The organism is Bartonella tribocorum, assembly GCF_002777915.1.
GTDB classification, from domain to species: domain Bacteria; phylum Pseudomonadota; class Alphaproteobacteria; order Rhizobiales; family Rhizobiaceae; genus Bartonella; species Bartonella tribocorum_A.
Genome location: NZ_NJGE01000016.1, coordinates 1 through 45,387 on the forward strand (window position 1 = coordinate 1; position 45,387 = coordinate 45,387).

Below are 45,387 nucleotides of genomic sequence, written 5' to 3' on the forward strand. Positions count from 1 at the left end.
CCCTCAAACACCGCACCCCTGTCCCCCACAAAAGTACGGTATTCACCCCCATTTTACCGATACCCCACAAAAGCTCTTACAAGCACATCATCTTCCAATCTCATGCCCCGCCCCGCATCATCCTCAAGCCTTACACGAGCCTATCCCCCCAAAACATCTCTGCGCCCCTAACATAAGATCTCAAATTTCACGCCCCTCATCCATCAAAACACTCTCACGTACCCTCCAAGATCCACTGCACCAAAGCCCCTCTTCCTCAAAGCCCCTCTGGCACACGTCCAATATCATCCACCAAAGCCCCACACCTTCCAGTGTCACAAGCCTCTACAAGTATGATAACCTATGCTTTAAGCGCGCTCAGACAGACAATCACCAAAGGCAGCACCCTTCCAAGAGAACATCCCCCATCATCCACTTCCACGCAACATTTTCCACTATCCCAAGCCTCAGTTTTCCGCAAGCTCACGCTTCAAAATCCTGTTTCTCCGGTTCGGTATTTTTAGGCTTCACGGGTACGATCTCGATCCGCGAAACTGTTTTGACATCTCCCCCCTTCAATAACGAGAAAAGACAAACCTTCACAAGAAATCCAAAACGGCAGAGTGCATCAAGCGCTCTTCCGCGCGCCTTTCAAGCATCACAGCCATGTCCCCTTACGTACCACGCCCAGATCTCTTGCCAAAATATCTTAAAAGCTTCATCCCCTTCGACACACGCGCTTCAGCATCATCCCCCAAAACAGTGCTCTTTCAAGAGAACATCCCCCATCATCCACTTCCACGCAACATTTTCCACTATCCCAAGCCTCAGTTTTCCGCAAGCTCACGTTTCAAAATCCCGCTTCTCTGGTTCGGTATTTTTAGGCTTCACGGGTACGATCTCGATCCGCGAAACTGTTTTGACATCTCCCCCCGCTTCTCCCGTCACCTGAAGAGGCAAAACTTTTGCCAACAGCGAGAAAAAAGGTACGGGATTATTCAGCGCATGATATTGAAGATAAGACACAAGCCCATCCTCCCCATATTGAGATCCAGCCTGCTCAGCGGCTGTAAGTAAAGCTTCATTAAATCGCTTTGTTGTTTTATTCAAAGACCCTTTTTTCCGCCCTTTTCGACGTAAAGGAAGACAATTTTTCTCAGCCATCATCATGTTCCTTCCAATAAAGAAAAACCCATCCCATGCCATAAAAAAATGCCCTGAAAATCAGCAACGAACCTTCAAAAGCAACCAACACTTAAAAAAATGAGCCCCCTACAAGACATAAGCGCACATAAAGCTGAAATCCTCCACCTCATTTTACGGATTCACATTTTTACACTTTTACGTCTTTACAGAAGGCATCCTAACGAAATTTCTAAACCTTTCATTCCATTCCATGCCCTCACAAAAGAGCAACACACCCCCGAGCTCACACAACGTGTAAATTCTCTACGTCCTTGAATTTCTCTTTACTTTTTACAGATCCACGTTTTTACGCTTTTGCGTCTTTACGAAAAATCAACCCAACAAAACGTTTCAAATCATCTCACGCCGCCCTGTAAACAACAGCCTATCAACACTCCAAGCTTCTTGCCTAGCGGATTTCCCTCTGAACTTCAGATCTTCACGCTTCAAACGGATAGTCGTTTATAAAACACACCTTAGCTTACCCTGAATATTCCTGCTCTCTTCACTCTCCTCAAAAGGCATTCTTTTACAGTAGAACCGTACAGCCAAATATTTTAATTTTTCTTGCCAATCCCCCGAAATTACTCTATTGATGGGCTTGTGTTTTTGATCGTCCACGCAACGGTCAAATAGGGAGTTGAAAACCCGAACGCTCAGTACATAAATTTATCCCGCTTTGTGGGTATCCCGGAGTTCCGGGAGTTTTTGCTATGTCCAGGTGCCACAAGCACTAAAAGCAAAAAGCTGACTGAGCTCAGTATTTTCAACCTCCCGGAATACTCATGCGAGGGCGCTCGCACTTGGCGGGGAGCTTGAAATGCAAACTAGAAATTCACGTTTTAACGATATTTCAATAGGCAAAAGAATTCGTCAAAGATAATTACAATGGGGGACGCATTTCAATGGGGCTTTCTCAGAAGGAATTAGGAAACTTTTTAGGTATCAGTTTCCAACAAATCCAAAAATATGAAAAAGGTTTCAATCGTGTCAGCGCAGGGCGTTTACAAGAAATTGCCAACAGACTGGAAGTTCCCATTCACTTTTTTTACGCAGATATTGCTCCAAAAGAAGATCTTCCCACAAAAGAAAATCACTCATTTCATGATCAAGAAAGCTATAGCGAAAAAGAACACGCCCTTGTAAGAAATTTTAGAGAACTCCACCCTAAAAAGCAATCTGGTGGTTAATTTCTGATTAGACAAAAGTCCACACAACCCATAAATCCTCCGCATCATTTTACGGCTCCACGTGTTTACGCTTGATCATCTTTACAAAAAAACAGAAAATGAACCGTCCAACTCGCCATCCTCACACCACTGTGTAAACACTGATCTATTAAAAATCCGGCTTCTTATGTCTCAGAATATCCCCTACGAACTTCAGATCATCACCCTTCAAACGGATAGTACTTCATAAAACACACCTTAGCTTACCCTGAATATTCCTGCTCTCTTCACCCTCCTCAAAAGGCGTTCTTTTACAGTAGAAACGCACAGCCAAATCTTTTAATTTTTCTTGCCAATTTTTTGAAATTACTTTATCACTCAAAAGGTGCTTTGGTCGTCTACGCAGCGATCAATAGGGAGTTGAAGCCCGAAAACTCAAACGTTAATTTACCCCACTTTGCGGGTATCCCGGAGTTCCGGGAGATTTTGCTATGTCCAAGTGCTCTCTAGCACTAAAAGCAAAATGCTGATTTGAGTTCAGTGCTTTCAACCTCCCGGAATACTCATGCGAGGGCGCTCGCAACCGGAGGGGAGCTTGAAATGCAAACTAGAAATTCACGTTTTAACGATATTTCAATAGGTAAAAGAATCCGTTATAGACGCACTTCAATGGGGCTTTCCCAAAAAGAATTAGGAAGCCATTTAGGTATCAGTTTCCAACAAATCCAAAAATATGAAAAAGGTTTCAATCGTGTCAGTGCAGGGCGTTTACAAGAAATTGCCAACAGACTGGAAGTTCCCATTCACTTTTTTTACGCAGATATTGCTCCAAAAGAAGATCTTCCCACAAAAGAAAATCACTCATTTCATGATCAAGAAACCTATAGCGAAAAAGAACACGCCCTTGTAAGAAATTTTAGAGAACTCCACCCTAAAAAGCAAAAAGCAATCTGGTGGTTAATTTCTGATTAGATTTGTGGTTGATTTTAGATGAGGCAAAAGAGCAGCACTCAAACATTATCCGCCAACACGCCCCTGCCATTATTACCCCCCTTGCTATTATTACCCCCCTTGCTATTATTACCCATTGACATTCCCCATCGACACTTCGTTTATCCGTCGACGCTCCATGCGCCTAAAGCTTTCGCTATCAGCTAGCACCATTCCCAAAACAATAGTGTTCTAAGGTGTGAGAGCACATCACCCCGCTGCAAACAACAACAACACCTTGACAAACGCATAGGATAAAAAAATAAAATTGGGGGGGGATAAAAAAAACAAAATTAGGGATAAAAAACCAAGACTAGATAAAAAGCATCAAATTTCTGGAAAGACACTTGACCACCCTTACCCCATCATCTTTCCAACACCACTTTCCAATGAATCTCATCTTATTTAAAGATACAATTCCGATTATGCCATTATGTTACCTTTTTACATTGACCTTGTCAAGTTTTTATATTTTACATTTGATCTTTTTATATCATTCTTTCTCGTGCTCTTCTCTCTCATGCAACCAAAATGCCCAAGGCATAAAACACAAAATAAAACGTCCCAAATAAAACATCATTGTGTTGTGCCTTCATGCATTTGTGAAAAAACATTTCTTATGGCTTTCCCATTTCATGAAAATGCGCTGCAAGGATAAGGATAAATCCCTATGATCATAACAACTAACCTCTTCCCCTTCACATTATTTTCCCTCTTTTAAGCCACCCCCCTCCATCCCATTCTCTTTCATTTCACCCCTCTCTCCTCCATTCTGCTCCAATCAACGCACCAACATGGATACCCCTTTTCCCCCTTGCGTTCCCTCTATTCACAAACGTTTTTCCCCTCTCTCCATCTTCCACTCTTCTTCTCCCTCTTGGATTTCAACCTTCTCACCTCTCTCTATCTTCATTTCTCTCCAACCCCATCAACGCATTCCACGTCATGATAACAATCCCACATGCCCCAAAGCACATACAACGCATAAATCCACCACGTCCTTAAACTTCCTCTTACTTTTTTACAGATTCACGTTTTTACGCTTGATCATCTTTACGAAAAAGCAACCAAACACAACGCCCAAACTACGACACAATAATTTTACGAGCATGCAACACATAAATAGCGTACTTCACAACAAGCTTATCCGCCCACAAGCCTGCCTCCATGCTTCACGCATCCCGTCACTCTCTTCATCAGCTTCTTATGCTTCAATAAAAGAAAAAAACTGCCATAGTGCCAATATTGCGCCCCCTTTGGCTCATGAAAAATTTTCTAAACACCTGCTCCTCAAAGGAGCGAAAGTTTCTAAACACCGATTGACAATTCCCCTTCAAAAGCAGATTTTCTCACAAGACAAACCTTTCACCCCACACTGCTCAAGACAACAATGCTCTACAATCCAACATCTTTCCCAGCAAAACCTCCTGCATATCATCTCCCTCTCAAATGATGAGAGTCCTTGATAAAAAACATCAACAGTAAAAACGGATATTTTTTCACCTCAAACAGCAGGTTGAAAAGTGCATAGGAAATTTGATTGATCAGTTTCAACCATTCGATTAATATCTAAAAACAGATTACAGAAAGGAATTTCCTATGCAAAAGCAATTACCCAAAAGTTATATGACTGATGCTGAACGTGAGGAGTTACGAGTAGGGGGTTTAGATCAAGACTGTATCTACATTGCTGAATCAGAAGCAGCAGATCATGCTGGTGATGACAAAGCAGCATGGGAATGGTTAGCAATGGCTGATTTACCAGCTCACACACTCTTATTTCTTAAATCTCAAAATGGCGCGCAATTTATACGTGATATGGGATTTTCTACCAAGAATGCTGATAAAGAATATGGTCCAGATTGGTTGGATAAAGGTGTGATGATAGGAGGTCATTATTTCTAAAGAATTAGAACGTATTTTGTCTCGTGAAGAAGGCTATGTGAAAAAAATCAATGATACATTAGTAGCTAAAAAATTATCTGATATACGAGATGATTTGTTTAACCATATTCGTGACGTTGGAAAGAATGGAAATTTATCATCACTTCTTGATGTGGAATATGGCATAGTAAAAAGTGACCTGTTTCGGTATGCCAATAGCAAGTCTATGGTAGGAAGCCTCAAAACAGCTTTAGCGGAAATAGATGTTATTAAATATCATGTCATGATTGTTTCTGAGCCTGAGAAGTATGATGTGATAAATAAAGGACATAGCCTACCAAAGCACCGTAAAGGTGGTTTACCTTATGATGAAGCACGCCAAGCGATGGCATCTCATTATGCTCGGTTAGGAAATCTCGACAAAGCACGTTTAACATCTATTGAAAAATCGATTATTGATGTGCGAAGAGAAAATATCAAGGCAATGCAAAAATTCTACGAAGAGATGCAAGCTAGAGCGATCGACATAGATCTATAAAGATAAATCAGCATGCAAATTATCCATTAATCTTTTAAAAAAAGCTTTTCATATCTTCCGTATAAAATTCCCATACCGCCCATCAAAGAGCGAAAGTTTCTAAACACCGATTGACAATTCCCCTTCAAAAGCAGATTTCCTCACAAGACAAACCTTTCACCCCACACGCTCCGTAAATGATACCCCAACCTCTCGCCCAGCGCCTCACCTTCAAATCACTACCTCTCAAACGATGAGATTTCATCAAGCACAACAAGCAATCCCTCTCCCCCTTCACATTATTTTCCCTCTTTTAAGCCACCCCCCTCCATCCCATTCTCTTTCATTTCACCCCTCTCTCCTCCATTCTGCTCCAATCAACGCACCAACATGGATACCCCTTTTCCCCCTTGCGTTCCCTCTATTCACAAACGTTTTTCCCCTCTCTCCATCTTCCACTCTTCTTCTCCCTCTTGGATTTCAGCCTTCTCACCTCTCTCTATCTTCATTCCTCTCCAACCCCATCAACGCATTCCACGTCATGATAACAATCCCACATGCCCCAAAGTACGTACAACGCATAAATCCACCACGTCCTTAAACTTCCTCTTACTTTTTTACAGATTCACGTTTTTACGTTTTTACAAAATAAAGCCCAATGAAACGTCCAAATTATCACCCCACACAGCTCTGTAAACAAAGATCTTTAAACGATAATCCAGCCTTTTACACAGCGCCCCTGACGGACTTCAGATCACACGCCCCTTCAAATAAAGCTTAAGCGCAACAAGCTAAGTCCTATCTCCTCAGGCTATGCTCCACGCCCTCCTTCACACCAACTTTTTTACACACCATCCCCTCTAGCCTATCCATATTCACTCTCTCTACTCACCATTTCTCTCTCCTCTCATCACCGTACCAACAGATTTACCTCCCTTTTCATCTCCGCTTACCCTTTCATTCACAAGCGCGTTTTCCCCAACCCTCTTAGCCCATCCCACACCATGACAGAAAACACGCACAAGGCATAAATCCTTCATTTCTCTTTTACGGCTACACATTTTTACGATTTTATATTTTTAAAGAACACAGCCGAATGCAACGTCCACAAACCTTCACACAGCTCTGTCAAGCATCCAACATCTTAGTAGCAGAGTTCTCTGACCCCACCACGCATACCGATCAGCACACCTCAGTGCGCCACAAAAACAGCGTTTCATCAATTTCGACAAGCAAATTTTTCCTGAATATTCTTACACACGCCCCCATGGGTATACGGCATAAAAATTCCGACAAAGACCGATCGACAAGAAGAAAAACGCCTCTGATCAACCCCGCATAGCATGATCAGCGCCCCTCAACACCCTTGAAGCAACGGTATTTATGGCATAGGAGGATGATCACCACCCTCTCCTCTAGACCATAGAATTTTTCCTATGTTTCAGGTAAAAATGCTAAACGATCACCTTGTTTTGTCACTGTCACCGTTGTTTCGTCTTGTATTTCTCCAAACAAGATTTTTTCTGCGAGAGGATCTTGAATTTCCTTTTGGATAATCCGTTTAAGCGGACGTGCCCCATAAAGGGGATCATAGCCTTTATCAGCCAGAAATTGTCGTACTTCTGGTTTGATTTGCAAGGTTATGTTTCGTTCATTGAGCAAATTTTGCAAATGCTGTATCTGAATATCAACAATCGCCTCCATATCTTTTCGTTGCAACCGTTCAAAGAGAATAATCTCATCAATACGGTTTAAAAACTCCGGACGGAAAGCAGCTTTTACCACATTCATGACATCGTCTTTTGCTTGGTCTACCGTTTGTCCTTCCGGTAAAGCAGTTAAAAATTCAGCCCCAAGATTGGAGGTCATAATCAACAAAGTGTTCCGAAAATCGACCGTTCTTCCTTGACTATCCGTCAAGCGCCCTTCGTCCAACACTTGCAACAACAGATTAAAGATATCAGGATGCGCCTTTTCAATTTCATCAAACAGAACAACTTGATAAGGTCTTCTTCGCACAGCCTCTGTCAAGACGCCACCTTCTTCATATCCGACGTATCCGGGCGGTGCCCCGATCAAGCGTGCTCCTGCATGTTTTTCCATATATTCCGACATATCAATACGCAACATGGCATTAGGATCTTGAAAAAGAAAAGCGGCCAAAGCTTTGGTTAATTCGGTTTTCCCCACACCGGTAGGTCCCAAGAACATAAAGGACCCAAGCGGCCGATTAGGGTCCTGCAATCCAGCACGCGCACGTCGTACAGCACGCGCCACAGCTTGAACCGCTTCGCCCTGTCCCACGACACGGGTTGCAATTTCATCCTCCATGCGCAAGAGCGCCTCCCGTTCTGCTTCCAACATCCGATCAACAGGAATTCCAGTCCAGCGCGAAACAATCCGCGCAACATGTTCAGCTGTCACCGTTTCTTCAACGAGATGATTTTGTTGGTCATCATTTTCCGCTAAAGTTAATTGTTTTTCGAGTTCGGGAATAACACTATAAGCCAGTTCTCCAGCTTTTTGGAATTGTCCATCACGTTGTGCAATAGCCAAAGCATTGCGTGCTTCTTCGAGTTGTTTTTTCAAATCGGCAGCATGGCCTAATTTTTGTTTTTCAGCCTGCCAAGCGGTTGTCATCTCTGCAGACTGTTGTTCCAATATTTTCAGTTCTTCCTGCACATTTTTCAAACGTTCTTTTGCTGTTGGCTCGACATCTGTCTTCAAAGCTTCTCGTTCGATTTTTAATTGTAAAATCCGCCGATCAAGCGCATCAAGTTCTTCCGGCTTTGAATCAACCTGCATCCGCAAGCGTGCGGCTGCTTCATCGATCAGATCAATCGCTTTATCCGGCAAAAACCGATCGGTAATATAACGCGAAGAGAGCTTTGCAGCTGCAATCAAAGCACTATCGGCCAAACGCACTTTGTGGTGTTGTTCGTATTTTTCTTTAATACCGCGCAAGATAGAGATGGTATCTTCTAAAGAAGGCTCAGGCACAAAGACAGGTTGAAAACGGCGTGCCAAAGCAGCATCTTTTTCGACATATTTTCGATATTCATCAAGGGTAGTCGCGCCCACACAATGGAGCTCACCACGTGCCAGAGCAGGTTTTAGCAAATTTGAAGCATCCATAGGACCATCAGATTTTCCTGCTCCTACAAGATTATGCAATTCATCAATAAAGAGAATAATTTGTCCATTTTCAGCTTGCACTTCCGCCAAAACCGCTTTAAGGCGTTCTTCAAATTCCCCCCGATATTTTGCCCCTGCGATAAGCGCGCCCATATCGAGTGCATAGAGTTGTTTATCGCGCAAAGTTTCCGGCACATCACCATTGATAATGCGTAGCGCCAATCCTTCCACAATGGCGGTTTTTCCCACTCCAGGTTCTCCGATCAGCACAGGATTATTTTTTGTCCGCCGTGAGAGCACTTGAATGGTGCGTCGAATTTCTTCTTCTCGCCCAATGACAGGGTCGAGTTTTCCCTCGCGTGCATCTTTTGTGAGATCACGAGCATATTTTTGCAAAGCATCATATTGACCTTCGGCATGGGGGCTTGAGGCTGTTTTTCCTTTGCGCAACGCATTAATTGCCTGATTAAGGGCTTGCGGGGTCAACCCAGCCTTTGTAAGAATATCGGCTGTTTTTGCGGATTTTTCCATAAGCAGCGCTTGCAAGATGCGCTCAACAGTGACAAATTGATCACCCGCTTTTTGTGCGAGATCCTCAGCCAGTGCAAAGACTTTTGCCACCGGCTGTGAGAGATAGAGCTGTCCATTTCCCCCTTGTACTTTTGGCAAAGCCTCGAGAGCTTCTTTAAGCGTCTTTTGAATAAGCTTAAGATCTCCCCCTGCTTTTTGGATAAGTGACGCCGCCAAGCCTTGGGCATCGTCTAACAACACTTTCAAGAAATGCTCCGGCATAAATTGCTGATGATCAGAAGCCAGAGCGTTATTTTGTGCTGATTGTAAAAACCCCTGCACGCGTTCGCTATATTTTTCTAGGTTCATTTTTTTCCTTTCTTGAGTCCGCTCTTTAAGCCCCACTTCTTGGTCATCGCCACGACCCTTTTGCTCTCTCTCAACACCCACCAAAAGCTCTCCCCAGCATGTCATAAAGACCGCCCCACCACACGAACACCAGAAACGTTAAAGCATGAAGAACTGTCGTGTTAAAATGAATATGGGTCGTCATCCAAACGAGTGCAAGAGCAAAGCATGAAAGAAAAAACAAAGCGAAGCAACGCGTGCGAAAAACCTCATAGAACCAGAAGATAGAACCCCAAGATTTTGCAAAAAAGCTTTCCCAAAAGTGCTCTTCCTCCCACTGCCCTTCTCCATTCACAAGACGCAGCTTCCCAATCCTCTCACTCTCTCAAACCACTGATCACCCAACATCCTTTCGCAGACATTGACTTTTATAAAAGGAATAAGCCATCCTCAACTTATTGCCAACATGACACATCCTTACGCATAAGATTTTTCTCATCTCCCCACGCCTAAAAAAGTTCCCAACCAGCAGCAATCACTTCCTCTTCAAAAAGCAACATTATCCCAAAGGACAAAACGTCTCCCCCACTCTGTCAACAAAGGTCTATAAACAACAATCCAACTTCTTGCCCCCACCTTCAAAGATCCCTCCAAACGACGGTATTTCATCAGATGCAACAGAAAAATTTCACCCCCTCGCACCATTTTTCACGCAACCCTTTGCACCAACACTTTGACACTCCCTTCCTCACACCCTTTTTTGCCTCGTCACGCTTAAATATAAAAAGCAATTCGACCATCGGCATATTGCCAACATGACGCATCCTTACGCATAAGATTTTTCTCATCTCCCCACGCTCTCCTTTCCACCCCCTTCTTCCTCATTCCTCACACTCTCGTCTCCTCTCTCGTCTCCTCCATTCCCACCCCTTCCCAGCACCACAGCACTTCACACTCCTTTTCACCTCAACCTATCTCTCCATTCGCAAACTCTTTTCCCCTCTCTCTCCACCTTTCATTCCCTATCTCCTCCTCTCCAGTTAACACACCATCTCTTCCTTCCACTTTCCCCCTCGATGCACAAGCCCGTTCTCCTCAATCCTCTCACCCCCCATTCCACGCCATGATACACACCCACCAAACACCTTCAAATCCTCTACATCCCAAATCCTCTACACCCTAAAGCCTCCACATCACTTCCCCCTCCTTTTTACTTTTTTACGTTTTTATACTTTTACAGAAAATGGCAAATGAAATTTCTAAACCACCACCGAACAATCTCCTTGCTTAAAAATCCCCCCAAAGAACAAAACGCACCCCATACCGCTCCGTAAACAATTCTCATCCCCCCCACAAACTTCTGCCCCCATCAGCAAGTCACCATCTCCTCAAAAGGCGGTGCTGCACAAGGCACGATAAACAACCCCACCTCTAAAACATTCAACACCCGCTTGCACCCCAAAAGCATCCCAATGGGTAAAATCTATATGCCCAATATCGCCTCTCAAAAAGGAGATGTTACAGCATGATCGGATAATTCTTGCGATCCGCAAAATATTGTTGTTCTCCAAATGCTTTGATTTTTCTTGCCAATCTTCTGAAATTCCTTTATCTCTTAAAAGATATTTTGATCGTCTACGCACCGATCAAGAGGGAACTAAAAGCCCTAAACCCTAGCGTACCATTGAACCCACTCTTGTGGGTATCCCGGAATTCCGGGAGTTTTTGCTATGTCCAGGTGCTCAGCACTAAAAGCAAAAAAGCTGACTAGGGTTCAGTACTTTTAGACTCCCGGAATACCAATGCGAGGGCGCTCGCAGCCGGAGGGGGCACAAAGTGCAAACTAAAAATCCACATTTTCCAAATAAAAATCCAAATTTTATCGATATTTCGATAGGCACAAGAATTCGTCACAGACGCATAGCCATGGGGCTTTCTCAAAAAACATTAGGAAGCTTTTTAGGAGTGAGTTTCCAACAAATCCAAAAATATGAAAAAGGTTTAAATCGTGTCAGTGCAAAATGTTTGCTTGAAATCGCTCAAAAACTGCAAGTGCCGATGAGCTTTTTTTATGCCGATCTTTTAACAGCCGATCTTGCCACAAAAGAAGATCTTGTCTCACAAGGCAATCCCTCACATCATGATCAATACACCTACAGCGAAAAAGAACACGCCCTTTTAAAAAACTTTAGAGAACTTAAACCGAAAAAACAAAAAGCCATTTTATGGTTGCTCTCTGATTAGGCAAAAGCGCACGCCTCAACATGACGCGCTCATAGAGCCCTTTTGGTAAAATTGATGCCCCCTTAAAGAGCCGTATTTCAAAAGGCATGATAAACAACCTACCCCTAAAATATTCAACACCCGCTTGCAACCCCAAAGCACCCCAATGGATAAAACCTATAAGCCCAATATCGCCCCTCAAAAAGAAGTATCAGCATAATCGGATAATTCTTGCGATCCCCAAAATATTGTTGTTCTCCACATGCTTTGATTTTTCTTGCCAATCTTCTAAGATTATTTTATTAATAAGCTGTTTTTGATCGCATACGCAACGATCAATAGGGAGCTAAAAGCCCGAAGACTTGACACATAAATTTATCCCGCTTTGCGGGTATCCCGGAATTCCGGGAGATTTTGCTATGTCCAGGTGCTCAGCACTAAAAGCAAAAAGCTGAGTCAAGTTCAGTACTTTTAGACTCCCGGAATACCAATGCGAGGGCGCTCGCAACCGGAGGGGGCACAAAGTGCAAACTAAAAATCCACATTTTCCAACCAAAAATCCAAATTTTATCGACATTTCGATAGGCAAAAGAATTCGTCACAGACGCATAGCCATGGGGCTTTCTCAAAAGACATTAGGAAGCTTTTTAGGTGTCAGCTTCCAACAAATCCAAAAATATGAAAAAGGTTTAAATCGTGTCAGTGCAAAATGTTTGCTTGAAATCGCTCAAAAACTGCAAGTGCCAATAAGCTTTTTTTATGCCGATCTTTTAACAGCCGATCTTGCCACAAAAGAAGATCTTGCCTCACAAGGCAATCCCTCACATCATGATCAATACACCTACAGCGAAAAAGAACACGCCCTTTTAAAAAACTTTAGAGAACTTAAACCGAAAAAACAAAAAGCCATTTTATGGTTGCTCTCTGATTAGGCAAATGCATCCTCAAAGGTTATATTCGTCAATATCCCAGTCTAAAATTCCGATGCCTGATATCAACCGCTGCCACACAATGATATTTTACGGCACGATAAGGGTATCACAAAACCTCAAACGACAATGTTTTAGGGCCTCATAGAGAAACAAACATCAAAGTCTCGAGAGAAAGACTTCATCATTTCCACCTGAATTTTATCTAGCTTAATGGGTCTATCGTTTTCCTTCTTAAGCCAATTTTTCTTCCAATATTTCAGCATTATCTATTTCTTTTAGATGAACCAACACAGGATTTCATCTCTTATAAGTACGGAAATAATAACGCGTTACTCCAGCCTCATCATAATAGACAGTCGACAGAATACCTATATTTGTTGGCATTATTTGATAAGTCAACTTAACACCATTTTGGTATCTGTTTGGTTGATCTGTATAGATCACACAATATCCATTGCGTTGCAATAGATCGATAAATAAAGGCGTGAAATTATCTTCTATTTTATTTTTTTTCACAATAAGTGTTGTTCGAGCCGGCGGTAAAGAGTGTTTAAGATTGCGAACAAAATCATGAGCAATGAGTTGTATATCAACCTGCGTAACATGTTGATCAACATAACTTGATGAATAATTCAAAGATGCGCAACCAGCCACCAACATAAGCGGTAATGGTAATAAATATTTTGACATCTTCCCCCCTCTCTCATTGTATTTTTTCTGAGAAGCTCCTAGATCAAAAATAAGAGCAACCTTGCTAATAAAATAGTATTAACAATCTATTGGTTTGCAATCAAGTGATCGTCAATCAATTTTTCACGCGTTAAAAAAACGACCACCCTCTCTGAGAGCTCTCAAAGCTTATACTTAACATACAAAAATATATATTAAGCACGCAAAACACATGAGCAAGCATAGAAGCAGCAAATGAAATTTCTAAACCACCACCGAACAATCTCCTTGCTTAAAAATCCCCCCAAAGAACAAAACGCACTCCACACACCGCTCTGTAAACAATTCTCATCCCCCTCCAACCTCTTTCCCAACACCCCCCACCGTCAAAACCTCCCTCAAAGGACAGTACTGCACAAGGCACGACAAACAAACCCACGCCTAAAACCTTCAACACTCTCTCTTACAAAAAAGCACCCCAATGCGTAAAATCCATATGCCCAATATCGCCTCTCAAAAAGGAGATGTTACACATAATCGGATAATTATTGAGATCCAAAAAATACTTTCATTTTCCAAATATTTTCATTTTTCTTGCCAATCTTCTGAAATTCCTTTATCCCTTAAAAGATATTTTGATCGTCTACGCACCGATCAAGAGGGAACTAAAAACCCGAAAACTTGACACATAAATTTATCCTGCTTTGCGGATATCCCAAAATTCCGGGAATTTTTGCGCTGTCCAGGTGCTCAGCACTAAAAGCAAAAAAACTGACTAGGGTTCAGTACCTTTAACTCCCGGAATACCAACGCGAGGGCACTCGCAACCGGAAACGGCATAACACGACAAAAATATTTTCATTTTTCTTGCCAATCTTCTGAAATTCCTTTATCACTTAAAGAGATATTTTGATCGTCTACGCACCGATCAAGAGGGAACTAAAAACCCGAAAACTTGACACATAAATTTATCCCGCTTTGCGGATATCCCAAAATTCCGGGAATTTTTGCGCTGTCCAGGTGCTCAGCACTAAAAGCAAAAAGCTGACTAGGGTTCAGTACTTGTTACTCCCGGAATACCAATGCGAGGGCGCCCGCAACCGGCAACGGCATAACACGACAAAAATATTTTCATTTTTCTTGCCAATCTTCTGAAATTCCTTTATCACTTAAAAGATATTTTGATCGTCTACGCACCGATCGAAAGGGATTAAAGGTCCTAAACCCTAGCGTATAAAAATAGACCTACTATTGTGGATATCCCGGAATTCCGGGAGTTTTTGCTATGTCCAGGTGCTCAGCACTAAAAGCAAAAAACTGACTCGGATTCAGTACTTGTTACTCCCGGAATACCAATGCGAGGGCGCTCGCAGCCGGAGGGGGCACAAAGTGCAAACTAAAAATCCACATTTTCCAAATAAAAATCCAAATTTTATCGACATTTCAATAGGCAAAAGAATTCGTTATAGACGCATAGCCATGGGGCTTTCTCAAAAAACATTAGGAAGCTTTTTAGGAGTGAGTTTCCAACAAATCCAAAAATATGAAAAAGGTTTAAATCGTGTCAGTGCAAAATGTTTGCTTGAAATCGCTCAAAAACTGCAGGTGCCGACAGGCTTTTTTTATGAAGATCTTGTAGCCTCCGATCTTGCTACAAAAGAAGATCTTATCTCAGAAGGCAATCCTTCACATCATGATCAATACACCTACAGCGAAAAAGAACACGCCCTTTTAAAAAACTTTAGAGAGCTCAAGCCGAAAAAACAGAAAGCCATTTTATGGTTGCTCTCTGATTAGGCAAAAGCGCACCACTCCACATTCTTCGCTCATAAAGCCCTTTTGGTAAAATTGATGCCCCCTCAAAAGGCGGTGCTGCACAAGGCGCGATAAACAAGCCCACCCCTAAAGCATTCAACACCCGCTTGCAACCCCAAAGCACCCCAATGGATAAAACCTATAAGCCCAATACCGCCCTCAAACGTCAGTGCTTTTACGGTATAACAGAATAAAAACCAATATTCTTAATGAGTTACAACTGATCACACAACTAAAAGTAATTACATTTAACAGAGAGAGTAAAAAGGAAAGATGACCATGAAGACTGTTCTTTCTCCGCTAATTTCAGAATTCGAAACCGTGGAAGAGGAAACGGATTATACCGCGTGGTTGCGTGAAAAGGTAAGAGTTAGCCTTGCAAATCCTCATCCTACTATCTCACACGACGAAGTTATGGCTGAAATGGATAATATAATAGACCAAATTGAAGCTGAAAAAAAGAAGTCCTAATGTTACCCATTATCTGGTTGGCTTGTGCTCGCGATGATTTAAATAAAATTTTAACTTACATTGCTTATGAAAGTCCACCTGCTGCACGACGAATGAAGAAGCTTTTAGAAGATTCTGTACTCCCATTAGCTGAACATCCATACCTATACCGCCAAAGTGAGAAAGTCCCGGGATTACGAGAAGTTTTAGCCCATCCAAACTATCTTATATTGTGCAGAGTAACGAAAACACAAATAGAGATCACCTCTGTGGTACATGCTCGCCGTAAATTTCCTATCTCCACCTGACTTAATAACAATCTAGCGTCTCTCAAGCTCTAAGAAAAACTCTTTTTATACTGATATATCAACAAAAGAAAACGCCTCATATCGTGGTGATGAAAGTCTATCTATTTAAAGAAAAATACTTACTTTTAAAAAATTTTAGAGAGCTTAAACCTAAAAAACAGAAAGCCATTTTATGGTTGCTCTCTAGATTAGGCAAAAGCACCCTCAAACGTTATATTTGTCAATACCCCAGCTTAAAATTCCCATCCCCCACAAAGAGCAGTGTTTTAGGGCATGATAGGATAAATTTATCATAGAAGAGAAAAATGCGCTAAGCTTAAAAAGTAAGCCCCATTATTCCTATAACAATGACACCATCACGATCTTAACTGACAAGGTTAAGAAAGGAGTCTTGCTGAGAGCCCATTTTGCGTTAGCAGGTCTATTGCTAATTTATCAAATGAAACAAAGGTTTCACCGCCTAGCCAATGTCCCTCATAAGATATAATTCCATCAGCAAAATCTCCACCAGCCTCAAGCATAGCAAGCCCGGCTTCAACAGCTGGTCGATTCATGACGACATTACGCGTTGCAAGAAGATTACGAACCATCAAAGCAATCTCTTCTTTTGATAATTTTGCCCCGCGGCGGAGTATCCAAATAAGTTCACAAAGACAAGGCAAAGAAATAGCGATGAGAGAAGCTTCTCTTAAGATCTTACTTGCTATTTCACCTTGCTTTTTATCATCTTGTAAAACAGCGCGGGCCAAAACATTTGTATCTACAGAAATCTTCACTTTTTCCTCGCCCAACCAGAGACAGCAATTTCGTTCATTTCTTCCACAGTCAGTGTTTTTTTAACTTTTCCGGCAAATCGTCCAATAAAGCTATCAATTGTGCTTGTAGGCTGTGCTGCTTTTATACGAAGTTCACCACCTGGTAACTTTTCAAAGTTGATGCGCTCTCCTGGTTTAACACCAAGGTGCTGGAGTAAATCCCGCTTCAGCGTCACTTGTCCTTTTGCTGTAACAGTTAGTGAAGGCATAGAAAAATCCTCTTAATATAGATATCGTTATTAAGTATATATAAAAAATAATGAAAAATTCAATTACTTTTTAAAATTGCCAAAGCACTATAGAGCAGATCCTGAACATGAGGAATTGTAAGATATATTCGTTTTCATACCGGCAATATCTGATTACACCCGAAAAATAGGAGACCTTGAACTCCTCCCTGCATTAAACAACGGTGCTTTATGGCATAGGAGAATGTGTAGAATTGAAGATGATCATGTTTCATCTATCCACTAACACAAATGCGATCAATAGGAAAAGCTTTTAAAGCAGAAAAACACGCACCATTGAAAAAAAATGATGAGGCCGTAGGTTTTACGCATCCTCCGCCTTTTTCTTAAAACAGCAAAGGAATGCCCAATTAGTTGTCAAAATATCCTCGCTAAGTATTCCATACCCTCATATCGATCTCAAAGAACATTTTTTCACAAAAAAAGAGATAATTCTTAAGTTCCAAAAAATATTTTCACCTTTCCAATATCTTCATTTTTCTTGCCAATCTCCTGAAATTCCTTTATCACTTAAGAGATATTTTGATCGTCTACGCACCGATCAAGAGGGAACTAAAAGCCCTAAATCCGAGCGTACCATTGAACCCACTCTTGTGGATATCCCGGAATTCCGGGGGTTTTTGCTATGTCCAGGTGCTTGTCTGCACTAAAAGCAAAAAAACTGACTCGGATTCAGTACTTTTAGACTCCCGGAATACTCATGCGAGGGCGCTCGCAACCGGAGGGGGCACAAAGTGCAAACTAAAAATCCACATTTTCCAAATAAAAATTCAAATTTTATTGACATTTCAATAGGCACAAGAATTCGTCACAGACGCATAGCCATGGGGCTTTCTCAAAAAACATTAGGAAACTTTTTAGGAGTGAGTTTCCAACAAATCCAGAAATATGAAAAAGGTTTAAATCGTATCAGCGCAAAATGTTTGCTCAAAATTGCTCAAAAACTGCAAGTGCCAATAAGCTTTTTTTATGCGGATCTTTTAACAGCCGATCTTGCCACAAAAGAAGATCTTGTCTCAGAAGAAAATCTCTCGCACCGTGATCAAGACACCTACAGCGAAAAAGAATATTTGCTTTTAAAAAACTTTAGAGAACTCCAACCGAAAAAACAGAAAGCCATTTTATGGTTGCTCTCTGATTAGGCAAAAGCACACCCATCAACATAACCTGCTCATATATCCCCCTTAAAGTATCAATTTCAGATCACCCCCCTATTTTATGACACAACAAAATAAAAACGTTTTGATTTTTCTTGCCAATCTTCTGAAATTCCTTTACAAATTGAGACATGTTTTTGATCGTCCACGCAACGATCAAATAGGGAGCTAAAAGCCCGAACGCTCAGTACATAAATTTATCCCGCTTTGCGGGTATCCCGGAATTCCGGGAGATTTTGCTATGTCCAGGTGCTTGTCTGCACTAAAAGCAAAAAGCTGACTGAGCTCAGTACTTTTAGACTCCCGGAATACTCATGCGAGGGCGCTCGCAACCGGAGGGGGGCTTAAAGTGCAAACCAAAAATCCACATTTTCCAACTAAAAATTCAAATTTTATTGACATTTCAATAGGCACAAGAATTCGTTATAAACGCATTTCAATGGGACTTTCCCAAAAGGAATTAGGAAGCCATTTAGGTGTGAGTTTCCAACAAATCCAAAAATATGAAAAAGGTTTAAATCGTGTCAGTGCAAAATGTTTGCTCGAAATCGCTCAAAAACTGCAAGTGCCGATGAGTTTTTTTTATGCCGATCTTTTAACAGCCGATCTTGCCACAAAAGAAGATCTTGTCTCACAAGACAATCCCTCATACCGTGATCAATACACCTACAGCGAAAAAGAACACGCCCTTTTAAAAAATTTTAGAGAACTCCAACCGAAAAAACAAAAAGCCATTTTATGGTTGCTTTCTGATTAGGCAAAAGCGCACGCCTCAACATGACGCGCTCATAGAGCCCTTTTGGTAAAATTGATGCCCCCTCAAAAGGCGGTGCTGCACAAGGCGCGATAAACAAGCCCACCCCTAAAGCATTCAACACACACTTGCACAAAAAAGTACCCCAATGGGTAAAATCCATATGCCTCATATCGAACCGTAAAGATCAGTGTTTTACAGCATGATCGGATAATGAACCAACCGTCTTAGAAAAACAGCATGGAGAGATCAATGATCGTCCTCTAATGTCGTATTAGGGGGTATTAACGCTTTATTTTTCTTAATTTTTATAACGCCAATCATTCCAGTGAAAATAATGCAGGCAGACATCGTTAAAAAAGAGCTCATCAATCCCACGAGAGCAAAAAGCCCAGCAATAAGGCCAGACGCAGCTTCAGCAGAGTTTGCTAAAGTTGAAAAGGTTCCAAAACTCTTACCAAAATCTTCACGACGAGAATATAATTGAAGCGCTGAGACTAAACTAATATCCACAAATGCTCCTGTAAATCCTAAAACACAGGCAAACACAAGAAGCAATTTTAAATAAAGCATTGAAGCGAAAGGCATAAGGAATAGAACACCCCCATAAAGAAGCCAAAAGACCATAAGCTTTAATGATGTAACCTTGACGATAATTTTACGATAGGACAAACCACCGATAATCGTTCCAACAGCCATGAGAGAAAAAAGTGACCCCACAAAGCTTTCCTCTCCCCCCACAGACAGAACCAAAGCTGGAATTAAAAATCTTAAAATTGCACCCGTAAAGAGAATAGCAACCGACGAACCAACGAGTGTAATAAATAAATGTTTATTTTCAGTCGAAATATATTGAAGAAAAGAAGTGGTTTCTCGATAAATTTTTATAAAATTGAACGGTTTATTCTCGCTCGAGCTTAAATTCACGAGATTAAATAACACGATAATAGAGATAAAATAGGTACAAAAATCAAAAATAAGAACGGCTGATTTATTGGCAAAAAGAAGCAATAGGGAACAAACTAAAGGACCAATGACAGATGCCGTTTCGTCTATAATTTGTGCCAGACTATTGGCCTTTGTAAGATCCTTTTTTGCAAACATTTTCGGGATAGCCGCTTGAAAACTTGGTTGAAAAACACTTCTTCCTATCGTTGTACCTATGGCTGCCAAAATAAGCACAGTAATATGCGCAGTCCCTGTTATCGTGGTTATCAAAACGAATAATGAAGCAAATAATCTTACCAATTCACTTAAGATCATATTTTTCTTCAAAGAAAAATTATCCGCGAGCCACCCCCCTATAGGTCCAAAAAAGAGAAAAGGGATAAAGCGAAAAAAATACACAAGACCTGTAAAAAAGGCGTTATCTGTTAATTCTAAGACAAGTAAAATAAAAATAACTTCATAAGCATAATCGCCCACTTTAGAAATAAAGAGAGCAGAAAAAAGAGAGAATGGATTCTTTTTTAAAAATGACTTCATATCAACCATCCGATATTAAATTTTTCGATAGTTAAAGTTCCACGCGCCCTTTAATAAGATTGTTGATATGAACTTCAAAGAAACATACGATCAAATGATAAGCAGATTTTTAGGACATATGACCAGAAAATGACTGCAACGCTTTCCCCTCAAACCTCACCTCAATCACGCAAAACTCAGCAATTCCACCAACAAGCTTCCTAACACGCCGCAAAGCCTCCACAACCCCAAACCTACATACACAACGCAGAAATCCTTCACGTCACTTCCCCTTTCCTTTTTTACATCTCCCACGTTTTTACGCTTTTACATTTTTACAGAAATAAGCCAAACGAAACTTCCAAATCACCACACCACTTCTGTAAACAAAGATCTTTAAACAACGCCCCAGCTTCTTATCCCCCAAAATATTCCTTCACCCCCTTAAAAAAACATGTATCAGATAGGACCAAACCAACCCTTCCCCTCCTCAAACCTCACCTCAATCACGCAAAACGCACGCAGCATGCCACCAATGGCTTTCTAACATTCCGTTTTCTCATTCCCATCCTCACTCTCCTTAAAGTCTCTTTCAACTTCATGCCTTTTTCACCAACCCTACCCCCCTCAACTCAAATGTCCAGAGCCTTCCTGACACCCTCCAACTTCCTTAAAAAGCTGAGCACCCTCAAGACTCCTGCAACGCTTTCCCCTCAAACCTCACCTCAATCACGCAAAACTCAGCAATTCCACCAACAAGCTTCCTAACACGCCGCAAAGCCTCCACAACCCCAAACCTACATACACAACGCAGAAATCCTTCACGTCACTTCCCCTTTCCTTTTTTACATCTCCCACGTTTTTACGCTTTTACATTTTTACAGAAATAAGCCAAACGAAACTTCCAAATCACCACACCACGCCACTTCTGTAAACAAAGATCTTTAAACAACGCCCCAGCTTCTTATCCCCCAAAATATTCCTTCACCCCCTTAAAAAAACATGTATCAGATAGGACCAAACCAACCCTTCCCCTCCTCCTGCCTTACTTCAACACGTAAAGCTCATGCAATCTCCAGCATAGGAATACCCCTTCAGCAACAAAAAAACTCAAACATTATCTTTAGCCGCATCACCCATCCGCTAAAATTCAAGCTTCTTTTTAAATCCAGTACGCAAAGTATCCTCACTCACAGCCCCCACGCTAGAACACGACCTGCCTCTCTTCAGCGTCCATACAAAAAAGCTCTCTCAGCATTTTCTCCTTAAGAGACATGCCCCCTTCACTCTTCTTCATCACTAATCTGTGGAGGGGGTGGAAGGATATAAACCCCCGAAAGCCAACGATTAAGATCAATGGCGCGGCATCGTGTAGAACAAAAAGGATAAGCAGACTTTTGAGACATTTGACCACAAATAGGACAAGGATGCGGAGGACGGTGCTCTTTTGGCAAATTAGGTTCTTTTTGCTCAGAGAGCTTCTTTTGACTTTGAGACGTCTGTATTCTTTCCTCTTTCGTTAAATTTTCTTCTGTTTCTTTTTTTTTCATTTTACCTTATTTCATTTCTGCTTTGGGCTTTTTTGTGCTCTTTCTGGTGCTTTTTGCCCTGTATGGCTCTTGGCTTAAAATTTTTCTACGGCGTTTCTTCCACCCAATGCAGATAAAGTGGATAATGATAAGCGGTTAACAGATCGGCTGTTTCCGCCAAAGGCAATCCCACAACATTAGAATAAGATCCCGCGATATAGACCACAAAAGCCCCTGCTTTTCCTTGGATAGCATAGCCACCTGCTTTTCCTTGCCATTCTCCTGAAGCAAGGTAAGCCTTCATCATAGAAGAGGTTAAGCGCCTAAAACGAACACGACTTTCAACCAATTTTACGGTTATTTTCCCCCGTTCATTCAAAGCACAAACGGCACCATAGACCTTGTGCGCGCGTCCAGAAAGGAAACGTAAACATTCATAAGCCTCATCTTCGCTTTCTGGTTTGGGAAGAATGGTACGCCCAACAGCCACCACTGTATCAGCGGCCAAGATAATCATTTTCTGCCCAGACAATTTTTCTTGAACGTTGTGCAATTTTTCTTGGGTCTTCTGATTTTCTTGGGGCTTTTGATTTTCTTGAGCCTTTTGCGTGTACCAGTTTAAAATCTCTTGCGCTTTTAGCGCTTTTTCCTTTGCCAAACGTTTGGCAAGTTTTGCAGGATGTTCTTTTAATTTTGGTGTTTCATCAATATCGCTTGCATAAACCTGCTGAGGGTCAATCCCTATCTGCGCTAAAAGTGCCAAACGCCTTGGCGAAGCAGAGGCAAGCACCAAATGAATTTCTTCTCCAAGAGTTTCCGCCAAATGTTTTTTCCCCCACTCTCTTATAATTTTCATTTCCACCCCTTGCACAAACGGCTTTTCTCTTCCCCCGTCTTAAGCGCTCCGTTTTACGCGCCGCATTTTAAGCGCTATTAATCTCCTTATTCTTTTTTTGCACTGATTTGACATCTTATTCAAGGTCATTTTAAACATTCACCTTTTCTCACGCATCGAAGGCACCCTAAAAGTCTGTTAAAAATAACAGGAAAAATATTATGACTTTTACAAAAAAGTGCAAACCCTCCAACGAGGCTACTTATAGCGGTATGTAATGCGTCCTTTTGTCAAATCATAAGGGGTCATTTCGACCATAATTTTATCACCAGCCAACACGCGAATACGATTTTTTCGCATTCTTCCAGCGGTATGGGCAATAATTTCATGATCATTTTCCAGTTTCACACGAAACATCGCATTCGGTAAGAGTTCGGTAACGATACCAGAAAATTCTAAAACTTCTTCTTTTGACATAAACCATCATTTCCTTTACAATGCACATATTTTGTTAAGCTGTGCGTTATTTTCCAGCGTTCATACCTTATTTTCTTAAATTTGTGAATAAAAATTCATCAAAAAGAGAAAGGTTTTTCAAGTTTTCTTTTCTCTGTTCTCAAAAAACCTCACCTTACATTTTGAGCATGACAACTTTATTCCCCCAATTTTACTGACCCATTTCTTCCAATTTTACCCATTTCTTCCAATTTTTATGATGATCTTGGTTCACAGTGACAAGAGATTACGCTCAATCCCCAAACTTTTCTCTCCATATCTCTTGCTCTCCTCCATTTCTCTCACGCTCCCGTCAAAATATCCCCGCACTTAACATCGCTCTTCACTCAAACCTACCTCTCCATTTCAACTTATCTCTCCACGCACAAGACTCTCCCGTCATCCCCCTCACCCCAACTTATCTCTCCATTCACAAGACTTGTTCTCTCCAAAATCCTTCTCACCCCCATTTCATACCATCCTACAAACCCCATGCCCCCACCAACACACCACAAATCCCCCACAACGCATAAACCTTTCACGTCCTTCACTTCCCAGTCCTTTTTACACCTCCACGTTTTTACGCTTTTACACTTTTACAGAAAATGGCAAACGCAATTTCCAAACCACCACCGAACAATCCCCTTGCTTAAAAAATTCCCCCAAAGAACAAAACGCACTCCACACACCGCTCTGTAAACAATTCTCATCCCCCTCCAACTTCTTGCCCAGCATCCCCCACCGTCAAAACCTCCCTCAAAGGACAGTACTGCACAAGGCACGACAAACAAACCCACGCCTAAAACCTTCAACACTCTCTCTTACAAAAAAGCACCCCAATGCGTAAAATCCATATGCCCAATATCGCCTCTCAAAAAGGAGATGTTACACATAATCGGATAATTATTGCCGATACAAAAAATGATTTCATGTTTCAAATATTTTCATTTTTCTTGCCAATCTTCTGAAATTACTTTATTGATTAGCCTATGTTATTAATCGTCTACGCACCGATCAATAAGGGATAGTAAACCCTTAAACCCTAGCGTAAAAATGAGCCCACTGTTGTGGGTATCCTGGGATTCCGGGAGTTTTTGCTATGTCCAAGTGCTTTTCCGCACTAAAAGCAAAAAACTGACTAGGGTTCAGTACTTTACTACTCCCGGAATACCAATGCGAGGGCGCTCGCACTTGGCAGGGGTGCAAAGTGCCAACTAAAAATCCAGATTTTCCAACCAAAAATTCAAATTTTATTGACATTTCGATAGGCAAAAGCGCACCACTCCATATTATTCACTCATAGAGTCTTTTTGTAAAATTGATGCCCCCCAAAGGAGAGTGCTTCAAAAGGCGCGATAAACAACCTACCCCTAAAATATTCAACACCCGCTTGCACCAAAAAAGCACCCCAATGCGTAAAATCTATAAACCCAATATTGAAGCTCAAAGAGCAGTGTTTTACAACATGATCGGATAATTATTGCCGATACAAAAAATGATTTCATTTTCCAAATATTTTCATTTTTCTTGCTAATCTTCTGAAATTCCTTTATTGATTAGCCTATGTTATTGATCGTCTACGCACCGATCAATAAGGGATAGTAAACCCTTAAGTCCGAGCGTAAAAATGAACCCACTCTTGTGGGTGTCCCGGGATTCCGGGAGTTTTTGCTATGTCCAAGTGCTTGTCTGCACTAAAAGCAAAAAACTGACTCGGACTCAGTACTTTACTACTCCCGGAATACCAACGCGAGGGCGCTCGCACTTGGCGGGGGTGCAAAGTGCCAACTAAAAATCCAGATTTTCCAACCAAAAATCCAAGTTTTATTGACGTTTCGATAGGCAAAAGAATTCGTTATAGACGCATAGCCATGGGGCTTTCTCAAAAAACATTAGGAAACTTTTTAGGTGTCAGTTTCCAACAAATCCAAAAATATGAAAAAGGTTTAAATCGTGTCAGCGCAAAATGTTTGCTTGAAATCGCTCAAAAACTGCAGGTGCCGATAGGCTTTTTTTATGCCGATCTTTTAGCCTCCGATCTTGCCACAAAAGAAGATCTTGTTTCAGAAGAAAACCTTTCATACTGTCATCAAAACATCTCCAGCGAAAAAGAATATTTGCTTTTAAAAAACTTTAGAGAGCTTAAGCCCAAAAAACAAAAGGCAATCTTATGTTTGATTGTCTCATGAGATAAAAAACACACCTTTAATTTTTATTGCTAATCTTCTAAAATTCCTTTACCATTTAAAGGATATTTTGATCGTCTACGCACCGATCAAGAGGGATTAAAGGTCCTAAATCCGAGCGTAAAAATGAACCCGCTTTGCGGGTATCCCGGGATTCCGGGAGTTTTTGCTATGTCCAGGTGCTTGTCTGCACTAAAAGCAAAAAAACTGACTCGGATTCAGTACCTTTAACTCCCGGAATACCAACGCGAGGGCGCTCGCAACTGGAGGGGGTGCAAAGTGCCAACCAAAAATTCAAATTTTCCAACTAAAAATCCAAGTTTTATTGATATTTCAATAGGCAAAAGAATTCGTTATAGACGCATAGCCATGGGGCTTTCTCAAAAAACATTAGGAAACTTTTTAGGTGTCAGTTTCCAACAAATCCAAAAATATGAAAAAGGTTTAAATCGTGTCAGTGCAAAATGTTTGCTTGAAATCGCTCAAAAACTGCAAGTGCCGATAGGCTTTTTTTATGCCGATCTTTTAGCCTCCGATCTTGCTACAAAAGAAGATCTTGCCTCACGAAGCAATCCCTCACATCATGATCAATACATCTCCAGCGAAAAAGAACACGCCCTTTTAAAAAACTTTAGAGAGCTTAAACCGAAAAAACAGAAAGCCATTTTGTGTTTGCTTTCTGATTAGGCAAAAGCGCCCCACTCCACATTATTCGCTCATAGAGCCCTTTTGATAAAATTGATGCCCCCTCAAAGAGCAATGTTCCATCAGGAGCAATAAACAAGCCCCATTCCTTCACACCATCCTTTCCTCCTCACGCACGCCATTCTCATTCCCCTCGCATCAATACACTCTCCGTCCTACCTCTCCCTTCCAACTTATCTCTCCATTCACAAGACTTGTTCTCTCCAAAATCCTTCTCACCCCCATTCCACACCATAATACACGCTCAACACACCCCAAAACCTCTACAACCCATGAATCCTCCACATCCTTAACTTTCCGATCCTTTTTACAGATTCACATTTTTACGCTTTTGCATTTTTAAAGAAATATCTGTACAAAATGATTGCAGTATCACGTTTTAGGCAAACGCCTTTAAAATCTCGCACCCATTTTCACTTAAATCCCCCCTATTCTCAACGCAACCATAGAGATAAACTGGTCCATTATTTTATTGGCCAGCTCTAAAATGTTGCAACAACCCTTAGCGCTTAAAACGACTCATAAAAGACATGCCTTTTATGTACAGTTTTTACCCATATGGCCCCCACCCATAATGCGCCAGCAAGTGATTTGAATTGATTCAAGATAAGAGAGCTTATGATGAGAAATCTTACTATATCCAACGTTGTCATTCACGTTGAAAAGGATTACTGATCTTTATAAGTCAAAGCATTCGATGAAAAAGTATCACCATCAAAACATTCATTCTTTTTTAAGATAAAGGCTTTTTTAAGATAAAGGCTTCACAGAGAAAAAACACATCTAGAAAGAAAATAAAAAAAAAGGTTTGTCTTTTATAAACAAACCTCTACAGAAAATTATCGAGATAATTTTCAAAATTTCAAACTACTCCCTCCAAAAGTATATCAAATACTTCAGAAGCACCAAAATGAATATGGAGTTTTATTTAACACAATGTTAAGAAAAATCAAGGGAAAAAAATTATTATCATGAATGCGCCCTTAAAAACCCCTCTAGCCACGTGACAATCTAACAGCCAAGACAAGCTCCCTCGCGCGCGCCCTTCAACACCGTTTAAAAATCACGCGCGATTCAAAAAAACCTCCAAGGCAAGTTTTTCTTTAACTAAAGACCAATCGCAAACACGTCCAAAAGCCAATTTCTCAATCAAAGACCACTTTGAAAAGATCAAAGATCTTGATAAACCATTGCTTCAATAAAAAAGAAGCGGATTTTTCAACATCTCCGCTTCTTTAACCGCAAAATTATGATGAGGGATAATTAAAAAAATTCAAAACTATGAAGGGAACCAACTTGATAACAATTCATACCGAACAGGATCATCAGCGCATTGTCCGCCACCACATTCCAGTATGGTTGAAATCAAATTTGCCGCAATTAAAAACACAAATAAGAAACTTGCTGTTTTGCCCAAGATTGGAAAAGCAGAAAATTCTTTAAACTTATGTGCCAATTCACCTAAAATCATGACGAATGCAACAGCAAAGATACAAAGGACAGAGATAATGAAAGCCCAAGTATAAAAATGCAATCCAAAGAACGTTGAACCATATCCCAGATCATCAGGTGTGATATGCAAAAATACCTGCCGTGCAGCAACAGCACTGGTTACCATACAACCGATAATAACCATGCCATAATGGGTATTTTTCACCTTATGGTGAATATTGAGCAAGAACCCACATCCTGCTAACATCAATCCAACGCGTTGCAACAAACAAAGGGGACAAGGTAACTCAAATTTTACCAATTGATAATAAAAAGCGACCACCAAGACGATAGACAATCCAATCAGTCCTAGCGTATTCATAAAAATGACGAAATGAGGATTTTTTTGTTCAACATTTTCCATGGACATTCTCTCAAAAAGATAAATTTAAAGTAGAAGTTGCGTGATGATTAAACGTAAGAAGAATAACAACAAACAAAACAGCCCATAAAATATAACTTATATTTTTTTTGCCATACAGCGTTGTTATTGCAGTGCCTAAAGCGATTAAAAATGGGAAAAACATAACTTTCAAATCTCCTTATCTAAATATTTGGGTATTTAACTGTTATTTCTTATTGCAAGAATTCAACATATTAAAAAATTGGGCAAAAAAGAGACAATGGATTTATTATTCACAATTCATCCTTCACTTTAATATTGGCGTTATATTTATGGTCTTGGCGTTACATTTGTGTGAAGAAATGATGAAAGATATCATTGCTTTAAGATGCTTCTGAATAAAAGCGCTTAAGCGTTGATTATCTGCGTTTTTTATCTCAGCAATTATTTAATATTTAAAGAGCTTATTTTCCCCCCATACCAGAACAGCAAAGTAAAAAGCCTTTAAAATAAAAGATATCTCTCTGTTATTTTTCTCAAAAAATATCCTTATTTGCAACGTACTTTTGCCATAAAAATCTCTTTTTTGCTCTAAACAGTGTTTCAAATTGCACCATATTTAAAAATATATGGTAAGGATATTTATTTTAGCAACAAGAAATGAGACATTTTCTCAAAAAAAACCTTCTACTTAAAAAGCCTTTGTCCAGCCTATATTTCCAGCCTATATTTTTTTACTTTTTGCTTCAAAGTAAACGACAGCTCGCTGCTTAATCTTCCCCCATCCAACAAGTTTCACACCACAAACTCCAAAGAACAATGCTTCACGAATCTTCAAGAGAGTATATTTGCGTTGCTGTATCGCCCTTTAAATTTTAACCGTTCAATCTTATTTAAGGAAAACGCTCTCTCTGCCAGAGATTGGCTTTGCAATGAAACGATAAAACTCTTAAAAAAATAATGGTAAAGAATCGCCTTGAATCTTTGAAAAGGATAGAGAATGATGAAAAAATCATGTGATGTTGCGATTTTAATGGGAAGCCAATCGGACTGGAAAACGATGTGCCATAGTGCAGATATTTTGACGAATCTTGGCATTTCTCATAGTTCGCATATTGTCTCCGCCCACCGAACCCCTGAACGCCTTTACCAATTTGCAAGAGAAGCAAAAGCCGCAGGTTTTAAAATTTTAATTGCCGGCGCTGGTGGTGCAGCACATCTTCCTGGTATGCTTGCAGCGCTCACGCCTCTTCCTGTTTTTGGTGTTCCAGTGCATTCACAATCTCTCTCTGGTCAAGACTCTTTGTTTTCAATCGTACAAATGCCAGCAGGAATACCTGTTGGCACGTTAGCCATTGGCAAAGCAGGCGCCATTAATGCCGCCCTTTTAGCTGCAGCCGTTATAGCCGTTTACGATCATGATCTCGCTCAACGATTAGACGATTGGCGTCAGCAACAAACAGCCCATGTCGCCCTAACACCTGTAACAGAGGTTTAAAATGACATCGTTTTCCAACACACTCACTTCATCCAGCACCCCCATACCCTCCAGCACCTCCACGCCGTCCAACATCCCTCCTTCATCTAAAATTATCCCCACATCCTCTAGCACCCCCACGCCGTCCAACATGCTTCCCCCAGGCAGCGTCATTGGTTTGATCGGCGGCGGACAATTAGCACGCATGCTCGCCATAGCGGCCGCAGAATTAGGATTTCGAACGGTTATTTTTTGCCCTGAATCCGATTGCCCAGCAGCTCAAACAGCCAACACCCATATTATTTCCTCCTATGATGATCCATCAGCCTTAGATGAATTTGTTGCTCAGTGCGATGTTGTCAGCTATGAATTTGAAAATCTTTTGCTTGAAACGGTTCAATATGTAGAAAAAAGCAAGCCTGTTTATCCTTCTTCCAAAGCCTTAGAGATCGCACAAGATCGACTTTTTGAAAAACAATTTTTACGCGATCAAGGAATCAGTACTGCCTCATGGCATGCTATTGATGATTCTTCTTCTCTTGTTTCTGCTCTTGAAACCTTAAGCGGGCGTGGTCTTTTAAAGACGCGTCGTTTTGGTTATGATGGGAAAAACCAGATCAAGCTTGATCGCCCTGATGAACAAACCCTTGAAGACGCCTTCAATGCTTTTGAGAAACAGCCGTGTATTTTGGAAGAGATTGTTCCTTTTTTATCGGAAATTTCGGTTCTCTCGGCGCGCACAAAGCAAGGGGAGCATATTTTTTATGATTGTCCTGAAAACCAACATAAAAACGGGATACTCCATAAGTCCTTTGTTCCATCCCATATTCCCCTTAAGGTACAAAAAGCCGCGCAAGATATCAGCGCGACAGTGATGGAATCCCTTGATTATGTTGGTGTTCTTTGTATTGAATTTTTTGTCTTAACAGATGGCCGTCTTTTAGTGAATGAATTAGCACCGCGTGTGCATAATTCTGGTCATTGGACGCAAAAGGCATGCATCACTTCACAATTTGAACAGCATATCCGTGCTATTTGTGGTCTTCCCTTAGGCAGCCCTTATCGCCATAGTGATTGCCAAATGACAAATCTTCTTGGAAACAATTTGAACACTTTAAAATATTTTCTCACGCAAGAGCACACTTCGATCCATTTATATGGCAAAAGAACTGTCCAACCCCACCGCAAAATGGGCCATGTCATCCAATTAACGGGACCAGCCAGCAGATCTTAACCCCCGATATACAAACGCTTTTTCACACGTTTTTCCCAATGAACTAAAAAAAAACAACACCACCGCCCACATCAACATCCAGCAGCTGAACAGCGTCTCTAAACCCTTCAATTCTTAATCACCCACCCTTGACAGGGGCCCCCTTATAAGCCCTGTTCTTTTAAAAACACCCCTTCCCTCTTAAAAGACAAAAACCCACCCCGCCCTAACAATCCAGCGACTGAACAGGGCTCCTAACCTTTCAACTCTCCTCACTGACAAAAATTATTTCTTCAAAACTGAGAAGCTTTTAGCTTGTTTTTCACTCTTTAATCCTTCTTCTCCTTTTTGCTTAAATATTTTTACCCTAAAGACAACCCCTCAAGACAACCCCTCAAGGCAACCCCTCAAAGACAACCCCTCAAGACAGCCTTTTTATCACAGAGAGACCCTTGACAAGAATAAAGCTTCTTGTTAAATTCGCCTTACTTTTTTACAATTTTCACTTGTTCGTTGTGCTAATGAAGTGTGTTAATACGTACCTTTAAGGTGCGTTTTTATTTTTGTGATCACAGTGAAAAAGTGTATCGTGTAATGTTGTGATGCAACTATGATATCATAATGCAATATTCATGCGATAAGCAGTATATTGTTTTATTGGGGTTATGATTCATAGTGCGTTTTTAACATTGTGTTAAATTTTAACGTTGTTTTATAATTTTAACATTGTGTTATAATGAATTGTGATATTGTGTTAGGTAAGCTGTTTAAACGGTGAAGATGATGAAAATTAAAAATTCGCTTAAAGCACTAAAGGAGCGCCACCGTAACAATCGTTTGGTGCGTCGTAAGGGGCGTGTTTATATCCTCAATAAAACGAATCCACGTTTTAGAGCACGTCAGGGTTAATTTTTTCAAAGTGAATATTTTTATGCCTACAAGAAGTAGGCATTAGAAATTTTCTTTTGAGATTTTTTTTGGGGGTTATAAGTCCGTTTGTTACGAGTCCAGTGTTTGATCATGTTTCGTGATTTATCTTTTGAGGGCTTGTTTTTATGGATCTTTCTATTTTAAAAGCTTTTTGGTTTTTTCAGGTGCGTTTTTTTTGTATTTTCCAACGCACTCTTTTTCTTTCTTTTATGGGCATTTTTTGTTTCATTTCTTCTGGTTATGGGCAAAATCCTCCTTCCCTTCCTGAAGATCGCCCTTCTCCTCAATCGCTTTTACCGTTAGATGATCTCATTCCCAATTCTCCTCCCTCTTCCGCAGTGCCTTCTGATTCATCAGCGATAATTCTTGAAGATTTTGACTCAGAGCCGCTTTCTCATGTTGACAGAATAAAGCAACGCAAAGAAGCGGAAATTTTACGTTTATTGAAAGAATTGAAATATTGTGCTGATGTTGCAAAGGCAAAAAAGATCAGTCAACAACTTCAACATTTATGGTCTCAATCGGGAAGCGAGACGATTGATCTTTTAATGTCATGGGCTGAAAATGCAATCAACCGCGACGATTATGGGCTTGCGCTTGATTATATCGATAATGTTCTTGCACTTTTACCCACTCACGCTGAAGCGTGGATAAGACGCGCTTGGGTTCACATTCAACTGAATGATTTCAAACTTGCCATGCTTGATCTCAATCATGCTCTTGAACTTGAGCCGCGCAACTACATTGCCTTTTTTGAACTAGGCGTTACCATGGAAGCAACAGAGCGTCCAGAACTTGCGCTCAAAGCTTATGAGGCGGCATTAAGTTACTATCCACAAATGCTCAGGCTTCAAAAACGCATTGAGGCTCTGTTAGATGAACAGTCACCACAAGCTCTTTGAACACATCGTGCATAAACAAAATCCTTAACCCATCCTCCAACCTTGGATAAGACGCGCTTGGGTTCACCTTCAACTGAATGATTTCAAACTTGCCATGCTTGATCTCAACCATGCTCTTGAACTTGAACCGCGCAACTATATTGCCTTTTTTGAACTAGGCGTTACCATGGAAGCAACAGAGCGTCCAGAACTTATCGCTCAAAGCTTATGAGGCGGCATTAAGCAACACTCCACAAATGCTCAGGCTTCAAAAACGCATTGAGGCTCTGTTAGATGAACAGTCACCACAAGCTCTTTGAACACATCGTGCATAAACAAAATCCTTAACCCATCCTCCAACCTTGGATAAGACGCGCTTGGGTTCACCTTCAACTGAATGATTTCAAACTTGCCATGCTTGATCTCAACCATGCTCTTGAACTTGAGCCGCGCAACTCCATTGCCTTTTTTTAACTTAGTCCATAACCATGGAAGCAACAGAGCATCCAGAACTTATCGCTCAAAACTTATGAGGCGGCATTAAGCAACACTCCACAAATGCTCAGGCTTCAAAAACGCATTGAGGCTCTGTTAGATGAACAATCACCACAAGCTCTTTGAACACATCGTGCATAAACAAAATCCTTAACCCATCCTCCAACCGTGGATAAGACGCGCTTGGGTCCACCTTCAACTGAATGATTTCAAACTTGCCATGCTTGATCTCAACCATGCTCTTGAACTTGAGCCGCGCAACTCCATTGTTTTTTAACTTAAAGCCATAACCATGGAAGCAACAGAGCATCCAGAACTTATCGCTCCATTCACAAGCCTCTTCCCACCATAACCTTTCTCTCACCCCATTCCACGCCATGATACACATGATAGATGACCCAACACGCCCCAAAACCTCCACACCCCATACACCCTCGAAATCCTATACAATGTATAAACCTTCCACGTCCTTCATTTTCCCTTACTTTTTTACGTCTCCACGTTTTTACGCTTCACCATTTTTACAGAAAAGGACAAACGAAAGCGCTGCTCTGTAAATAAAGTTCAGGGCTTCATCAGAATACATAGACAAGCCCACCGCTAAAATATTCTACACACGCTTACAAAAAAACTAAATTGTAAAATCTATTGTCCAATATCAACCTGAAAGAGCGGTGTTTTACAACATGATCGGATAATTCTTGAGATCCCAAAATACTTTCATTTTCCAAATATTTTCATTTTTCTTGCCAATCTTCTGAAATTACTTTAGTAATGAGGCAATTTTGATCGTCTACGCACCAATCAAGAGGGGTTAAAAGCCCTAAGTTCAGTACATAAAAATCGATACCACTTTACTGGTATCTCCCGGATTCCGAGAGCTTTTGCTATGTCCAGGTGCTCAGCACTAAAAGCAAAAGGCTGACTGAACTCAGTGCTTTTAACTCTCGGAATACCAATGCGAGGGCGCTCGCAACCGGAGGGGGTGCAAAATGCCAACTCAAAATCCAAATTTTCCAACTAAAAATCCAAGTTTTATTGATATTTCAATAGGCAAAAGAATTCGTTATAGACGCATAGCCATGGGGTTTTCCCAAAAAACATTAGGAAGCTTTTTAGGTGTCAGTTTCCAACAAATCCAAAAATATGAAAAAGGTTTAAATCGTGTCAGTGCAAAATGTTTGCTTGAAATCGCTCAAAAACTGCAAGTGCCGATAGGCTTTTTTTATGCCGATCTTTTAGCCTCCGATCTTGCTACAAAAGAAGATCTTGCCTCACGAGGCAATCCCTCACACTGTCATCAAAACATCTCCAGCGAAAAAGAATATTTGCTTTTAAAAAACTTTAGAGAACTCCAACCGAAAAAACAGAAAGCGATTTTGTGTTTGCTTTCTGATTAGGCAAAAGCGCCCCACTCCACATTATTCGCTCATAGAGCCCTTTTGATAAAATTGATGCCGTCTCTTAAAAGGCCGTGTTCTATCGCGCGCAACAAGCAAATCCTATACACCATTCTTCATGCATCCTTTCCCCTACCGCCTTTTGTACCCACCATCCTAACCTGTTGAGACGTATTCTTTCCCTCCTCTATTCCCCACACACTCTTCTTGCCAATCAAGGCTCTTAACAGACCTCTTCATCCCCTCTTACGCTCCACTTATTCCCCTAAAAAATCCTCTCATCCCATTCCACACCATGTGATACACATGATAGATGGCCCCACACACCCCAAAACCTCCACACCCCATACAGCCCCGAAATCCTATACAATGTATAAACCTTCCACGTCCTTCACTTTCCCTTACTTTTTTACGTCTCCACGTTTTTACGCTTCACCATTTTTACAGAAAAGGACAAACGAAAGCGCTGCTCTGTAAACAAAGTTCAGGGCTTCATCAGAATACATAGACAAGCCCACCCCGAAAATATTCTACACACGCTTACAAAAAAACTAAATTGTAAAATCTATTGTCCAATATCAACCTCAAAAAGCGGTAGTGCATATATAGAATAAAATACGTGTTTCATTGATGAGCCAATCATTCAGAAGCAACACCAATCATTTAGAAGAAACAATTGACAAAGAACTGTTCACCCACATCCTGATCCCCAATAAACAGCATAATCCAACCACGCCAGAAAGAAGGAATAACTTACCCGAAGAAGTGTGACTTAAAACAAATGCTCCAAGAAACGGTGCCCCCAACATTGCTAAATTTTGGATAGACTGCACCCATCCAGAAGCGATCCCAATTTGTTCATTGAAATTGGTTACCAGATAAACATTAGAAGATATTGAAAAGCGCGCACTGACCATTCCAATGAGTAAAAAACAAAGTAACAGAGTTTCGATATGAAGTAAATCAAAGTAAAAAAAGCACACTGAGATCACGACAAAACAAACCATTGTTGACATAGCTGGCATTAACAATTCCGATATTTTGCCTGTAAGGGGTTTATGCTTTGATTTTTTCACACTCCAAAACCCATAGAGAAAATTACCAATCGCTGAAGCAGATACCAGCATTCCAAGAGTCTGTTTATTCAGTTTCATTGTGCTGAGAATAACGGGCAATTGATTATTCACCATAAAGACCATGGCAAAATAAATGAACATCACCCCCACATAGGCATACCAAGCTGTCCCATAAAGCCTCTGCTGTAGTTTCGTGGTGTTCGCTTTTTTTATTCTTAGCGACGAGACAGGTTGTGCACCGAGATAACAAAAGACGATAAAGCCTAGGAATGTCAAAAATCCCGAAAATAATAAGGTATATGTCTCTGACAAAAGTGCAGACAGAGCACTTCCCAAAGCAGGTCCGATCATCTTTGCTGCGCTATTGATCATATTAAGCACAGAATAGTAACGGCTCCGTTCATGTTCAGGGACAGAATTCGCACTGAGAACGGAAATTGCTGGAAGAGCAATACTATTGAATGTTGCTCGAATGACAGCCAAGACAATAAATCCTTGCAGACTCGTCGCCATCAATAAAACGACAGTACACAGTGCTCGTAACAGCAATGACGCCCGCAACCAATGGATCATAGAAGGATGACTGACCAACATTCCAATTGGCTTTGACAAAACAATCCCAGGGAATAACGTTGCTGCTCCAATAAAAGCGACATCATATTGATCAGCTTTCCAGAAAAACACAGATACGGTCAAAATCACGATGTAATCAATCCACCCCCCAAATGATACGATACCATCCCCCAATAAAAGCACCCGCAAGCGATTTTTTGTTGCTGCATCTACTTGCACCAAAATACGACTCCTGCTTTTTCGTCCGCAGAACTGATTGGATTTTTGCTTCTTTCTTGCACCCTAAAAGCATCAAGAGCCTTCTGACAACGTGGCAATTGCCCCTCATCAATGATAACAAAACCAGCAGTAACCATGACAGTGCACAACAGCAATGCTGTTCTAATGATTTTGTTCATAGATCCCCCTTCTGTCTTTCAAATTTTAACGTTTAAGCATACTTTAAAAATTCTGCAACGCTATAGATTTTTCACACCCAACAATGCTAAAAAGACCATGTTGCCATAAATACACTGTCTCCACAATTAAGATACCAAAGTGGATAAATCCGCTGTAACTATTTGAATAGTTTAATATTTTTTGTAAGATTCCCCGCTATTTGGATATCTTTCGTAGATCAATCAGTTTTTATTATATCTTCCATACCCCTTTTGCAATATGTGGCTGTAGCGTTATACATGCAATTGAGTTTTATAGAAATATTTTCATTTTTCTTGCCAATCTTCTGAAATTACTTTATTGATTAGGTCTGTGTTTTTGATCGTCCACGCACCGATCAAATAGGGAGTTGAAGACCCGAAAACTCGTACATGAATTTGCCCCGCTTTGCGGATATCCCGGAATTCCGGGAGCTTTTGCTATGTCCAAGTGCTTTTCAGCGCTAAAAGCAAAAAAGCTGATTCGAGTTCAGTATTTTCAACCTCCCGGAATACCAATGCGAGGGCGCTCGCACTTGGCGGGGGTGCAAAATGCCAACAAAAAATCCAAATTTTCCAACTAAAAATCCAAGTTTTATTGACGTTTCGATAGGCAAAAGAATTCGTTATAGACGCATTGCCATGGGGCTTTCTCAAAAGGCATTAGGCAGCACTTTAGGTGTCAGTTTCCAACAAATCCAAAAACATGAAAAAGGTTTAAATCGTGTCAGTGCAAAATGTTTGCTTGAAATCGCTCAAAAACTGCAGGTGCCGATAGGCTTTTTTTATGAAGATCTTGTAGCCTCCGATCTTGCCACAAAAGAAGATCTTGCCTCACGAAGCAATCCCTCACACTGTCATCAAAACATCTCCAGCGAAAAAGAATATTTGCTTTTAAAAAACTTTAGAGAACTTAAACCTGAAAAACAGAAAGCGATTTTGTGTTTGATTGTCTCATAAGATAAAAAACACACCTTTAATTTTTATTGTAAATCTTTTGAAATTACTTTATGACTTAAAGGGTAACTTTGGTCGTCTACGCAACGATCAATAGGGATTTGAAAACCCGAAGACTTGACACATAAATTTATCCCGCTTTGCGGGTATCCCGGAATTCCGGGAGATTTTGCTATGTCCAGGTGCTTGTCCGCACTAAAAGCAAAAAGCTGAGTCAAGTCAGTGTTTTCAAACTCCCGGAATACCAACGCGAGGGCGCTCGCACTTGGCGGGGGTGCAAAATGCCAACTAGAAATCCAGATTTTCCAACTAAAAATCCAAGTTTTATTGACGTTTCGATAGGCAAAAGAATTCGTTATAGACGCATTGCCATGGGGCTTTCTCAAAAGGCATTAGGCAGCACTTTAAGAGTGAGTTTCCAACAAATCCAAAAATATGAAAAAGGTTTAAATCGTGTCAGTGCAAAATGTTTGCTTGAAATCGCTCAAAAACTGCAAGTGCCGATAGGCTTTTTTTATGCCGATCTTTTAGCCACCGATCTTGCTACAAAAGAAGATCTTGCCTCACGAGGCAATCCCTCACACTGTAATCAAAACATCTCCAGCGAAAAAGAATATTTGCTTTTAAAAAACTTTAGAGAGCTTAAACCGAAAAAACAGAAAGCCATTTTGTGTTTGCTTTCTGATTAGGCAAAAGCGCCCCACTCCACATTATTCGCTCATAGAGCCCTTTTGATAAAATTGATGCCGTCTCTTAAAAGGCCGTATTCTATCGCGCGCAACAAGCAAATCCTATACGCCATTCCTCATGCTGCCATTTCCAGCAATCCCCAACAAGGATGAAAAAACCCTTCTAAAAAACTTTATAAAAAATTAAGAAATTGCGGTTATTTTATCTCTAGCAGAAATTGTGAAATTGTTTTATATTGAAGGGGGTGTTCTGCGCTTCTCGACAGGAAATAACGTATTCCTGAGACCTTAGTGATCTCCAAGGGAGCTGTCCCTGATTAAGCCCGTGGGCTTTTTCATATGGCGCCCACCTATTTGTATAGGTTCCCGGGGTCAACTTTTTCCATCGGCTGTTGTGGATCACCTTTTTTGCATCATTTTTTACACCGATAAAACTTTTTTGCATCCATAAAATTTTCCCCCCAAATTGACCATGCTCTAAAATTGATCATACGCTCAATTGACCATACCCTTTTGCATAAATCTCCCTTTTCTATCCCCCCTCTTTTATGAGACAAAGAGCAACAGACTCTTTTCATAAGATCAAAATAACGATAGGCTTGAACTTATGAGATTTGCAAACAGCCGAAAAAAAAGAATAACCCTCGGTAAGATAGTTCATCCCTTCGCACGTGAGCAGCGCAAGAGTGGTTTATCGCGTCGTGAAGCTCTTTCAAAAGAAGAGCCTGCCCTGTTTTTCACACGCACCCTACTTGTTTCAGGCACACGGGCTCTTGTCCATAAAGCGATTTACAAAATGCCAACAATGGCTACAATGGGGAAAATGGCAGCAGCTTAATAATTTGGCAAAAAAATGACTCCAAGTTCCCCTTTTGAAACAGTTTCATCCCTTCGCACGTGAGCAGCGCAAGAGTGGTTTATCGCGCCGTGAGGTTCTTTCAAAAGAAGAGCCTGCCCTGTTTTTCACACGCACCCTACTTGTTTCAGGCACACGGGCTCTTGTCCATAAAGCGATTTACAAAATGCCAACAATGGCTACAATGGGGAAAATGGCAGCAGCTTAATAATTTGGCAAAAAAAATGACTCCAAGTTCCCCTTTTGAAACAGTTTCATCCCTTCGCACACAACAGCGCAAGAGTGGTTTATCGCGCCGTGAAGCTCTTTCAAAAGAAGAGCGTGCCCTGTTTTCACAGCGCGCTTGTCACCACTTTATTGAAACTCTCGAAAAAAAGGGGACCGATTTTTCACGCCTCATTTTGGCAGGCTATTGGCCCATCAAATCGGAAATTGATCCACGCCCTCTCTTGGAAACGATAGCATCACGCGGTGGGCGCCTAGCCTTACCAGCTGTGCTTGATGCCACCACCATGATTTTCAGAGCATTTTCGCTGAACACGCGACTCGAGCCCATGCGTTTTGGTACCTTTGGTCCAGGTGCAGACAATGCTGTTGTTATCCCCAATATGATTATTGTTCCGCTTTCAGCGTTTGATCGTCACTGTCACCGTCTTGGCTATGGAGGGGGCTATTATGACCGTTCGGTTGAATCCCTTGAAAAACAAGGACATAAAATGACCTTATGGGGCATAGGATTTTCGTGTCAGGAGGTTTCCTCTATTCCCAGAGCCGAACATGATCTACAGGTTCAGGGAATTTTTACAGAAAAAGGTTTCTTAAAATGTTAAAATGTGATTAAAACGCCTATGAGATTTTTATTTTTGGGTGACATCGTTGGGAACACAGGCTGTAAAGTTGTCTTTGAGCATCTTCCTCAACTGATTGAGAAATGGCAGCTTGATTTTGTTGTCGTAAATGGCGAAAATGCCTCTAATGGTTTTGGTCTCAAGCAAGAGACGTATCAAGATCTTTTATTAGCAGGTGTTGATGTTGTCACCACTGGCAACCATGCTTTTTCCCACAAAGAAGCCTTACAGTATGCGCCTGAGAGTGATCGTTTTTTACGTCCTGCCAATTTCTTGAAAGACACTCCAGGAAGGGGTGTAGGTGTTTTTACAGCGAAAAATGGGGCGCGTGTTCTTGTTGCCAATTTGTTGGGCAGTGTTTTTATGCCGTATGAGGTAGAAGATCCCTTTGCAACAGCGGAAAATATTCTCCTTGCCTGTTCTTTGATGGAACAAGCCGATGCCATTATTTTTGACTTTCACGGAGAAACAACGAGTGAGAAGCAATGTTTTGGTCATTTTCTTGATGGTCGTGTCAGTGTTATCGTTGGAACCCATACGCATATTCCCACCGCTGATGCGCAGATTTTAGAAGGTGGCAGTGCTTATTTAACAGATGCCGGCATGTGTGGCGATTACAATTCATCCCTTGGCATGGATAAAGAAGAACCCTTACACCGTTTTATTTACAAGACAAAGCAAGATCGTTTTGAACCAGCGTGTGGACCGGCGACCCTTTGTGGTTTAGCCGTTGAGATTTCAGATCGCACTGGTTTAGCAGAAAAGGTCTCAGCCGTACGGATTGGTCCTCATTTAAAGCCTGAAGTTCCAGACTTTTGGTAGGCTCTTTTCAAAGCCCTCGCTTTGATGATTGTTCTTTCTAGTGCTCTTATTGATGATCACGCACGACTGTTTTCTTCTGGGCAATTCTTTTGGCAAAATGATTTTTCAAGCCTTCAATATAATATCCCATCCCTTCTCATTTTCACGCATTTTTATGAATGGATATTCCTTAAAGATCGAACAAAAAGCCATGATGAAAGAGGCAGGAAACGTATAAATAGGCCTCTTTTCCTGTGAAAAAATAAAAAGGGGTCACATTTTATACGGCTTTGTCTTGATAAAAATGATGCGATAAAATCTTGCAACAACGCCTTGGATCTCTTCTACCCTTATTGAAAAAATTGGAAAGAAGGTCATCTTTTGGCAGCTTAAAAAATATGAGAGCCTTTCATGCAACCGATAAGAGCTATTGAGAAAAGAGTCTTATGGGCGATTGTAAAAGATCAGACAAGCATAACCATTGAACGGATGACACGTGAATGGAGACTTAAAGATAAGGATTCTCGAGCTCAAGATTGAAGGATAAGGACACATTTTTAAGGGCTAGGAAAAAAATCACAGCTTTGGTTCATCATCAAACGAAAAATCATTGTATAAATCATGAATATAAGATTATCTTTTATGGCTTGGTTGCATTTATGGGAGGAAAAATTCTGTCATGATAAATGCCATCATTGATGCATGGAGGGAGAGATAATGAAAAAGAAAGTTCTTGTGCTAGCGGGAGATGGCGTAGGACCAGAGCTCTGTGATGCAGCGTTAATGGTCTTAGAGCCATTTCAATTGCCAATAGAATTCACACATGGTGATATTGGTTTTAAATGTTGGCAACAGGAAGGAGATGCTATTCCTCATGCGACTTGGCAAAAAATAGCTGAAAGTGATGCCATTTTACTTGGCACTGTGACAGAACCCGGAAAAGAAGCAGCTTTAAAAGAATGCGCACCGCATTTAAAGGAGCAAAACCTTGCCTATGTTTCTCCTATCCTTCAACTTTGCCAAAAGTTAGGTCTGTTTGCCACGATACGTCCGGTAAGATATATTTTGGGTCCGCGAAAACCTTTTAAGTTTTGTGTGATCACAGAGAAGAGTGAAGGTCTCGATGCGGGGTTAGATTTTCGAGGGATCACGCCAGAAACATCTGCTTGGTTAAAACATCCCAATTTGACAAAATATGGTGTTGAAGAAGCCGCATGGACAGTCCATTTACAAACACGCTTTGGTTTAGAGCGATTATTTGACTATGCTTTTTCTTATGCACATGCGCATGGGATAAAGCGCGTTACTTTTGCTGATAAGCTGAATGTTATGCGGGAAAGTGGACAATTTGCGCAGAAAATTTTTGAGAAAATCGCGCAAAACTATCCAGAAATTGAAGCAGATATTCATCATGTTGATAGGGTTGCTTTGTGGATTACCACAAAGCCAGAGCAATTTGGTGTGATTGTTGCTGAAAACATGTTTGGCGATATTCTCTCTGATTGTGCTGCTGGTGTCATGGGCGGATTGGAGCTTGCCCCTCAAGCCAATGTAGGAAGCCAGATTGCTTGTTTTAAACCCGCTCATGGAAGCGCCCCAAACATTGCTGGACAGAATAAAGCAAACCCTTCTGCCATGCTTTATACCACCGCTTTACTCTTAGAACATTTAGGCTTTCAAGAAGAAGCAAAACAATTATCTCAAAGTGTTGATCAGGTTATCCGTAGCGGAAAAACGGTCCCCCATGATCGAGGAGGCGAAGCCTCATCCCGTCAAATGGCTGAAGCTGTTGGCAATTTTCTTGTAAATCCTATCTCTGTGTATCGTGCCGCCATTATCACCGTTGGAGATGAACTCCTTTCAGGACAATATTTGAATACGAATTTACAGGATTTGAGCCAAAGCTTAAAAAAAAGAAATATTCAAGTGACCCGTCATTTTGTTTGTGCGGATCAATTACAGCAAATCAGTGAGACGATTGTTTCATGTCTTGGCCAAGAAGATCTTATCCTTATCAGTGGAGGACTAGGACCAACCTCTGATGATAAAACCCGTGATAGCGTTGCCCAAGCTGTCAGGCAACCTTTGGTGCATCATGAAGATGTTTGGCACACAGTAAAAGGTCAATTGGCGCGATTAGGGATTACACCCGATAAGAACAATGCGCGTCAAGCCTTGTTTCCAGAAACAGCAAAGGTGCTGGATAATCCCACAGGTACAGCCCCTGGTTTTTACCTTTCTTGTGATGAAAGCACACTTGTTGTTTTGCCTGGTCCCCCCTCACAAGCTCTTGCCCTTTTAGAGGATTATTTACAGCAAAATGAGAAGAAATATTCTTCACTATCGCGCGCGGAGTATGCCTGGACTTTGATTGGAATTGATGAAAGTACCATAGCCCATTTTGTTGATTGTCATTTTGCAAATGAACCCTTTGAGCGCCATTTTTTATGGAAAAGCCCTTATGTTCTGGTGCAACTGATTGGTCAATCTTCCACCCCCTTAGCTCCCCCCTTGTCCCCGCATCTCATCGAAGAATTTGAAAATCATTTTCACCCCTATTTGGTTGGCAGAGAAGTGACCACGGCGTATAAACAATTAGCCATGCGCGCAGAGGTGCATTGGTCCATCCATGATCCAGAGCTTTTAAAATATTTCCACGCACCAGAAAAAAATGCAAAAAACCTTCCGCAGCTTGCGGTTGAAGTAAGCTTATCACCTTCCATTGAGACCTTAGAACAGCAGCAAGAAAGCCTTGGACATGCAACAATAACCGTACAGATGAAAGGCTATGATGAAACTCATCTTACCTTTCCCTATACGCGACCGCTTTTAGGTGTTGTCTTACAAGAATATGCGGCTTGGTTGGTTTTAAAAAGCGTTTTGCAAACGGAAAAAAGCAAATAACCTCTGTTAACACTGTAAAAAACATTGAAAAAAAACGCTTGGCTCACATTGGCTAGAGTGTCTTTTTCTCATTTTCGCCCTCTCGAAATGTCGTAAGACATACGGATTTTTAGCTTGCACTGAAAGCCCCCTACCGGTTGCGAGCGCCCTCGCATTGGTATTCCGGGAGTGAAAGCGCTGAACTTGACTCAGCATTTTGCTTTTAGTGCGCAAGCACACTTGGACATGGCAAAAACTCCCGGAATCTCGCGATATTTATAAAGCAGACCAATGTCTCTGCTTGGATTTTCAAGGCTTTAAGATCCCCCATGAAACATCACTGGACAACCAGAACCACGTGCTTATTCATAAAGTAATTTCAGAAGATGAACAATAAAATTTAAAGCCATGTTTTATCTTTCCGCAATCAAACATAAGATTGCTATCTTTTTTAACGCTCACGCGTCACTTCCCCCGCCAAGTGCAAGCGCCCTCGCATAAGTATTCCGGGAGTCAAAAACACTGAGTTCGAATCAGCTTTTTTGCTTTTAGTGTGCAAGCACACTTGGACATGGCAAAAACTCCCGGAATCTCGCGATATTTATAAAGCAGACCAATGTCTCTGCTTGAATTTTCAAGGCTTTAAGATCCCCCCATGAAACCGCACTGGACAACCAGAACCACGCGCTTATTCATAAAGTAATCTCAGGAGAGCAGCAATCAAATTTAAAGCTGTGTTTTATCTCTCAGTAATCAAACACAAGATTGCTTTTTGTTGTTTAGGCTTAAGCTCTCTAAAGCTTTTCAAAAGGATATGCTCTTCTTGGTTTGAGGTCATTTCTTCATAAGGAAGCAAGATATGTTCTTTTGTGGAAATATCGGCATAAAAAAAGAAAATAGAGATATCCAATATATCAGCAATTTCTTGTAAGCGCCCTGCCCCCACACGATTCAATCCTTTTTCATATTTTTGGACTTGTTGGAAGGTCACGCCTAAGCGGTCCCCTAATTCTTTTTGAGAAATTTTCAACATTTCTCTTCTGACGCGAATTTTTCGCCCTATTGAAATGTCATTAAAATGTGGATTTTTGGTTGGTAAATGCGGATTTTTGGTTTGCACTGAAGACCCCCTCCGGTTGCGAGCGCCCTCGCATAAGTATTCCGGGAGCCTGAAAGCACTGACCTCGAATCAGCTTTTTGCTTTTAGTGTGCAAGCACACCTGGACATAGCAAAAACTCCCGGAATTCCGGGATACCCACAAAAGTAGGTTAATTTTATGTATCGAGGTTTCGGGCTTTCAGTTCCCTATTGATCGCTGCGTAAACGATCAAACTCATCTTTAAGTCATAAAGTAATTTCGAAAGATTTACAATAAAATTTAAAGCTGTGTTTTATCTCTCAGTAATCAAACACAAGATTGCTTTTTGTTGTTTAGGCTTAAGCTCTCTAAAACTTTTCAAAAGGATATGCTCTTCTTTGTTTGAGACCATGTCTTCATAAGGAAGCAAGATATGTTCTTTTGTTGAAATATCGGCATAAAAAAAGAAAATCGAGATATCCAATATATCAGCAATTTCTTGTAAGCGCCCTGCCCCCACACGGTTCAATCCTTTTTCATATTTTTGGACTTGTTGGAAGGTTATCCCTAAACGGTGCCCTAATTGTTTTTGAGACATTTTCAACATTTCTCGTCTCAAACGAATTCTCTTGCCTATCAAAATATCGTTAGAATGTGGATTTTTGGTTTGCACTGAA

The 45,387-nt window shown here is 41.0% G+C and carries 43 protein-coding genes, 1 other RNA gene and 5 pseudogenes; 31 read left to right on the forward strand and 18 right to left on the reverse strand.

The window, feature by feature from the left end; translation table 11 throughout:
• Positions 1–822 precede the first annotated feature (822 nt).
• Positions 823–1,143 carry a hypothetical protein gene (locus tag CER18_RS06790; protein WP_100129290.1) on the reverse strand — a complete coding sequence of 107 codons (321 nt, stop codon included), beginning with the start codon at positions 1,141–1,143 and terminating at the stop codon, positions 823–825.
• Positions 1,144–1,984: 841 nt separating this feature from the next.
• Here CER18_RS06790 and CER18_RS06795 point away from each other — a divergent pair.
• The 4 genes and pseudogenes from CER18_RS06795 (at position 1,985) to CER18_RS10495 (ending at position 5,745) form a co-directional block, all read left to right on the forward strand.
• Positions 1,985–2,354 (forward strand): annotated as a pseudogene (locus tag CER18_RS06795) (helix-turn-helix domain-containing protein).
• Positions 2,355–2,933: 579 nt separating this feature from the next.
• Complete coding sequence (locus tag CER18_RS06800) at positions 2,934–3,305, forward strand: helix-turn-helix domain-containing protein (protein WP_100129291.1); 372 nt, start codon at positions 2,934–2,936, stop codon at positions 3,303–3,305.
• Between the two features lie 1,617 nt (positions 3,306–4,922).
• Positions 4,923–5,228: a hypothetical protein gene (locus CER18_RS06805; protein WP_100129292.1), complete on the forward strand. Its 306-nt coding sequence runs from the start codon at positions 4,923–4,925 to the stop codon at positions 5,226–5,228.
• Positions 5,229–5,244: 16 nt separating this feature from the next.
• Complete coding sequence (locus CER18_RS10495; protein WP_245410061.1) at positions 5,245–5,745, forward strand: hypothetical protein; 501 nt, start codon at positions 5,245–5,247, stop codon at positions 5,743–5,745.
• A gap of 863 nt (positions 5,746–6,608) precedes the next feature.
• On the opposite strand, the gene CER18_RS10055 is transcribed toward CER18_RS10495, so the two are convergent.
• The 3 genes from CER18_RS10055 to CER18_RS10060 all read right to left on the reverse strand — a co-directional run bounded on the left by CER18_RS10055 (position 6,609) and on the right by CER18_RS10060 (position 10,422).
• Positions 6,609–6,764, reverse strand: a complete 156-nt coding sequence (locus tag CER18_RS10055) for a hypothetical protein (RefSeq protein ID WP_180299400.1) — start codon at positions 6,762–6,764, stop codon at positions 6,609–6,611.
• Between the two features lie 394 nt (positions 6,765–7,158).
• Positions 7,159–9,738, reverse strand: a complete 2,580-nt coding sequence (gene clpB / locus CER18_RS06815) for an ATP-dependent chaperone ClpB (protein WP_100129326.1) — start codon at positions 9,736–9,738, stop codon at positions 7,159–7,161.
• 525 nt (positions 9,739–10,263) lie between these two features.
• Entirely contained in the window at positions 10,264–10,422 is a 159-nt protein-coding gene (locus CER18_RS10060) for a hypothetical protein (RefSeq protein ID WP_180299401.1), read from the reverse strand.
• A 1,131-nt stretch (positions 10,423–11,553) separates the two neighbouring features.
• Here CER18_RS10060 and CER18_RS06835 point away from each other — a divergent pair.
• Together CER18_RS06835 and CER18_RS06840 are read left to right on the forward strand one after the other, a co-directional pair.
• Positions 11,554–11,961 (forward strand): helix-turn-helix domain-containing protein, encoded by a 408-nt coding sequence (locus tag CER18_RS06835; protein ID WP_100129296.1) that lies wholly within the window; start codon positions 11,554–11,556, stop codon positions 11,959–11,961.
• 503 nt (positions 11,962–12,464) lie between these two features.
• Positions 12,465–12,872, forward strand: coding sequence for a helix-turn-helix domain-containing protein (locus CER18_RS06840; RefSeq protein WP_100129297.1), 408 nt, complete (start codon positions 12,465–12,467; stop codon positions 12,870–12,872).
• Positions 12,873–13,169: 297 nt separating this feature from the next.
• Here CER18_RS06840 and CER18_RS06845 read toward each other — a convergent pair whose 3' ends face one another.
• On the reverse strand, positions 13,170–13,562 hold the full coding sequence (locus tag CER18_RS06845) for a hypothetical protein (RefSeq protein WP_100129298.1): 393 nt from the start codon (positions 13,560–13,562) through the stop codon (positions 13,170–13,172).
• Positions 13,563–14,930: 1,368 nt separating this feature from the next.
• On the opposite strand from CER18_RS06845, the gene CER18_RS06855 reads away from it, so the two are divergent.
• From CER18_RS06855 to CER18_RS10500, 4 genes and pseudogenes are all read left to right on the forward strand, one after another.
• Complete coding sequence (locus tag CER18_RS06855; RefSeq protein ID WP_100129300.1) at positions 14,931–15,338, forward strand: helix-turn-helix domain-containing protein; 408 nt, start codon at positions 14,931–14,933, stop codon at positions 15,336–15,338.
• Between the two features lie 291 nt (positions 15,339–15,629).
• Complete coding sequence (gene relB, locus CER18_RS06860; RefSeq protein ID WP_244393452.1) at positions 15,630–15,827, forward strand: type II toxin-antitoxin system RelB family antitoxin; 198 nt, start codon at positions 15,630–15,632, stop codon at positions 15,825–15,827.
• Complete coding sequence (locus CER18_RS06865; RefSeq protein WP_100129301.1) at positions 15,827–16,114, forward strand: type II toxin-antitoxin system RelE/ParE family toxin; 288 nt, start codon at positions 15,827–15,829, stop codon at positions 16,112–16,114. Before relB ends, CER18_RS06865 begins: the two co-directional genes overlap by 1 nt.
• Before the next feature lie 43 nt (positions 16,115–16,157).
• A pseudogene (locus tag CER18_RS10500) lies at positions 16,158–16,299 on the forward strand (helix-turn-helix domain-containing protein); the annotation flags it as partial.
• A 192-nt stretch (positions 16,300–16,491) separates the two neighbouring features.
• Here CER18_RS10500 and CER18_RS06875 read toward each other — a convergent pair.
• Together CER18_RS06875 and CER18_RS06880 are read right to left on the reverse strand one after the other, a co-directional pair.
• A complete protein-coding gene (locus CER18_RS06875) occupies positions 16,492–16,890 on the reverse strand; it encodes a type II toxin-antitoxin system VapC family toxin (protein WP_100129302.1) in 399 nt (132 codons plus the stop codon).
• Positions 16,887–17,138, reverse strand: coding sequence for an AbrB/MazE/SpoVT family DNA-binding domain-containing protein (locus tag CER18_RS06880; protein WP_100129303.1), 252 nt, complete (start codon positions 17,136–17,138; stop codon positions 16,887–16,889). The genes CER18_RS06875 and CER18_RS06880 overlap by 4 nt, the downstream gene beginning before the upstream one ends.
• Before the next feature lie 773 nt (positions 17,139–17,911).
• Here CER18_RS06880 and CER18_RS06885 point away from each other — a divergent pair.
• Together CER18_RS06885 and CER18_RS06890 are read left to right on the forward strand one after the other, a co-directional pair.
• Entirely contained in the window at positions 17,912–18,319 is a 408-nt protein-coding gene (locus tag CER18_RS06885; RefSeq protein ID WP_100129304.1) for a helix-turn-helix domain-containing protein, read from the forward strand.
• Between the two features lie 364 nt (positions 18,320–18,683).
• On the forward strand, positions 18,684–19,091 hold the full coding sequence (locus tag CER18_RS06890) for a helix-turn-helix domain-containing protein (protein ID WP_100129305.1): 408 nt from the start codon (positions 18,684–18,686) through the stop codon (positions 19,089–19,091).
• 246 nt (positions 19,092–19,337) lie between these two features.
• On the opposite strand, the gene CER18_RS06895 is transcribed toward CER18_RS06890, so the two are convergent.
• From CER18_RS06895 to CER18_RS10285, 5 genes are all read right to left on the reverse strand, one after another.
• Positions 19,338–20,573, reverse strand: coding sequence for an MFS transporter (locus CER18_RS06895; RefSeq protein WP_100129327.1), 1,236 nt, complete (start codon positions 20,571–20,573; stop codon positions 19,338–19,340).
• Between the two features lie 1,262 nt (positions 20,574–21,835).
• Positions 21,836–22,102, reverse strand: coding sequence for a DNA gyrase inhibitor YacG (gene yacG, locus CER18_RS06900; RefSeq protein WP_180299402.1), 267 nt, complete (start codon positions 22,100–22,102; stop codon positions 21,836–21,838).
• A gap of 85 nt (positions 22,103–22,187) precedes the next feature.
• Complete coding sequence (locus CER18_RS06905) at positions 22,188–22,937, reverse strand: Maf family nucleotide pyrophosphatase (RefSeq protein ID WP_100129306.1); 750 nt, start codon at positions 22,935–22,937, stop codon at positions 22,188–22,190.
• Positions 22,938–23,174: 237 nt separating this feature from the next.
• Complete coding sequence (infA, locus tag CER18_RS06910; RefSeq protein ID WP_004857577.1) at positions 23,175–23,393, reverse strand: translation initiation factor IF-1; 219 nt, start codon at positions 23,391–23,393, stop codon at positions 23,175–23,177.
• A 389-nt stretch (positions 23,394–23,782) separates the two neighbouring features.
• Positions 23,783–23,962: a hypothetical protein gene (locus CER18_RS10285; RefSeq protein ID WP_100129307.1), complete on the reverse strand. Its 180-nt coding sequence runs from the start codon at positions 23,960–23,962 to the stop codon at positions 23,783–23,785.
• A gap of 1,230 nt (positions 23,963–25,192) precedes the next feature.
• Here CER18_RS10285 and CER18_RS06920 point away from each other — a divergent pair.
• Together CER18_RS06920 and CER18_RS06925 are read left to right on the forward strand one after the other, a co-directional pair.
• Positions 25,193–25,600, forward strand: coding sequence for a helix-turn-helix domain-containing protein (locus tag CER18_RS06920; protein ID WP_100129308.1), 408 nt, complete (start codon positions 25,193–25,195; stop codon positions 25,598–25,600).
• Between the two features lie 276 nt (positions 25,601–25,876).
• A complete protein-coding gene (locus CER18_RS06925) occupies positions 25,877–26,284 on the forward strand; it encodes a helix-turn-helix domain-containing protein (protein WP_100129309.1) in 408 nt (135 codons plus the stop codon).
• A 1,297-nt stretch (positions 26,285–27,581) separates the two neighbouring features.
• On the opposite strand, the gene CER18_RS06930 is transcribed toward CER18_RS06925, so the two are convergent.
• Together CER18_RS06930 and CER18_RS10505 are read right to left on the reverse strand one after the other, a co-directional pair.
• Positions 27,582–28,157: a disulfide bond formation protein B gene (locus CER18_RS06930; RefSeq protein WP_100129310.1), complete on the reverse strand. Its 576-nt coding sequence runs from the start codon at positions 28,155–28,157 to the stop codon at positions 27,582–27,584.
• A gap of 10 nt (positions 28,158–28,167) precedes the next feature.
• On the reverse strand, positions 28,168–28,320 hold the full coding sequence (locus tag CER18_RS10505) for a DUF5993 family protein (protein WP_100129311.1): 153 nt from the start codon (positions 28,318–28,320) through the stop codon (positions 28,168–28,170).
• Between the two features lie 816 nt (positions 28,321–29,136).
• Between CER18_RS10505 and purE the strand changes: the two genes are divergently transcribed.
• The 8 genes and pseudogenes from purE (at position 29,137) to CER18_RS06970 (ending at position 34,532) form a co-directional block, all read left to right on the forward strand.
• Positions 29,137–29,634, forward strand: coding sequence for a 5-(carboxyamino)imidazole ribonucleotide mutase (gene purE / locus CER18_RS06940; RefSeq protein ID WP_100129312.1), 498 nt, complete (start codon positions 29,137–29,139; stop codon positions 29,632–29,634).
• Between the two features lies 1 nt (position 29,635).
• Positions 29,636–30,847: a 5-(carboxyamino)imidazole ribonucleotide synthase gene (locus CER18_RS06945; protein ID WP_100129313.1), complete on the forward strand. Its 1,212-nt coding sequence runs from the start codon at positions 29,636–29,638 to the stop codon at positions 30,845–30,847.
• Between the two features lie 762 nt (positions 30,848–31,609).
• Positions 31,610–31,735, forward strand: coding sequence for a type B 50S ribosomal protein L36 (ykgO, locus tag CER18_RS06950; RefSeq protein ID WP_004863016.1), 126 nt, complete (start codon positions 31,610–31,612; stop codon positions 31,733–31,735).
• A gap of 146 nt (positions 31,736–31,881) precedes the next feature.
• A complete protein-coding gene (locus CER18_RS06955; RefSeq protein ID WP_100129314.1) occupies positions 31,882–32,658 on the forward strand; it encodes a tetratricopeptide repeat protein in 777 nt (258 codons plus the stop codon).
• A gap of 37 nt (positions 32,659–32,695) precedes the next feature.
• Positions 32,696–32,957, forward strand: a pseudogene (locus CER18_RS06960) (hypothetical protein); the annotation flags it as partial.
• Positions 32,958–32,994: 37 nt separating this feature from the next.
• Positions 32,995–33,258: pseudogene (locus CER18_RS10510) on the forward strand (hypothetical protein); the annotation flags it as partial.
• Positions 33,259–33,295: 37 nt separating this feature from the next.
• Positions 33,296–33,406 (forward strand): annotated as a pseudogene (locus tag CER18_RS10515) (tetratricopeptide repeat protein); the annotation flags it as partial.
• A 718-nt stretch (positions 33,407–34,124) separates the two neighbouring features.
• A complete protein-coding gene (locus tag CER18_RS06970) occupies positions 34,125–34,532 on the forward strand; it encodes a helix-turn-helix domain-containing protein (protein ID WP_100129315.1) in 408 nt (135 codons plus the stop codon).
• A 659-nt stretch (positions 34,533–35,191) separates the two neighbouring features.
• Here the strand turns inward: CER18_RS06970 and CER18_RS06975 are convergent.
• Together CER18_RS06975 and CER18_RS06980 are read right to left on the reverse strand one after the other, a co-directional pair.
• Positions 35,192–36,400, reverse strand: coding sequence for an MFS transporter (locus CER18_RS06975; protein ID WP_245410063.1), 1,209 nt, complete (start codon positions 36,398–36,400; stop codon positions 35,192–35,194).
• The gene (locus CER18_RS06980) at positions 36,391–36,579 is read right to left on the reverse strand and encodes a TylF/MycF/NovP-related O-methyltransferase (RefSeq protein WP_100129317.1); all 189 of its coding nucleotides are present in this window, start codon (positions 36,577–36,579) and stop codon (positions 36,391–36,393) included. Before CER18_RS06980 ends, CER18_RS06975 begins: the two co-directional genes overlap by 10 nt.
• Before the next feature lie 570 nt (positions 36,580–37,149).
• Between CER18_RS06980 and CER18_RS06985 the strand changes: the two genes are divergently transcribed.
• From CER18_RS06985 to CER18_RS07020, 9 genes are all read left to right on the forward strand, one after another.
• Complete coding sequence (locus CER18_RS06985) at positions 37,150–37,557, forward strand: helix-turn-helix domain-containing protein (protein ID WP_100129318.1); 408 nt, start codon at positions 37,150–37,152, stop codon at positions 37,555–37,557.
• Between the two features lie 278 nt (positions 37,558–37,835).
• On the forward strand, positions 37,836–38,243 hold the full coding sequence (locus CER18_RS06990) for a helix-turn-helix domain-containing protein (protein WP_100129319.1): 408 nt from the start codon (positions 37,836–37,838) through the stop codon (positions 38,241–38,243).
• Positions 38,244–38,487: 244 nt separating this feature from the next.
• Positions 38,488–38,648, forward strand: a non-coding RNA gene (gene ssrS, locus CER18_RS06995) — 6S RNA.
• A gap of 202 nt (positions 38,649–38,850) precedes the next feature.
• Complete coding sequence (locus CER18_RS07000) at positions 38,851–39,081, forward strand: hypothetical protein (RefSeq protein ID WP_100129320.1); 231 nt, start codon at positions 38,851–38,853, stop codon at positions 39,079–39,081.
• A 34-nt stretch (positions 39,082–39,115) separates the two neighbouring features.
• Positions 39,116–39,307: a hypothetical protein gene (locus CER18_RS07005; RefSeq protein ID WP_100129321.1), complete on the forward strand. Its 192-nt coding sequence runs from the start codon at positions 39,116–39,118 to the stop codon at positions 39,305–39,307.
• 16 nt (positions 39,308–39,323) lie between these two features.
• On the forward strand, positions 39,324–39,929 hold the full coding sequence (locus CER18_RS07010) for a 5-formyltetrahydrofolate cyclo-ligase (protein WP_100129322.1): 606 nt from the start codon (positions 39,324–39,326) through the stop codon (positions 39,927–39,929).
• 18 nt (positions 39,930–39,947) lie between these two features.
• Positions 39,948–40,769 (forward strand): TIGR00282 family metallophosphoesterase, encoded by an 822-nt coding sequence (locus tag CER18_RS07015; protein ID WP_100129329.1) that lies wholly within the window; start codon positions 39,948–39,950, stop codon positions 40,767–40,769.
• A gap of 390 nt (positions 40,770–41,159) precedes the next feature.
• Positions 41,160–41,288 carry a hypothetical protein gene (locus CER18_RS10730; RefSeq protein ID WP_280951580.1) on the forward strand — a complete coding sequence of 43 codons (129 nt, stop codon included), beginning with the start codon at positions 41,160–41,162 and terminating at the stop codon, positions 41,286–41,288.
• A 177-nt stretch (positions 41,289–41,465) separates the two neighbouring features.
• The gene (locus CER18_RS07020; protein ID WP_100129323.1) at positions 41,466–43,652 is read left to right on the forward strand and encodes an isocitrate/isopropylmalate family dehydrogenase; all 2,187 of its coding nucleotides are present in this window, start codon (positions 41,466–41,468) and stop codon (positions 43,650–43,652) included.
• Positions 43,653–44,370: 718 nt separating this feature from the next.
• Here the strand turns inward: CER18_RS07020 and CER18_RS07025 are convergent.
• Positions 44,371–44,751, reverse strand: a complete 381-nt coding sequence (locus CER18_RS07025) for a helix-turn-helix domain-containing protein (protein WP_245410062.1) — start codon at positions 44,749–44,751, stop codon at positions 44,371–44,373.
• 272 nt (positions 44,752–45,023) lie between these two features.
• Positions 45,024–45,383: a helix-turn-helix domain-containing protein gene (locus CER18_RS07030; RefSeq protein WP_100129324.1), complete on the reverse strand. Its 360-nt coding sequence runs from the start codon at positions 45,381–45,383 to the stop codon at positions 45,024–45,026.
• Positions 45,384–45,387 lie beyond the last annotated feature (4 nt).

Excerpts from the sequence above, each read along its gene's own strand:
- CER18_RS06790 (WP_100129290.1), bottom strand. The coding sequence starts at position 1,143 with ATGGCTGAGAAAAATTGTCTTCCTTTACGTCGAAAAGGGCGGAAAAAA.
- CER18_RS06800 (WP_100129291.1), top strand. The coding sequence starts at position 2,934 with ATGCAAACTAGAAATTCACGTTTTAACGATATTTCAATAGGTAAAAGA.
- CER18_RS06805 (WP_100129292.1), top strand. The coding sequence starts at position 4,923 with ATGCAAAAGCAATTACCCAAAAGTTATATGACTGATGCTGAACGTGAG.
- CER18_RS10055 (WP_180299400.1), bottom strand. The coding sequence starts at position 6,764 with ATGAAGGATTTATGCCTTGTGCGTGTTTTCTGTCATGGTGTGGGATGG.
- clpB (WP_100129326.1), bottom strand. The coding sequence starts at position 9,738 with ATGAACCTAGAAAAATATAGCGAACGCGTGCAGGGGTTTTTACAATCA.
- CER18_RS10060 (WP_180299401.1), bottom strand. The coding sequence starts at position 10,422 with ATGGTGCGAGGGGGTGAAATTTTTCTGTTGCATCTGATGAAATACCGT.
- CER18_RS06845 (WP_100129298.1), bottom strand. The coding sequence starts at position 13,562 with ATGTCAAAATATTTATTACCATTACCGCTTATGTTGGTGGCTGGTTGC.
- relB (WP_244393452.1), top strand. The coding sequence starts at position 15,630 with ATGACCATGAAGACTGTTCTTTCTCCGCTAATTTCAGAATTCGAAACC.
- CER18_RS06865 (WP_100129301.1), top strand. The coding sequence starts at position 15,827 with ATGTTACCCATTATCTGGTTGGCTTGTGCTCGCGATGATTTAAATAAA.
- CER18_RS06880 (WP_100129303.1), bottom strand. The coding sequence starts at position 17,138 with ATGCCTTCACTAACTGTTACAGCAAAAGGACAAGTGACGCTGAAGCGG.
- CER18_RS06895 (WP_100129327.1), bottom strand. The coding sequence starts at position 20,573 with ATGAAGTCATTTTTAAAAAAGAATCCATTCTCTCTTTTTTCTGCTCTC.
- yacG (WP_180299402.1), bottom strand. The coding sequence starts at position 22,102 with ATGAAAAAAAAAGAAACAGAAGAAAATTTAACGAAAGAGGAAAGAATA.
- CER18_RS06905 (WP_100129306.1), bottom strand. The coding sequence starts at position 22,937 with ATGAAAATTATAAGAGAGTGGGGGAAAAAACATTTGGCGGAAACTCTT.
- infA (WP_004857577.1), bottom strand. The coding sequence starts at position 23,393 with ATGTCAAAAGAAGAAGTTTTAGAATTTTCTGGTATCGTTACCGAACTC.
- CER18_RS06930 (WP_100129310.1), bottom strand. The coding sequence starts at position 28,157 with ATGGAAAATGTTGAACAAAAAAATCCTCATTTCGTCATTTTTATGAAT.
- CER18_RS10505 (WP_100129311.1), bottom strand. The coding sequence starts at position 28,320 with ATGTTTTTCCCATTTTTAATCGCTTTAGGCACTGCAATAACAACGCTG.
- purE (WP_100129312.1), top strand. The coding sequence starts at position 29,137 with ATGATGAAAAAATCATGTGATGTTGCGATTTTAATGGGAAGCCAATCG.
- CER18_RS06945 (WP_100129313.1), top strand. The coding sequence starts at position 29,636 with ATGACATCGTTTTCCAACACACTCACTTCATCCAGCACCCCCATACCC.
- ykgO (WP_004863016.1), top strand. The coding sequence starts at position 31,610 with ATGAAAATTAAAAATTCGCTTAAAGCACTAAAGGAGCGCCACCGTAAC.
- CER18_RS06955 (WP_100129314.1), top strand. The coding sequence starts at position 31,882 with ATGGATCTTTCTATTTTAAAAGCTTTTTGGTTTTTTCAGGTGCGTTTT.
- CER18_RS06970 (WP_100129315.1), top strand. The coding sequence starts at position 34,125 with ATGCCAACTCAAAATCCAAATTTTCCAACTAAAAATCCAAGTTTTATT.
- CER18_RS06980 (WP_100129317.1), bottom strand. The coding sequence starts at position 36,579 with ATGAACAAAATCATTAGAACAGCATTGCTGTTGTGCACTGTCATGGTT.
- CER18_RS06985 (WP_100129318.1), top strand. The coding sequence starts at position 37,150 with ATGCCAACAAAAAATCCAAATTTTCCAACTAAAAATCCAAGTTTTATT.
- CER18_RS06990 (WP_100129319.1), top strand. The coding sequence starts at position 37,836 with ATGCCAACTAGAAATCCAGATTTTCCAACTAAAAATCCAAGTTTTATT.
- CER18_RS07000 (WP_100129320.1), top strand. The coding sequence starts at position 38,851 with ATGAGATTTGCAAACAGCCGAAAAAAAAGAATAACCCTCGGTAAGATA.
- CER18_RS07010 (WP_100129322.1), top strand. The coding sequence starts at position 39,324 with ATGACTCCAAGTTCCCCTTTTGAAACAGTTTCATCCCTTCGCACACAA.
- CER18_RS07015 (WP_100129329.1), top strand. The coding sequence starts at position 39,948 with ATGAGATTTTTATTTTTGGGTGACATCGTTGGGAACACAGGCTGTAAA.
- CER18_RS10730 (WP_280951580.1), top strand. The coding sequence starts at position 41,160 with ATGCAACCGATAAGAGCTATTGAGAAAAGAGTCTTATGGGCGATTGTA.
- CER18_RS07020 (WP_100129323.1), top strand. The coding sequence starts at position 41,466 with ATGAAAAAGAAAGTTCTTGTGCTAGCGGGAGATGGCGTAGGACCAGAG.